The organism is Anabaena sp. 4-3 (assembly GCF_001597745.1).
Classification (GTDB): Bacteria; Cyanobacteriota; Cyanobacteriia; order Cyanobacteriales; family Nostocaceae; genus Trichormus.
This window is the reverse complement of record NZ_LUHJ01000035.1, coordinates 80,834-129,848: the sequence shown is the minus strand read 5'-3', so window position 1 is coordinate 129,848 and position 49,015 is coordinate 80,834. Positions and strand designations below refer to the sequence as shown.

37 protein-coding genes and 1 pseudogene are annotated in these 49,015 nt (G+C 40.4%); 19 read left to right on the top strand and 19 right to left on the bottom strand.

All coding sequences use genetic code 11. From position 1 onward, the window contains the following. Positions 1 to 188: 188 nt before the first annotated feature. Positions 189 to 977 (bottom strand): dienelactone hydrolase family protein, encoded by a 789-nt coding sequence (locus tag A3775_RS10430; RefSeq protein ID WP_066424869.1) that lies wholly within the window; start codon positions 975 to 977, stop codon positions 189 to 191. A gap of 185 nt (positions 978 to 1,162) precedes the next feature. Here A3775_RS10430 and A3775_RS10425 point away from each other — a divergent pair, with 185 nt between their 5' ends. Both A3775_RS10425 and A3775_RS10420 read left to right on the top strand, forming a co-directional pair. Continuing rightward, positions 1,163 to 3,271, top strand: a complete 2,109-nt coding sequence (locus A3775_RS10425; RefSeq protein ID WP_066378884.1) for a M3 family metallopeptidase — start codon at positions 1,163 to 1,165, stop codon at positions 3,269 to 3,271. A gap of 481 nt (positions 3,272 to 3,752) precedes the next feature. Then, positions 3,753 to 4,604: a universal stress protein gene (locus A3775_RS10420; protein ID WP_066378886.1), complete on the top strand. Its 852-nt coding sequence runs from the start codon at positions 3,753 to 3,755 to the stop codon at positions 4,602 to 4,604. A gap of 195 nt (positions 4,605 to 4,799) precedes the next feature. Here A3775_RS10420 and psbM read toward each other — a convergent pair whose 3' ends face one another. The 5 genes from psbM to A3775_RS10400 all read right to left on the bottom strand — a co-directional run bounded on the left by psbM (position 4,800) and on the right by A3775_RS10400 (position 7,597). Continuing rightward, positions 4,800 to 4,916, bottom strand: a complete 117-nt coding sequence (gene psbM, locus A3775_RS23515; protein WP_082803712.1) for a photosystem II reaction center protein PsbM — start codon at positions 4,914 to 4,916, stop codon at positions 4,800 to 4,802. Between the two features lie 122 nt (positions 4,917 to 5,038). Continuing rightward, on the bottom strand, positions 5,039 to 5,335 hold the full coding sequence (locus A3775_RS10415) for a 2Fe-2S iron-sulfur cluster-binding protein (RefSeq protein ID WP_066378888.1): 297 nt from the start codon (positions 5,333 to 5,335) through the stop codon (positions 5,039 to 5,041). A gap of 285 nt (positions 5,336 to 5,620) precedes the next feature. Further along, on the bottom strand, positions 5,621 to 5,758 hold the full coding sequence (locus A3775_RS10410; protein WP_066378894.1) for a photosystem II reaction center protein K: 138 nt from the start codon (positions 5,756 to 5,758) through the stop codon (positions 5,621 to 5,623). 136 nt (positions 5,759 to 5,894) lie between these two features. Beyond that, a complete protein-coding gene (tgt, locus tag A3775_RS10405; protein WP_066424891.1) occupies positions 5,895 to 7,016 on the bottom strand; it encodes a tRNA guanosine(34) transglycosylase Tgt in 1,122 nt (373 codons plus the stop codon). 128 nt (positions 7,017 to 7,144) lie between these two features. Further along, positions 7,145 to 7,597, bottom strand: a complete 453-nt coding sequence (locus A3775_RS10400) for a hypothetical protein (protein WP_066378899.1) — start codon at positions 7,595 to 7,597, stop codon at positions 7,145 to 7,147. Positions 7,598 to 7,913: 316 nt separating this feature from the next. Between A3775_RS10400 and cobS the strand changes: the two genes are divergently transcribed. Then, the gene (gene cobS, locus A3775_RS10395; protein ID WP_066424868.1) at positions 7,914 to 8,675 is read left to right on the top strand and encodes an adenosylcobinamide-GDP ribazoletransferase; all 762 of its coding nucleotides are present in this window, start codon (positions 7,914 to 7,916) and stop codon (positions 8,673 to 8,675) included. Positions 8,676 to 8,803: 128 nt separating this feature from the next. Here the strand turns inward: cobS and A3775_RS10390 are convergent, their stop codons facing one another. From A3775_RS10390 to A3775_RS10375, 4 genes and pseudogenes are all read right to left on the bottom strand, one after another. After that, a complete protein-coding gene (locus tag A3775_RS10390) occupies positions 8,804 to 9,772 on the bottom strand; it encodes an inorganic phosphate transporter (protein ID WP_066424867.1) in 969 nt (322 codons plus the stop codon). A 15-nt stretch (positions 9,773 to 9,787) separates the two neighbouring features. Next, entirely contained in the window at positions 9,788 to 10,756 is a 969-nt protein-coding gene (gene arsM, locus A3775_RS10385; protein WP_066424864.1) for an arsenosugar biosynthesis arsenite methyltransferase ArsM, read from the bottom strand. A 161-nt stretch (positions 10,757 to 10,917) separates the two neighbouring features. Then, positions 10,918 to 11,277: pseudogene (locus tag A3775_RS10380) on the bottom strand (response regulator transcription factor); the annotation flags it as partial. Between the two features lie 223 nt (positions 11,278 to 11,500). Further along, entirely contained in the window at positions 11,501 to 11,788 is a 288-nt protein-coding gene (locus A3775_RS10375) for a Mo-dependent nitrogenase C-terminal domain-containing protein (RefSeq protein WP_066378913.1), read from the bottom strand. 415 nt (positions 11,789 to 12,203) lie between these two features. Here A3775_RS10375 and A3775_RS10370 point away from each other — a divergent pair, with 415 nt between their 5' ends. After that, on the top strand, positions 12,204 to 12,827 hold the full coding sequence (locus tag A3775_RS10370; RefSeq protein ID WP_066424863.1) for a class I SAM-dependent methyltransferase: 624 nt from the start codon (positions 12,204 to 12,206) through the stop codon (positions 12,825 to 12,827). 153 nt (positions 12,828 to 12,980) lie between these two features. On the opposite strand, the gene A3775_RS10365 is transcribed toward A3775_RS10370, so the two are convergent. Then, positions 12,981 to 13,727 (bottom strand): creatininase family protein, encoded by a 747-nt coding sequence (locus A3775_RS10365; RefSeq protein ID WP_066424861.1) that lies wholly within the window; start codon positions 13,725 to 13,727, stop codon positions 12,981 to 12,983. Between the two features lie 315 nt (positions 13,728 to 14,042). Here A3775_RS10365 and A3775_RS10360 point away from each other — a divergent pair, with 315 nt between their 5' ends. The 3 genes from A3775_RS10360 to A3775_RS10350 all read left to right on the top strand — a co-directional run bounded on the left by A3775_RS10360 (position 14,043) and on the right by A3775_RS10350 (position 18,888). Next, on the top strand, positions 14,043 to 15,764 hold the full coding sequence (locus A3775_RS10360) for a cation:proton antiporter (protein ID WP_066424859.1): 1,722 nt from the start codon (positions 14,043 to 14,045) through the stop codon (positions 15,762 to 15,764). Between the two features lie 119 nt (positions 15,765 to 15,883). Further along, a complete protein-coding gene (locus tag A3775_RS10355) occupies positions 15,884 to 17,509 on the top strand; it encodes an alpha-keto acid decarboxylase family protein (protein ID WP_066424858.1) in 1,626 nt (541 codons plus the stop codon). A 272-nt stretch (positions 17,510 to 17,781) separates the two neighbouring features. Then, complete coding sequence (locus A3775_RS10350; protein WP_066424857.1) at positions 17,782 to 18,888, top strand: Glu/Leu/Phe/Val dehydrogenase; 1,107 nt, start codon at positions 17,782 to 17,784, stop codon at positions 18,886 to 18,888. 219 nt (positions 18,889 to 19,107) lie between these two features. Here the strand turns inward: A3775_RS10350 and A3775_RS10345 are convergent, their stop codons facing one another. After that, the gene (locus tag A3775_RS10345; protein WP_066378930.1) at positions 19,108 to 19,980 is read right to left on the bottom strand and encodes a DMT family transporter; all 873 of its coding nucleotides are present in this window, start codon (positions 19,978 to 19,980) and stop codon (positions 19,108 to 19,110) included. A 199-nt stretch (positions 19,981 to 20,179) separates the two neighbouring features. Here A3775_RS10345 and A3775_RS10340 point away from each other — a divergent pair, with 199 nt between their 5' ends. After that, positions 20,180 to 21,190 carry a proline racemase family protein gene (locus A3775_RS10340; RefSeq protein ID WP_066424852.1) on the top strand — a complete coding sequence of 337 codons (1,011 nt, stop codon included), beginning with the start codon at positions 20,180 to 20,182 and terminating at the stop codon, positions 21,188 to 21,190. 379 nt (positions 21,191 to 21,569) lie between these two features. Here the strand turns inward: A3775_RS10340 and A3775_RS10335 are convergent, their stop codons facing one another. Beyond that, positions 21,570 to 22,691 (bottom strand): site-2 protease family protein, encoded by a 1,122-nt coding sequence (locus A3775_RS10335; protein WP_066424850.1) that lies wholly within the window; start codon positions 22,689 to 22,691, stop codon positions 21,570 to 21,572. A 260-nt stretch (positions 22,692 to 22,951) separates the two neighbouring features. Between A3775_RS10335 and A3775_RS10330 the strand changes: the two genes are divergently transcribed. Beyond that, a complete protein-coding gene (locus A3775_RS10330) occupies positions 22,952 to 23,935 on the top strand; it encodes a folate-binding protein YgfZ (protein WP_066378941.1) in 984 nt (327 codons plus the stop codon). A gap of 105 nt (positions 23,936 to 24,040) precedes the next feature. Here the strand turns inward: A3775_RS10330 and A3775_RS10325 are convergent, their stop codons facing one another. Then, entirely contained in the window at positions 24,041 to 24,376 is a 336-nt protein-coding gene (locus A3775_RS10325) for a rhodanese-like domain-containing protein (protein ID WP_066378943.1), read from the bottom strand. Positions 24,377 to 24,633: 257 nt separating this feature from the next. Here A3775_RS10325 and mutL point away from each other — a divergent pair, with 257 nt between their 5' ends. From mutL to A3775_RS10285, 8 genes are all read left to right on the top strand, one after another. Continuing rightward, positions 24,634 to 26,298 carry a DNA mismatch repair endonuclease MutL gene (gene mutL, locus A3775_RS10320; protein WP_066378945.1) on the top strand — a complete coding sequence of 555 codons (1,665 nt, stop codon included), beginning with the start codon at positions 24,634 to 24,636 and terminating at the stop codon, positions 26,296 to 26,298. A 359-nt stretch (positions 26,299 to 26,657) separates the two neighbouring features. Then, a complete protein-coding gene (locus tag A3775_RS10315; RefSeq protein WP_197480126.1) occupies positions 26,658 to 27,578 on the top strand; it encodes a DUF4007 family protein in 921 nt (306 codons plus the stop codon). A 17-nt stretch (positions 27,579 to 27,595) separates the two neighbouring features. After that, the gene (locus A3775_RS10310) at positions 27,596 to 31,063 is read left to right on the top strand and encodes a hypothetical protein (RefSeq protein ID WP_066379592.1); all 3,468 of its coding nucleotides are present in this window, start codon (positions 27,596 to 27,598) and stop codon (positions 31,061 to 31,063) included. 325 nt (positions 31,064 to 31,388) lie between these two features. Next, positions 31,389 to 32,189, top strand: coding sequence for a phosphoadenosine phosphosulfate reductase family protein (locus A3775_RS10305; protein ID WP_066378947.1), 801 nt, complete (start codon positions 31,389 to 31,391; stop codon positions 32,187 to 32,189). Between the two features lie 315 nt (positions 32,190 to 32,504). Beyond that, positions 32,505 to 33,845 (top strand): DNA sulfur modification protein DndB, encoded by a 1,341-nt coding sequence (locus tag A3775_RS10300; RefSeq protein ID WP_066378949.1) that lies wholly within the window; start codon positions 32,505 to 32,507, stop codon positions 33,843 to 33,845. Positions 33,846 to 33,890: 45 nt separating this feature from the next. After that, positions 33,891 to 35,513, top strand: coding sequence for a DEAD/DEAH box helicase (locus A3775_RS10295; protein ID WP_066378952.1), 1,623 nt, complete (start codon positions 33,891 to 33,893; stop codon positions 35,511 to 35,513). After that, positions 35,506 to 37,332 carry an ATP-binding protein gene (locus A3775_RS10290; RefSeq protein ID WP_066424847.1) on the top strand — a complete coding sequence of 609 codons (1,827 nt, stop codon included), beginning with the start codon at positions 35,506 to 35,508 and terminating at the stop codon, positions 37,330 to 37,332. Before A3775_RS10295 ends, A3775_RS10290 begins: the two co-directional genes overlap by 8 nt. Positions 37,333 to 37,457: 125 nt before the next feature. Beyond that, entirely contained in the window at positions 37,458 to 38,615 is a 1,158-nt protein-coding gene (locus tag A3775_RS10285) for a cysteine desulfurase family protein (RefSeq protein WP_066424845.1), read from the top strand. Positions 38,616 to 38,953: 338 nt separating this feature from the next. Here A3775_RS10285 and A3775_RS10280 read toward each other — a convergent pair whose 3' ends face one another. Beyond that, the gene (locus tag A3775_RS10280) at positions 38,954 to 40,318 is read right to left on the bottom strand and encodes a cytochrome P450 (protein WP_066378958.1); all 1,365 of its coding nucleotides are present in this window, start codon (positions 40,316 to 40,318) and stop codon (positions 38,954 to 38,956) included. A gap of 151 nt (positions 40,319 to 40,469) precedes the next feature. Between A3775_RS10280 and A3775_RS10275 the strand changes: the two genes are divergently transcribed. Continuing rightward, entirely contained in the window at positions 40,470 to 41,762 is a 1,293-nt protein-coding gene (locus tag A3775_RS10275) for a sodium:proton antiporter (protein WP_066378960.1), read from the top strand. A gap of 77 nt (positions 41,763 to 41,839) precedes the next feature. On the opposite strand, the gene A3775_RS10270 is transcribed toward A3775_RS10275, so the two are convergent. The 3 genes from A3775_RS10270 to A3775_RS10260 form a co-directional block, all read right to left on the bottom strand. Further along, positions 41,840 to 42,928 (bottom strand): saccharopine dehydrogenase family protein, encoded by a 1,089-nt coding sequence (locus A3775_RS10270; RefSeq protein ID WP_066424889.1) that lies wholly within the window; start codon positions 42,926 to 42,928, stop codon positions 41,840 to 41,842. Positions 42,929 to 43,240: 312 nt separating this feature from the next. Next, positions 43,241 to 44,965, bottom strand: a complete 1,725-nt coding sequence (gene crtO, locus A3775_RS10265) for a beta-carotene ketolase CrtO (RefSeq protein ID WP_255362884.1) — start codon at positions 44,963 to 44,965, stop codon at positions 43,241 to 43,243. 80 nt (positions 44,966 to 45,045) lie between these two features. Next, the gene (locus A3775_RS10260; RefSeq protein WP_066378966.1) at positions 45,046 to 45,804 is read right to left on the bottom strand and encodes a DUF2993 domain-containing protein; all 759 of its coding nucleotides are present in this window, start codon (positions 45,802 to 45,804) and stop codon (positions 45,046 to 45,048) included. A gap of 332 nt (positions 45,805 to 46,136) precedes the next feature. On the opposite strand from A3775_RS10260, the gene A3775_RS10255 reads away from it, so the two are divergent. Then, entirely contained in the window at positions 46,137 to 47,366 is a 1,230-nt protein-coding gene (locus tag A3775_RS10255) for an OFA family MFS transporter (protein WP_231866983.1), read from the top strand. Between the two features lie 156 nt (positions 47,367 to 47,522). Here A3775_RS10255 and A3775_RS10250 read toward each other — a convergent pair whose 3' ends face one another. Beyond that, complete coding sequence (locus A3775_RS10250) at positions 47,523 to 48,905, bottom strand: cytochrome P450 (RefSeq protein ID WP_066424842.1); 1,383 nt, start codon at positions 48,903 to 48,905, stop codon at positions 47,523 to 47,525. Between the last annotated feature and the right edge of the window lie 110 nt (positions 48,906 to 49,015).

Here is a 49,015-nt window from a genome sequence, read left to right as displayed (position 1 = left end):
ATTCAAAATTCGTCTTGAAAAGTTTCCTACGGCGGGAAACCCGCCTACAGAACTTTTCGCAAAATTCACAATTCAAAATTGAAGAACTTCTAGACAGAGGACTGGGTATCTCGATTCTATTAAACGCTAACCCAGTATTCATGTAACTTTTGTATGATTTTTCCTTCCCATGCCCCATGCCCTATTCCCTACTTCTTAAATATTTCCGCGAAAAATTGCCGCATGGCTTGCCAAGAACGCTGATCAGCAATAGGGTTATATTCTGCGCCTTTAATTTCGCCTTTGGCTTCTGGGTTGGTGAAGCTATGCACTGTGCGACCATAAGAAATAAATTGCCAGTCTACATTAGCTTGACGCATTTCGTTTTCAAAGGCTGTTATCTGTTCTTCTGGAACAAAGGGGTCATCAGCACCATGTAATACTAAAACTTTGGCTTTGATATTGTTCGCGTCTGCGGGGTTGGGGGTGTCGAGGTTGCCGTGAAAACTGACTACACCAGCGATATTTGCGCCGCTACGTGCTAGTTCTAAGACTGTACCACCGCCAAAGCAGTAACCAATAGCGGCTATGCGTTTCACATCCGTAAGAGGATTTTTTTGTAAAACTTGTAACCCTGCATTGGCTCTTGCCCTTAATAATTGTCTATCTTGACGGTAAATTTTCGCCTGTGCTGCTGATTCTTCGGCGTTTTTGGGTCTAATGCCTTTACCATAAATATCGGCAGCAAAGGCAACATAACCGAGTTTGGCTAATTGTTCAGCACGTTGTTTAGCATAGGATTGTAATCCGTTCCATTCATGGACTACTAATACACCAGGACGCTTACCTTTGATAGCATCGTCGTATGCCAGATAACCTTCTAAAACTGTATTGCCCTGTTTATATTCAACAGTTCTGGTTTGCAGTGCTGCCAATGCTTGAGTAGAAGCTAACAACAGGGCTACAGGTGTGAGTAACACAGAAATCAGTAATTTCATCTTCAAGTATCCAGTACAAAGCTATCTTTGTCTTGATTATCCCTGGAAAAATGCTCAACCTGTATGTTAACAAGATTTACCATTTTGCCATTTTGGCAGGCCGAAACGGGACAGCGATCGCTACATTAGAAGAATACAGAACATAAAATTCTGATTCACCCATTATCTGCGTCTCACATTAAATCATGAGTGCAAACACTACCATTACTCATAATCCCTTACTGAAAGGTTCTGGTTTACCTCCATTTACGGAAATTCAACCAGAACACGTAGAACCAGCCTTTCAACAGCTATTGGCGGAACTCGAACAACAACTTACCACCTTGGAAGCTAATGTACAGCCTACTTGGAACGGCTTAGTTGACCCTTTAGAAAAGTTGACTGAACGGCTGAATTGGAGTTGGGGCGTAGTGAACCATTTAATGGGTGTGAAAAATAGCCCAGAACTACGTGCTGCCTATGAAGCTGTGCAACCGCATATAGTGCAGTTTATTAACAAGTTAGGACAAAGCCAACCCATCTACAATGCTTTTAAAGCACTCCGCGCCAGCGAAAGTTGGAATACTCTAGACTCAGCCCAGCAGCGCATTGTCGAAGCAGCTATCCGAGATGCGGAACTTTCTGGTGTAGGCTTGCAAGGGGAAGCCAGGGAACGTTACAACGCCATTCAAATGGAGTTAGCGGAACTTTCTACTAAGTTCTCTAACCATGTTTTAGATGCAACCAAAGCCTTTAGCTTAACCCTGACAACTCCCGAAGAAGTTGACGGTTTACCCCAAAGCTTACTTAGTTTAGCCGCACAAGCTGCCCGTGCAGCAGGAGAAGAAAACGCCACCCCAGAAAATGGCCCTTGGCGCATTACTTTAGACTTCCCCAGTTACTACCCGTTCATGCAACATAGCACCCGGCGTGATTTGCGTGAACAACTCTATAAAGCCTATATTAGCCGTGCTGCATCAGGAGAGCTAGATAATAACCCCCTGATTGAACGGATGTTGGAGTTGCGACAGGAACTAGCGAATTTATTAGGCTTCCAGAATTTTGCTGAGTTAAGCTTGGCTAGTAAAATGGCCCCGAATGTGGCAGCAGTCGAAGCACTGTTAGAAGAATTACGCAGTGTGAGTTACGATGCTGCTGTTATCGACTTAGAAGCACTCAAAGCTTTTGCTACCGCCAAAGGTGCAGAAGAAGCTGAAGATTTATCTCACTGGGATATGAGCTTTTGGGCTGAACGTCAACGGGAAGAAAAATTTGCCTTCACCGCCGAAGAACTACGTCCTTACTTCCCCCTACCGCAAGTTTTACAAGGCTTATTTGGATTAGTCAACCGCTTATTTGGTATTACCGTTACCCCGGCTGATGGTCAAGCTCCAGTATGGCATGAGGATGTGCGTTATTTCCAAATAGCTGATGACACAGGTAGCCCTATCGCCTACTTTTATCTAGACCCCTACAGTCGCCCCGCCGAAAAACGTGGTGGTGCTTGGATGGATGTCTGCATTAATCGTGGTAAAATCACTGACAATGGTGTAACTACTATCCGCTTACCTGTGGCGTATTTAGTCTGTAACCAAACGCCGCCAGTTGATGGTAAACCGAGTTTAATGACTTTCGATGAAGTAGAAACTCTCTTCCATGAGTTTGGTCATGGTTTACATCACATGTTGACTCAGGTTGACTATACTGGGGCAGCCGGCATTAATAATGTTGAGTGGGATGCAGTCGAGTTACCAAGCCAGTTTATGGAAAATTGGTGTTATGAGCGCACCACTTTGTTTAGCATGGCTAAACATTACGAAACTGGTGAACCCCTACCAGAACATTATTATCAAAAACTTTTGGCGGCACGTAATTACATGAGTGGTAGCGCGATTTTGCGGCAAATTCACTTTAGTAGTGTAGACTTAGAATTACACTCTCGCTATCGTCCCGGTAGCGACGAAACCGCCGCCAATGTGCGTCATCGTGTTGCCCAGACTACAACTGTGTTACCCCCACTACCAGAAGATGCCTTTTTGTGTGCCTTTGGACATATCTTTGCTGGTGGTTATGCCGCAGGGTACTATAGTTATAAATGGGCGGAAGTTTTAAGTGCTGATGCTTTTGCGGCTTTTGAAGAAGCGGGGCTAGAGGATGAAGCCGCTATTCAAGCTACAGGCAGACGTTACAGAGACACTGTATTAGCTCTTGGTGGTAGTAAACACCCTATGCAGGTGTTTGAATCATTCCGTGGTCGTCAACCTAGTACAAGTTCTTTGCTCAGACATAACGGTTTGTTGTCCAATGTAGCTTAGGAACTGCCAAGTTACAAGATATCAAATATGTAGGGTGCGTCAGTCAGATAAAACTTGGAATTCCCCAGAAATTATTCTTACTAACGCACCCTACTAATCAGGAGTGATAACTTTTTATTAGTTCAAATGAATCAGAAAAATTATATCAATAATAATATTTTTAACTTTGCCATTCTTAACTTTTTTATAATTAAAAATATTTAACATAGATTAAAAATAATAACTAACATCACCAATCGTGAACTGTATCGGGCAGTATTGAGAGTAAGCTAAATTATTGAAACCTAGTTGAGAAGTTGAGTAAATCAGGCAAACTAAACTTTAATCATCATTAGTCTTTTAAATTTTTTTACTCGTTTGAGTGTTAATAGCTAATGACTAAAACTTGGTTTATGCTAACTTAATTACTAGGTTATTAAGCAAAGTGGTAAAAACATTAAAAACCAAGCAACCTTAACAACAAGAACTAAGGGAAGTCACGATGATAGAAAAAATTTTACTAGCGGTTTCTGGATTGGGTCACGCTGAGGAAATGCTAAAAAGCTTAAAAGAAGTGCCATCTATCCAATCTGCAAAAGTTACAGTTCTGCATGTTGTTCCTGCCCAAACTACTGCTAGTGCAATGACAGATAAATGGGAAGAAGGCGGCAAAATTCTGGCGAGTGCTATTCAAACTTTGAATTTAGATCCCTCTCAGGTTTCTTCAATTTTACGCCAAGGTGATCCTAAAGATGTTGTCTGTCAAGTAGCAGATGAAATCGATGCTGACTTAATTATTATGGGTTCACGGGGACTCAAGCGTTTGCAATCAATTTTATCAAACTCTGTGAGTCAGTATGTGTTTCAGTTGTCGTCTCGCCCCATGTTACTGGTGAAAGATGACGTTTATGTGAAAAGAATTAAGCGCGTCATGGTGGCGATGGATAACTCTGATTCTGCTAAACATTGCTTAGATTTGGCTTTGTTCTTACTGCGGGATATTCAAGGTAGTGAATTAATTCTGGCTAACATCACTACTGATTTACGTGGTAAAACTTCAGAAGCGACTGAAGTTAGCCCAGACCAGAATCCAATTTTAGCAGCCGCCGCCGCACAAGCACAAAAATATGGGGTACAAACTCGCTGTTATACCAGTAACGGTAAACCAGGTGAAGAAATTTGTCGCTTGGCAGAAGACTTGAATATAGATTTATTATTACTTGGTTCTCCCGATCGCAGGCCATCGGTGGCTAAGAGTTTTGTGGATATTGACAGACTCATTGGTGCTTCTTTGTCAGACTATGTACGTGTCAATGCGACTTGTCCCGTATTATTAGCCCGCACAAGTGGTTAACTTGTTTCTCTGCACATTAGTAAGGTGCGTCAGATGTTGAAAATCGGTGATTTTTTCCCCAATTATCGCTTGTGACGCACTACACCAGACTTTGCTGATCACACTGGCGTAAATCCTATCTCAGTTTTGCGGTTGATGAATAAAAACCCCTATACCAAAAGGTACAGGGGTTTTTTTATCTTATACAAAAAACGATCAAGTATCTTTTTTACCTTCGCGGCTAGCAGTTTGGATGTAAAGGATGATTAAAAATACGGAGGGTACTAACACGAACAGAATGCTCGCTACGAACCCTAGGTCATTAACTTGCATGGCAACGCAGCCTCTCTGTAATTTCCAGTCAACAATTTTAGAATAGCATCAACAATGTCAGTGTTAGCTCTTTTTTTTCCTGATTCAACTGCAAAGGCTGATGCCGGGAAAAATCAAGCAAATTAAGGTTTGGTGACGACACTAACAGGGCCATTCACTAAGGTTTGACAGGCTAGACGGTAATTAGCTGGCTTTTTCTTCAGCATCCGGTTTTCCACATCTGTAGGAGTGGAAAGATTTTCTATTCCTTCTACTATCTCTACTACACAAGTACCACACTGACCGCCGCCGCCGCAATTTGTGAGTTTGCCAAAAAATTTATAGATGTCAATGCCATTTTCCATTGCTTTTAGCCGCAAATTCGCACCATCGGCTGCTATTACTTCTTTATTTTCTTTGACAAATTTGATATTACCCATAACTCAATCATTCCTCTCTCACTGCAAGCTGACCAGGCAATACACCTATGTTACTGAGTTTATCTTAATCTATTACAAAAATTTAAGAATTATCAAATTTCAAGACGCAAGCAGTTGCACAAGCATCCTCATTAAAGTCATTTTTAGGTTGTGTCAGCAAATTTTTTCGATCTGACGCACCATAGTAAGGTGTTATGACAAAAAGTTAAGAATTATTAAATTTATAGCCAAGTAAAAAAATAGGACAGGTATTTTACCTGTCCTATGAATTGATAATGTGTTAACTTACCTAAATCCAACAGCAGCTTGCCATACGAAAGCAAGCAATAAAAAGAAAACGGGAATCACTGGCAGAACATCAACCAGTGGGTCTAAGATTTGGTAAGCTTCTGGCAATTTTGCTAATAATAGTGCTGCTTCCATGTTTGTTTAAATCCACCTAATCCAACACAGATTTCATAATTGAGATGTATCTTAACATGGTTTAGTCATTAGTTATTAGTCATTAGTCATTAGTTATTAGTCATTAGCTTTTCTCCCTCTGCTCCTCTGCTTTCTCCTATTCTTCGGTTTCTGGGGAATTGAGCCAATGACCAAATTCTGCCAGGAAGCGATCGCTTAATATGGCTTGGCGAATTTTTTGGGTAAAACGGATGAGTTCGGTGATGTTATGAATGCTCAATAAGGTGTAGGCTAAAATTTCCTGCGATCGCACTAAATGGGAAATATAAGCACGACTGAAATTTTGACAAGCATAACAAGGACAAGTTTCATCCATTGGTGCAAAATCTTCACGAAATTTTGCATTTTTTAAATTCCAACGTTCGCCGTTAACTATCGCCGTACCGTGTCTTGCCCAACGGGTAGGAATCACACAATCAAATAAGTCTATCCCGGAAGCGATCGCAATTACCATTTCTCGATAAGTCCCCACCCCCATCAAATAACGGGGTTTGTGGGCTGGTAACAATGGCGCAGTAGCTTGGACAATTTGCGCCATCAGTTCCGGTGGTTCTCCCACACTCACACCACCGATAGCATAGCCAGGTAAATCAAACTCAGTTAAAGTATTCGCAGCTTCAGCACGTAAATCCAGATATACCCCACCTTGGACAATCCCAAACAAAGCTTGATCTTGGCGTTGATGCGCCTCGATGCAACGTTCTAACCAACGGTAAGTCCTTTGTGTCGCCGCTTCAACTTCTTGGCGAGTCGCTGGATAGGGTGGACATTCATCAAAAGCCATGATTACATCTGCCCCTAGAATATTCTGAATTTCTATGGAGCGTTCTGGCGTTAACTTAATAATTTGCCCATCGTGGGGTGAACGAAAGGTTACGCCTTCTTCTGTAATCTTTCGCATTTCGCTTAAGCTGAACACCTGAAACCCACCTGAGTCGGTGAGTATCGGCCCTTTCCAGCCCATAAACTTATGCAAACCACCCCCACCAGCTACTATTGCTTCCCCTGGCTGGAGGTGGAGATGATAAGTATTCGATAAAATCATCTGCGCCCCAGTATCTTGCAGTTGGGCTGGGGTGACAGTTTTAACATTAGCGAGCGTCCCCACAGGCATAAATCGGGGAGTTTCGACTAACCCGTGGGGGGTGTAAAATACGCCGGCTCTGGCTTTGGTTTGGCTACAGCTAGCTAGGGATTGAAAAGAAAATGTGGAACTCAAGGTATAAATACTGTTGTGTGCTGTATAGAAAAAACAATAATTGGTAATTGACAAACAGTCCTTTTTAATGTATTACCGTCTATCTATTACCAATTGCCAAATTTTGAGTATATGCTATCCAAGCGATGTTAAAACATATCCGAACAGTCGTCATCAATTTCTGCATCCCATCTAGCCGCCAGCACTTCGTCCATCATGGCTTCGATTGCGCTGACATTCCATTGTCTTTGTTGACGTTCCTGTAAAGGAGTGGATAGGGGTATCAGGCGCAAACACATACTTTCTTGCATCAAGTCGAAGTAGGTTTGTTTTTCTGGTGACTGTTTGAGTTCCAGATAGTCAAAACTATCAACGTTGAGATACAGAGAATTGTTAGCTACTAAAGTAGACCGATGCGGATTTGCAAATACTTCCATCACATCCCCTTCACCCTCACTCAGTAGCTTGTCTTCTTGGGTGTAGATGTAGTGGACTCGACCTACATCGGCTAACAGTCGCTTCATGTCGAGTTTATTTACAATTATCCCCGTGTTAACAATGCACGGAGCAGGTATCTTGGTGTCGGGTAGATGATGACTCATAGAAAAATTGAGAAGGAGCAATTGCGAGTCCAACACAGCTAGACAATTGTTTACACAGCTTGTTGATCCTCTACATACAAAAAATATCAACTTTTGCGAGCGATCGTCTAATTACTTGGAGTCAATTGTTAATTTTTGAGTGCAGAACAAGACTATACTGTGTTGTAATTTTAGCTTGTTGAATTTAATAACATTACGTTATAATTGTCACGCAACAAACCAGATTACAGACACCAGCATAACAAAGTTTGGGTTAATTAACAGTAATCTTCGCTAAATATTTAAAATTGACTTGCGCCCAAGAGGTTGGGGAATGATGCTGAAGCAGCAAAATTTAGGATTACAATTATTAGCTGGCGTAATTTTTTATACTACTATTCCTCTACCTTATATAGATGGTTTAGATTTTCGCCGGGTGGCGCGTTTAGCCCCTGTGGTGGGGTTGGTCATTGGTGGTATGGTAGGGTTATTAGATACGGGACTGATGTATTTGGGTATGCCAGTCTTGACTCGTAGTGCTGTGGTGGTGGGTGTGTGGATTGCCATCACTGGGGGATTACACTTAGATGGGGCGATGGATACAGCTGATGGTTTGGCTGTTGGTAATCCTGAACGACGTTTAGAGGTGATGGCAGATAGTGCTACGGGTGCGTTTGGGGCAATGGCAGCGATCGCAGTATTATTATTCAAAACCTCTGCCTTGACAGATATCACAGATTACCGTTGGCTGGTGTTAATGGCTGCTTGTGGCTGGGGACGTTGGGGACAACAATTAGCAATTTGGCGTTATCCTTATTTAAAGCCTACGGGTAAAGGTGCATTACATAAACAGGCGATCGCTTCCTATTTAGATTTACTCCCAGGATTGTTGTTGATGTTGGCAGTGAGTGGTTTATTATGGTGGCTGAATGGTCACAACTGGATGATGCCAGTAGTCATGATGATTGGGGGATGTGCGATCGCTAGTTTAACAGGTACATGGTTTAACCACAAACTCGGCGGACACACAGGCGACACCTACGGCGCAGTTGTCGAGTGGACTGAAGCCTTATTTTTGTGTGTGCTGACAATATTTTAGCGTAGGGTGGGCAATGCTAAAAATTCACTCAATCCTAATGCTCACATTTTCGGCATTGCCCACCATAGGATGATTGAGAATGGTGCAAGATATCAGTTCAATCTTGTTCATGAATTTACCAACATCCTTTAAGTATTTGAGCCTTGCAAGATTCTATAAATTATCCCACTGATAATCGTGGCGATAGGTATACTCAAAATCCAGGCTAGCAAAATTTTTGAACAAACTAATTTATTAGCTTGATGAGTCGTAATTCCTACGCCAAAAATCGCACCTACGGCAACATAAGTTATAGACACAGGTAGCTGAAAAATACTGGCTGCAATTACTAAAATGCTGGTGATAATGTTGGCAGATAAACCCTGAATGGGATTGATAGGTGTAATTTTAAGACTCATGGTTTCAGCAACCTTTTGTGAGTTGAGTAACCCACCAAGAGCCATAGCCATTGCAATGGTAATCATTGCACCTGCAATAGAAAAATAATCAATAATTACAATCAGAGTCACTAGCTCAGAAGTATGAATAAAACCTCTAGTAAAATTGATAATGCCAGCACTGAAATAATGAAAAATCTTAATAAACTTTTGGCTAGGTTGTAGATGAAAACGAGAATTAATATATTCTACAAAGCTGTAAGTTGCTGCTGCTAAGGGAATAGCTAGAACAGCACTAATAAATAAAGGTACAAGAAAGGAACTTGCTAAAACTGTAAAATTAGCCTTGAGTCCAATTGCTACTAAAGCAGCACCAAATATAGCAGCGATTAAACTGTGGAATGTAGAAACAGGTAAGCCCAACAAAGTGGCAATTAATACAGTTAAAGCTGTGGCAATTACGACAGCTATGTGAAACTCAGGCGCGTGAGCGATCGCATCATCCAAAATTCCTTGTCCAGAAAATTCTCTCACAGATTTACTGGTTAAAAAAGTCGATGTTAACGCCCCGGCAAAAGTCGTCAAAGTAGCCCACAAAATCGCTGTTTGGTAGCTAGCAGTACGACTACCAAACAACGTTGCTACACCCTTAAAATTGTCATTTGCCCCGTTGACATAAGCTAGAAATAGCGTAGCGATAAATATACTTACTAACAACATTTTGGCGATGTGAAATTAACAGCAACCACCACCGTCATAATGCCAAGTTGAATCAGTAATTATGATTTCTGATGGCTTTAAATTTCCTAGTTTAGCAGCAGTTTTGTCACAAACAGCAGCCGGAATGCCACGTTGTAGAATATGTCCGGCTAAATCATCAAAAAATGCTTCAGAACCAGCATAAATTGCGGTTTTCCCCGTGAAGATACAAGCACCATCTTCGGGAATTGCCACTTTAAAAGCCACCGAATCAAGACTTTCTAACAAAAGATGGGTTTCTAAATTATAAGTTGTCGCATCTAACAAGCGGTAAGGACGACGCGCCCGAATTTCTACTTGACCAAAGCCAGCATCAATAATACGCTGTATATATTCGTTGTATGTGAGTGCGCCAGATAAACACATAGCGCGTAATCGCTCATCTTGTTGCAAATGTGCGGGGATAGGACTCTTAGAAATCGGATCACTCATTTGTAAACGTCCACCCGGTTTTAAAACCCGATAAGCTTCTTGTAGCGCGCGACTTAAATCTTCAGGTTCAAAAATATTAAACAGGCAATTCTGCGCCACGATATCCACAGAAGCATCAGCCACAGGTAGCTGGAAAGCATCACCTTCACGAATTTCTACAAAGCTGGTGTCAAACCAAGGATTTTCTTTCGCTGCCATTTCTAAATTAGCACAGGCGGCTTCTCGCATCGCCGCCACGGGTTCAACAGCAATCACAGCACCCCCACGGCGAGAAAAATAGGCAAACTGCAAAGCCTCTAACCCACCACCAACACCGACATATAACACGGTGGGTTGATTTGCCAGTTCATTGGGATGTACAGTAGTCCCACAACCATAGTTCATTTCTTGCATTTTGCTGGGAATTTTCAACCCTGGCAGTTGCAAAGGTGTACTCTGCACACAACAAAGTCCTACCTCTGGCGTTTGGGCAACTTCACTATAAAATTGTGCTGCTGTTTCTAAATATGTCATGAAAATCTAAAATTTGCGTGTTGTGGTTTAGATGACTCTGAGCATCGTAATATATCTAAACTCTCAACTGCATCAATTTTTGCTAAAAACAGCATTAAGAATCTTGGTTTGTCAGGGTGTAAATCTGCAAATTGCAAAATATCTGCGGTGTCTACTTTCTACTTACTTCGCAAATTATCATAGACTGTAGCTAATAAATCTTCAACGGTGAAGGGTTTGATTAGATAATCATTAGCACCACTATCTAAAATAGTAGCGCGATCGCTCAGTTCATCTTTAGTGGTTAATAAAATTATCGGCACATTATTACCCGTATCTCGCAAACGCCGGCAAACCTCCCAACCCGACACACCAGGTAACATCCCATCTACAATGATTAAATCTAGACGTAGCTGCCCTGCTGCCAACATCGCGGTTAAGCCATCGTAGGCGATGCTTACCTCATACCCTTGATAATTTAGTTCTAATTCTATAAATTGGGCTAGTTTGACTTCATCTTCAACTAGCAAGATGTGCGTCATATTATTTTTTGGCAGAAGTAATTAGGCACGGTGACAGCGATAAGATGCTTATAACATAGGCTTTTACCGAGTCCACAGAGTCTGATTACTTTGAGTGTGCCGTGCTAGCCAATTATATAGACATCTAAATAGCTGCACGTTAGCTTAGTATACTTTTGCTTAAGTAACAACCGTAGTTGTGTAATCACAGATTGATCATGGCTACTGATGCACCAATCATTATTTAGCAATACGCTGTGATATCTTCACCACATTCATCAGCCAGATAACAAAGGGCTTTGAAACGCAAACCCACAACTTCCTCATAGAGAGGATTTAATTTACACATTGGCGGAATGTGAAACAACTGACGACCAAATAGCGTTACATCTCTTTCAAACGGACATTGAGCCGGAATAACTCTACACAACAGATGGGCTAGTTTGGGGTGATGAATTTCGATATTGTCTAACCATCTGCGAATCGGATACAGTAGGTCATGGTGGGAAATAACTTGAGTAATGGTTGTCATAATTAATCACCTTGATAATCTCGCTGGTTTTGTGTATTGCGACCTCTATTAATAAATACGGTGGGGTTTTGTGTTTTTATGCAGTCAACCCCTGGGGGGAATTAAAAATTCAAAATTCGTCTTGACAAGTTTCCTACGGCGGGAAACCCGCCTACAGAACTTTTCGCAAAATTCAAAATTACAATACCCATTGTATAGTTTTTTACTTTTTTTCCTATGTTGATGTTTGAACTAATGGGACACTATTAACTACACTTTTCGTCCCTAGTTTTACGGAAGCTTGCCAAAAAATCGTCCTCTATCTCTGGTGCTAAACGCTAGGCTAGAGATTATTGGCTGTTGTTGTAAATAAATTGATGGGAGGCGCAGCTAAAAATTGATTGCTTACAGCATCTAGCGCAAGCTGCGAAAACTAATGACTAACGAATTTCTCAAGACGAAAAAGTTAATTTTTGACCGTTGGGCTTTTAGTTATGATTGGCTGTTACCTTCGGTGTTTTACCAAGCTGTCCACAAACGGCTGTTAGAATATGTGGAATTGCCAGAGCGAGCCAACGTGTTAGATTTAGGTTGTGGAACTGGTCGCTTGTTGGAACGTTTAGCTACTCAATATCCCCAACTGCGGGGTACGGGTTTAGATTTATCTTCTAATATGTTGCGAGTAGCAAGACTCAGCAACCGTCACCATCCCAGGTTAATCTTTATTGAAGGCAAGGCTGAGGCTTTACCTTTTGGCGATCGCCAGTTTGATGCTGTGTTCAATACAATTAGTTTCTTGCATTATCAACAACCACAACAGGTTTTGCAGGAAGTAGGGCGGGTACTTGCTCCTGGGGGACGCTTTTATTTGGTTGATATTACTAGCAACACAGAGAAACAACCGCTAACATTGTCAATTTCTCATCAAAGCGTCAAATTCTACAGTCCTCAGCAACGGGAAATGCTCGCTGCTTCTGCGGGACTGGTATGTGTGAATCACCACTATTTGTTAGGGCCTGTTCTATTAACTATTTTAGCTAAACCTGTAGGCGAAGTGTGAAATTTTTAGTAGTAACTTACTGTTGGAAACAGTGGTGAGTTACTACTGAAATGTTGGCGTTGTTCAGAGAAAATATGAATTTTTCTCACGCAGAGGCGCAGAGACGCAGAGAGTGAGAGTTTTAGAGAGTTTGGTTCAGCAAGGCTTGAATATTTATTGTGTGTTCAAAAACTCTAAATAACCATTGCTGAGTTCTTTGACTGCTAGTTGATAAAATTGTTTACCATGTTCTGGTGTTGCTAAGGCTGGGTTAGAACCCATGCGTCCATCTGGGTAATGTGCGCGAAAATCAGCAGCACTATAAATTCTATGTCCTGATGCTACTTCTGGTGATAGGGGGGCTTGTTTAATGGCTTCGGGATAAATATACTGGGTGAGGGCTACTTCGCTAGGGGTGGCATGAGAACCTTCTTGCTCACTATATAATTCTTTTGCTAATTTGTAGACGGAACTACACATAAACCAATTAGCAATGTGACATTTTACCTTGGCGGCGTTGGCAATTTGTAAGTCTTCTAGATGGGCGTAGGTTTCGGAAAATGCGGCTTTCAGTGTGGCGATGTTACCACCGTGTCCGTTAATAAAGTAGAATTTGGTAAAACCTACTTTGGCGAGACTGGTGATATAGTCTCGGATGACTTGAATTAAAGTGCTAGGGCGGAGGCTGATTGTACCAGGGAAGGCGGTATGATGTAGTGCCATCCCTACATTGATTGTAGGGGCTACGATTGCTTTTGTCTCCTCACCCACACCACGAGCGATCGCTTCTGCACAAATTGCATCTGTACCTATTAAACCTGTAGGGCCATGTTGTTCTGTTGAACCTATAGGTAAAATTATCCCTGGGGATGTTTGTAAATATTCTTCAACTTCTTGCCACGTAGTTAAATGTAGTAACATTTTTATTTAATATCCTCAATCTAATCAGGACTAAAGTCCTTACTACAAACTTTCTTCTACATCTATTACTTAGGATAGTGTTAGAAAAGCTAAAACTAAAGGCAAAGTAAGATTAAACAATCTTCAAGTAATTAGGCTTAATTAATTGTTAGATAGTGGAACAGGCTTCTAGCCTGTTTACGGGCTGTCCGGCCCATCCCACATTTTATATTTAATTGCAACCAGCTACTTCAGTGATGCTGCCAATGAGTTAAAAAATTAGGAATTACGCCAAGATAGTCTCATAACTAACAAATTTATCCCCTGTAGAGAACGATGGCAGCAGAGCATGGCTTAATTCTTGATTTTACAATTGTTTTAGGAGCTTCGGCCCTGGGGGGATATGTTGCCAACCGACTGCGCCAACCTGTGTTACTTGGCTATTTGGCGACGGGCTTGGCAGTGGGGCCTTATGGTTTTAAGCTGTTAAGTGATGTGCCACGAATTCAAGCCTTAGCATCAATTGGTGTAGCTTTTTTGTTGTTTGCTTTGGGTGTGGAATTCTCGCTCACAGAACTGAAACGAGTTAAGGATATTGCTATTAAAGGTAGTTTACTACAAATTGGTTTAACTACGGCTTTAGTCGCCTTTTTAACAATAACTCTGGGTTGGGTGAGTGGTTTCACAGAAGGTATTTTTGTCGGCGTGGTGCTTTCCCTGTCTTCTACGGCGGTCGTATTGAAAACTTTAGCAGAACGAGGCGAAACAAATACACTGCATGGTCAGGTGATGCTGGCAATTTTAATTGCTCAGGATTTGGCTTTGGGAGTAATGTTAGCTTTTTTACCTGCTTTGCGACAACCGGAAAGTATTGGCTTGGCGTTAGGTAGTGTGTTGTTGAAGGTTTTGGTATTTTTAGGAGTAGCGATCGCCTGTGGACGTTGGATAGTTCCGAAGTTAATTAGTAACGTTGCAGCTACGGAAAGCACGGAATTATTTGTTTTGACGGTGATTGCTTTGTGTTTAGGTGTGGCTTTGGTGACAGCTAAACTGGGTTTATCTATAGAAATGGGTGCATTTGTCGCCGGGTTAATGGTTTCCGAGATTGATTATGCAGATCACGCCCTCGCCAAAGTATTACCCTTAAGAGATACCTTCGCCTCACTATTTTTTGCTTCCATCGGGATGTTAATTGATCCAGTTATATTAATCCAGAACTTAGGGCTAGTTTTGGGACTGGTGACATTAGTCATGCTGGGTAAAGCCATGATTGTCATGCCCATCATTTTAAAATTTGGCTACTCACTCAAAACCGCCATCCTCACAAGTTTTGGAATTAACCAGATAGGAGAATTTTCTTTCGTTTTAGCGTTAGCGGGATTACAACTGCAACTCATCCCCGAAAGGACATATTTTCTACTGTTAGAAACCACAGCCGTAACACTGATTTTAACACCAATATCCCTGAAACTTGCGCCGAAATTGCTAGCACATCTTACCCAGATGCCATTTTTTGCCAAATCACTGCGACAATTTGCCGAACCACAAAGCTTATCAATACCCGAAACCATTAGTAGTCATGTGGTGGTTGCAGGTTACGGAAGAGTAGGACAGGTAATAGTAAATATTTTACTCAACCAGGGGTATTTAGTTTTAGTTGTTGAAAACAGCGAAGCAGCCATCCAAAGATTGAGAATGCAACGCATAGCTTACATTTTTGGTGATGCCGACTCAGAATTAGTGCTAGAGAAAACCCACCTAGAAAAAGCGAAAGCCTTAGCGATAGCCTTACCTGATCCTGCTTCATCCAGATTACTACTCAAAAGAGCATTAGCGATCGCACCCCAACTAGACATCATAGCGCGATCGCACCACGACCGAGAAATCGACCTACTCACCCAAATTGGAGCCAAAGAAGTGGTACAACCAGAATTTGAAGCCGCCCTAGAACTAAGCGCACATCTCCTAACAACATTAGGAGAACCAAAAACCCAAATAGATCAAATCATCACAAACATTCGCACAGATAGATACCGCAGCATCCGCCCAGATAGATAAAACCCAAGCTAACCATCAACCAAAATCAGCGTAAAACCTCACTTAAACCTCCGCGCCCCTCCGCGTTTCCTCCGCGCCCCTTTGCGTTTAAAAAACCCTCACAAAAAAATCAACCAAAAATGCCCCAACTAGCACCACACATCTTCAAAATCTTACACCAACAAGGAGTAAAACACGCCTTTGGCATCCCTGGAGACTTCGCCTTAACCCTATTTGATGCCCTAGCAGCCAGCCAAATAACACCAGTCGTCATGACACATGAACCCTGCGTAGGCTTTGCGGCTGATGCTTATGCTCGCATACGTGGCTTAGGTTTAGCCGTAGTTACCTACAGCGTCGGCGGCTTAAACATGGTAAACGCCGTTGCAGGTGCTTATGCTGAAAAATCCCCCTTAATAATTTTAAGTGGCTCACCCGGCATCAAAGAACGACAACAACATAACCTACTACACCACAAAATCAAAACCTTTGATACCCAAAGGCGCGTTTACGAAGAAGTCACCCTTTACGCTACCACCCTCAATGATCCAAAAACAGCCGATACTAAAATTCATCGCGCCCTAGACTACGCGATGACATTTAAACGTCCAGTCTACCTGGAAATTCCCCGCGACATGGTGTATGCAGACATTGAGGAGGCGGAAAACTATTCTTCACCCATCAAGCGCACTGATGCAGATACCCTCAAAGAAGCCCTAGACGAAACTTTAGAAATGCTGCACCTAGCTAAATCACCCGTAATTTTGGCTGGTGCGGAAGTACACCGCTTTGGTTTGCAACCCCAGGTGATAGCATTGGCAGAAAAATTAGGTGTACCTGTTTGTGCGACCATATTAGGTAAATCAGTTTTTCCTGAAGCACATCCCCAATATCTTGGCATTTACAACGGTGAAGCAGGTGATACCCATCTGCGGCAAATCGTGGAAGAATCAGACTGTGTGCTGATGTTGGGCGTGTTCATGAGCGATTTAAATTTGGGTATGTTTACCGCCCAACTCAACCCCAGTCATACTGTTTATGCGACTTCGGAAAGGATAGCTATTAAGCGTCACGAATACCCAAATGTCAGGTTTGAAGATTTTATTGATAGTTTGTCTAGTAGCTCAGATTTACCGCATAGAGAATTATCCACCATCCCGAAAATGAAACCCCGTGTGCAACCATCCGAGGGTAGGATTTCTATGAGTGGATTACTTTATGAACTCAACCAATTTATTGATAGTAAAACTTTACTGGTGACAGATGTCGGCGACACCTTATTTGCAGCCGATGATATTCAGACTCAGGAAGGAACATCATTTTTCAGTCCGGCTTTTTATGCCAGCATGGGGTTTGGAGTTCCTGGGGTAATAGGAGCGCAATTAGCTGATTCTAGCAGGAGAGCGATCGCTTTAGTTGGTGATGGTGCCTTCCAAATGACCGGAATGGAATTACTCACAGCTAAACGCTTAGGACTAAATCCCATCGTCATCATTATTAATAATGGCTCTTTTGCCTCCCTCCGCGCAATGGGTCATCAAGATGCAGCATTTGTGAATATTCCCACAATTGATTATGCCCAATTAGCCCAAGTCTTAGGCGGTAACGGTTTCGTGATAGAGACAGGTAAACAATTACAACAAGCTTTACACACAGCACGAGACAGTAACACCTTCAGTATTTTAGATGTGCGACTGCTTCCAGATGATGTCTCACCAGCCTTGGAACACTTAAGCCAACTATTCGCCAAAACCCTGAAGGGATGAGGGGGACAAATAAATTAAAAATTCAAAATTCAAAATTCAAAATTAAATAATTTTTCCCCAGAATTCTTCACTGCGTGACGCTGGCGCGAAGACTTTTGACTTTTTTGATGACTAATGCCCAATGCCCCAAGCCAACAAGAATCTGAGCCGCCTAAATTGATTTATGGAAAAGAAAAAAGTGAAACTACATTAATTCAATAACCCAGATTTATCCGTGGGGTATTTAATGCAAGAATTTTGAATTTTGAATTTTGAATTCGGAGCGCAGCGACGTGACTAATGACTCAGAAACCATCTTTCGATTTGCCGATGACCTCGGCCCTTCTAAAATTATCCACATTTATGAACCTACCACAAAGTTAAAAGCCATTGTGGTTGTTGATAACACCGCTTGCGGCGCAGCTATTGGCGGAGTTCGCATGGCGGCGGATGTCACCACAGAAGAGGTGTTTCGTCTAGCGCGAGCCATGACTTTGAAAAATGCGGCGGCGGAGTTACCCCACGGTGGCGGTAAATCTGCAATCTTAGCAGATCCGAAATTACCCTTACCCACTAAAGAACGCTTAATTCGCACCTTTGCCCGTGCCATTAAAGACATCACAGAATACATTCCCGGCCCGGATATGGGAACTAATGAGCAGTGCATGGCTTGGGTGAAACAAGAAACTGGTCGGGCGGTGGGACTACCCAGAGCAATGGGCGGTATCCCCCTCGATGAAATTGGTGCTACAGGTTTTGGTATCTGTGTTTGTGCAGAGGTCGCTAGTAAGTTTTGTCACCTTGACCTGCACGGGGCGCGAATTGTGATTCAAGGTTTTGGTTCTGTCGGTAAACACGCCGCCCGTTTTTTAACTGCCGAGGGAGCAATATTGATTGCTGCCGCAGATTCTCAAGGTACAATATTTAACCCCCGTGGTATCAATGTTCACGAACTTATAGCCATAAAAGAATCTGGTAACAGTGTAATTGACTATGCCGACGGTGAAAAACTGCACCGAGATGCGGTGATTGATATCGAGTGTGAAATTTGGATACCAGCCGCTAGACCTGATGTGATTCATGCTAATAATGTTAATCGGTTACATACTCAGATGATTATTTGTGGTGCTAATATTCCTTTGACAGAAGAGGCAGAAAGCATCTGTCATGACCGTCATATTCTGGTAGTACCTGATTTTATTGCTAATGCAGGGGGTGTGATTTGTGCGGCTGTAGAGTATGATGGTGGTACACAAGCAGATGCTTTACCAGCTGTTGCTAATAAAATTCTGCACAACACAACCCTAGTTTTAGAAAAATCTGCTCAGACAGGAATGCTTCCCCGCCAAGCAGCTATGGAACTCGCCCAGCAACGAGTTAGTATTGTCAGGCAATTTTGAATGTGATTTTCCAACGAGAATGAGAAGGGAACGCAGATAAACGCAGATAAACGCGGATGTAGCAATAAGTCATGAGCTTGATTAACATTTTTGTAGGGTGGGCATTGCTTGAGAGTTGCTCAAAGCCTGAGCTTTTAATTGTTGGCTGTGCATCGCCTGAAGCTTATGGAGAATAGTGCAAGATATTATTTAATGAGATTTTGCTGATACAATCACATTTTAAGTTTTGCTTGACAGAAAAATTTGCATAACACCAGTTAACAATATAATCACACAACCAACTGCTTGCAATCCTGAAATTTTTTCTGAATAAATCATCCATCCCAACAGTGTGGCAGCGAGAGGTTCTAAATAAGAAATAATACTATATTCATAGGTGTCTAACAGTTTAATAGCAGATATTGTCAGAGTTAGGGCAATAAATCCATAGATGAAACCGACAGCTATTAACCAATATAAGTCTATGGGGAAATCAATGATAATTTCTGTGTTGCTTAGGTAGATAATAACCGCAATAGCAATAGTACCAAAGAATAATTGCCAAAAAGACCGAATTAATGGCGGTATTTGCTGTGATATCTGTTTATTGGTAACTATGAATAGTGCGTAAAATATCGCTGAGAGAATTCCCCATAAATAGCCTAGTGATTTTAAACTGTTGAACGTCAGATTAAATTCAATAATACATAGGCATCCTATCAACGCCAAACCGAGCAATAATGATTTTGTTAAAGTTAATATTTCTTGGTTTAAAAAAATTGCTAAACCAGATGCAATCAAAGGAGCAATATATAATAGAAAAACCGCATTAGCTAATGTTGTACTATTAATAGCATTGATGTATAACCAAATACACAAAGTTATAAAAACTCCACTAGCAACCAGAGAAAAGGATAACTTGAGAATTTTAACTTGATTAATTTTTCCAGTAATTAAGAGATACATTAAAATAAAATAAAAACCAAAACCAAAGCGTCCTAAAGTAATTATTTGGGGATTTAAGGGAATATTTCGGACAAAAATTCCTAAAGAAGCCATGATAATAGTCGCCATGCTTCCTAGAATATATCCAAGCATTTTTTGCTGATTCATAGCTATACTGCCAAGTCCGAAAATGAATTAAGTAGAAGGACTTAATAAAAGAAAAGTTCGTAGTAAGGGCTTTAGCCCTTTAACCCATTCCCAGAGAGCGATAAATCGCTCTCTACGAGACGCTACGCGAACACTACCAACAAAAAGCTATTGTACATTTTAAATTATTCAAAATAACTAATTAAGTAGGCATTATTTTATGGCAAGGTTCATGCAAATCATTTCCGCTATTGATACCCATACAGATGGAGAACCTACCCGTATAGTTTTGAGTGGTATTCCACCAATTATAGGCGAAACAATGGCACAGAAGAAGCAGTACATGAAAGACAAACTAGACCATATTCGTACTCTGCTTATGCAAGAACCTAGAGGACATAAAGATATGTTTGGCGCAATTATTACGCCGCCAACTACTAATCAAAGTGATTACGGTATTATCTTTATGGATAATTCCGGTTATATCGATATGTGTGGGAGTGGAATTATTGGTGCTACTACAACTCTGATTGAAATTGGTATGATTCCCATCATAGAACCAGAAACAGTAGTAAGCTTCGACACTCCCGCAGGTTTAGTTGAATGTCGTGCCAAAATTGAGGAAAGCCAAGTAAGTCAAGTGTGCGTCGCTAATGTTCCTTCTTTTTTGTATGCGAAAGACGTAGAAATTACTCTCCCCGACATAGGAAAAATTTTAGTCGATGTGTCTTTTGGTGGAAACTTTTTTGCTATAGTTCAAGCACAAGCTTTAGGGGTTGCTGTTCATCCTGATAATATTTCTACACTGATCCGTTTAGGAATGTTGGTAAAAAAAGCAGTTAATGAACAGATTAGTGTGCAGCATCCCATAGAACAACATATTAATACTGTTAAATTCACAATGATTTATGAACAACCTGAAGCTTTTGTACCATTTTCTCAAGGTGTGGTGATTTTTGGTAATGGTCAAATGGATCGTTGTCCTTGTGGTACTGGTACTTCAGCTTTGATGGCTACACTTTACGGTAAAAATCAACTGCCATTAGGTTTAAATTTTACCAGTCAGAGCATTATTGGTACTACTTTTAAGGGAAAACTTGTTGCTAAAGTTAATATAGGTGATATGGTAGCAGTTAATCCCATATTGACTGGAGATGCTCATATCACCGGAATTCAACAGTTTGTAGTCGATGCTAATGATCCTCTAAAATACGGTTTTGTTGTCGGTTGATTATCTAACAAATTTCATTAATCCAGGTTTGAACAGCATTGATTAAAATTTATAGATGAACTTCGAGGGTTACGAGTTATCTGTCAAGGTGGACTGTTAAACCCTGAAATTATTACTGTTTATTGGCATAACAAAACAAAACGAAAAGTTCGCAGATAATCTCTAGAAAATATAAACAAATCCCCCAGTATGTCTGGGGGTTTCAGAGAAGTCATATCTTGCACCATTCTCAATAAGCTTCAGTCGATGCACACCCAACAACGTAAAATTAAGACTTTGAGCAACTTGTCAGCAATGCCCACCCCACAAAAATTATCTACAAAAAAATCCCTCAGACATTCTGAGGGAGTTAGAGAAGGAGCGTTTTTCCATGAGAAATCTATGCGGGGCTGGGTTCGGTGGGGCTTTGCAATAGTTGAATAATCGCTGTTTTTTCTAATATTCCAACTAACACGCCGTTGTCACGAATCACAGGTAATGCTGATAATTGTTGTTTTTCAAACAGTTGCACTACTTCTAGCAATGGTTGATTTGATGCGATGGTGGTAGATTCAATTGGTTTCATCACATCTTTGATTTGTGTTTCTGACCAAAGTGTGGTATCTATAATCCGTAGGTTATCTCGTGCGATCGCACCAACTAATTGTCCTTCATCGTTGGTAACTAAAAACCGTCGCCAGTTGTTACCTAAAACTATTTGTTGGTCTACAAACTCTCTGAGAGTCAAATTAGCAGAAACAATCGGACTGTCAACTGTAACTGCATCTGCGGCTGTTAATCCTGTGAGTTTTTCTTGCACTCTGGCAAATTGTGCCGCATTACCAGCATTCCGCACTAGGAAGAACCCAATTAACAAAGTCCAGAAGTTGGCGAAGCTACCAAACAAGAATAACGGAATTACACCAGAGGCGATCGCTACCCACCCAAAGATTTGTCCAACTCGACTGGCAAAGCTGACACCTCTATAGGGTTTACCTGTAATCTTCCAGACAATCGCTTTGAGGATATTACCGCCATCTAAAGGTAAGCCAGGAATTAGGTTAAACAACGCTAACGCCAAGTTTACAGAGGCTACAACACCAAGTATCGCCGCTAAAGTGCCAGTGACGTTGGTAGTCACACCGATGACTGTGATGATACCAGATAGTAACAGACTGACTAAAGGCCCGGCGATCGCCACCCAAAAAGCATCCGCAGGGGTTTTTGATTCTTCTTCTAAGCTAGCCAACCCACCAAAGATAAACAATGTAATTGAGTTGACGTTAATTCCTTGGCGAATGGCGACAAAGCTATGTCCTAACTCGTGGGCGACAACAGAGGCAAACAATAACAACGCTGTCATCAATCCCAGCAGTAACGCCAACCCCCCGGATAATTGGGGAAATTGTGCCATGAGTCCGCCGCTATAAGTCCAAGTTACCAAACCGAGAACTAGAAACCAAGACGGATGAATATAAAAGGGAATGCCGAAGAGACTCCCAACGCGAATTGTGCCATTCATGTTGTTCTCCTTTGAGTTCATCAACGAGATGTGGCTGTTTTACCCTCTCGTTGTCTCTAGTGTAACGAAGTATTAAGCAATTTTAATCTTTGTAATGGTAGTAGTGTCCGTCTTTTGGGGTGCGGTTTTCAGCAATGCCAAGGTTTTGTAATGTCTGTTCACCTGTTGGTTGAGACTTGAGATAATACGGATCGCAGTATGTGATTCTTTGCTAAGATTGCCAATGCAAAAACATTGAAATAAAGCCACCTTTCCATATCATGCCAACATCTGCACTTGACGGTCAAGACGCGATCGCCATCCCAGCCGCAACAGCAGGGGTTGCTGTGTGCGATCGCTCTGCTTGGGGACGTATCCGTGTTACTGACGCTGATAGAATCCGTTTTTTACACAATCAGAGTACCAATGATTTGCAAAGCCTGAAACCCGGACAAGGCTGTGATTCTGTCATGTTGACATCTACCGCCCGCACCATTGATTTAGTTACGGCTTATGTTCTCGATGATGCGGTGCTGCTGTTAGTTTCCCCTAGCCGCCGTGAGTATTTAATCCAATGGCTGGATCGTTATATTTTCTTTGCGGATCAAGTACAATTAAGCGATGTCACCGATGAAACCGCGACTTTTAGCCTCATCGGCCCTGAAAGTGATGCGGTAGTCAAAAAATTAGGTGCTGGGGCGATTATCGGTCAACCTCACGGAAATCATCTGTTATTAGATGGTAATATCATCATAGCTGTCGGTAGTGGCTTGGCTGAACCGGGATATACTTTGGTTTTGCCTGTGTCTGAAAAAGAGAAAGTATGGCAGCAAATTTTAGAACTCGGAGCGGTAGAATTAAGCGATCGCGCTTGGGAACATTTACGTATTTTACAAGGTAGACCAGCCCCAGATGCCGAACTCACGGATGATTATAATCCTTTAGAAGTGGGTTTATGGCAGACCATATCTTTTAATAAAGGTTGCTATATCGGTCAAGAAACCATCGCCCGTTTAAATACATATAAAGGTGTTAGACAATATCTGTGGGGAATTCGGCTCAACAACCCTGTAGAAATAGGCGACACAATTAAAATAGGAGATGAAAAAGTCGGTAAACTCACCAGTTTAACTACAACCCCCGATGGTTACTTTGGATTAGGTTATATCAAAAGTAAAGCTGGTGGTGTGGGTTTAAAAGTGCAAGTAGGAAACGCTGAGGGTGAAGTAGTTCCAGTCCCATTTGTGTCACACGAGTACCCTTAGATAATTTAAAATTCACAAACAGAAAAATGTACTGCACAATGTGCAGTACAATCAAGAACTAAGCAATCAGGAAACTCAATTAACAGGAGAATCTACAGAGGGAGTTTATGCAGCCTCACCTTCTGTAGCACCGCCTATAGACTTCCAAGCGTGATAACCACCCTGAATTTCAACCGCATCAGGAAAACCTGCACCTCGCAGGATAAATACTGCACGGGTTGATTGTTCTTTGTTGTCGCCATAGACGTAGATTTGACGACCTTTATGTAAGGCAGTGTGGGCTTTTTGCGCTAATTCATCGAGGGGAATTTGAATTGCGCCTGTGATGTGTCCGTGATTGTATGTGTGGCGATCGCGCACATCAACAATTGTAAAGCCAGGGGAACCCCATTCCAAACGTAACTTTAAATGTTCTACATCAGTTACTAAGTCGGTACTCATAAGCAATTCTCGCTTCCATCCTAAGAAGCAATCTAGCAAAAATCTCTGATTAATTCGGTTTTCTTCACAATTAATAAAAATTCCCGTTGTGATTAGTCATTAGTCATTAGTCATTAGTCATTAGTCATTAGTCGTTAGTTATTAGTTATCATCTTGTTTGTTGTCTTCATCTCCCCCTACTCCCCCTACTCCCTCATCTCTCCCTACTCCCCCTACTCCCTCATCTCCCTCACCTCCCCCTACTCCCTCATCTACCAATGACATCTACCATTCAAGCATTACCTCAAGAAGTCGTATATCTAATTACAGCCGGTGAAGTTATCGACTCTTTCGCGGCGGTGGTGCGGGAATTGGTAGAAAATGCTTTAGATGCAGGTGCGACCAGAATTATAGTATCTCTATGGCCGCAACAGTGGCGTATTCGTGTCGCAGATAATGGTTGCGGGATGAAATTAGATGATTTGCAACAAGCTGCATCATCTCACAGCACCAGTAAAATTCGCTGTAGTGAGGACTTATGGAAAATTAACAGTTTAGGATTTCGGGGTGAGGCGTTACATAGTTTAACAACTTTAGCAGATGTGGAGATTTTCAGCCGTGCCTCATCTGGGGATGTGGGATGGCGGGTAGTATATGGCGAAGGGGGGAAAGTTAAGCAAGTAGAAGCGACTGCGATCGCTCCTGGTACAGTGGTAACAGTCTCGAATTTATTCGCCAATTGTGCAGCCCGTCGTCAAGGTTTACCTGCAACAGCGCAGCAGATGAAAGCTGTACAAGCCACAATCCAAAACATCGCCCTTTGTCATCCTCAAGTCACTTGGCAAATTTGGCAAGATGAGCGTCAATGGTTCACCATTTCCAAAGCTGCCACAGTAGGGCAATTATTACCACAACTCTTACCACAAGTCAAGCAAGGCGACATCCAAGAATTAACCCTAGAAATACCCAACCCAGACAACAATCAACAATCAACACTCACATTAGTAGTAGGCTTACCAGACAGATGTCATCGCCATCGCCCAGACTGGGTGAGGGTAGCGATTAACGGCAGGATGGTAAAATCACCAGAATTAGAACAGACAATTTTGGCAGCATTTCACAGAACATTACCACGCGATCGCTACCCTATTTGTTTTCTACATTTAATTATTTCACCCGATCAAATTAACTGGAATCGCAACCCCGCCAAAAGCGAAATTTACCTCAACGAGTTGAATTATTGGCAAGAACAAATTACCCAAGCCATAAACCAAGCACTGCGTCTAAGTTCTGCTAACATCAAAGAATCAGTCCACACCACCAGAGTCAGTCAACTACTCAAAGCCGCAGAAGACAAAGGTAGTTATAACGTTAACCCGAAAAACTCCTCACTTCCCACTCCCCACGCCTTAAAAGCCGTCGCCCAAGTCAACAACACCTACATTGTTGCCGAACATTCTGGGGGAATGTGGTTAGTAGAACAACACATAGCCCATGAGAGAGTATTGTATGAACAATTGTGCGATCGTTGGCAACTCATCCCTGTAGAACCACCTATTATTCTATATCAATTATCACCAGCGCAAATTGCCCAACTGCAACGCATCAGTTTAGATATCGAACCCTTTGGTGAACAACTGTGGGCAGTACGCAACCTTCCCGCCATGTTACACCAGCGAGAAGATTGTGCAGACGCAATTTTAGAACTCAGTTGGGGAGGAGACTTACAAACCGCCCAAGTCGCCGTTGCTTGTCGCAGTGCTATCCGTAACGGTACACCGATGAGTTTACCAGAAATGCAGAAATTACTAGATGATTGGCAACGCACCCGTAACCCCCGCACCTGTCCCCACGGCCGCCCAATTTATTTATCATTAGATGAGTCAGCTTTATCGCGATTTTTCCGCCGTCATTGGGTGATAGGTAAAAGTCATGGTATTTGAAATGCGCCTACCTAATCAGATGAAAATTTTTGTAGGGTGGGCATTGCTGCTAAGTTCCTAAGACGCTTATTTTTATGTTGTTGGCTGTGCAGGGAGTGACACTGATTGATAATAGTGCAAGATATGACTTAACACGAATTTTTATTGTCAAAAGTTTTGTAATTATATTGATTTTTTGTGTACATATTTGGTTTTTCCCAAACTTAATCTAAATATTTTCAAGAAACTTCAGTAAATATATGGAAATAAAATCAGATTGTTAATTTGCTGTAATTGTCAGATTTTTTAGCGCATTTAACTAATTTGTGCCATTTTTGAGGCATAATAAGCAAAATAGTTGCTTTTATATCCATGCTATCGTGATCCGAACTAAGTCAAACCTGAAAAAACAGGAAACTTCCATCAATCTAGTAAATCCCGTATTTGCTAACCATGAAACTTTTCACCCTCGTTTTGGGTGGTTAAAAAAAGGGTTTGATGCAGCCAAGAAAAATCCAGGTATTTTCTTACAGGATGATGCCCCTGTACGTTTAGGTGTTGGTAAAAATATGGTACGCGCTATTAGATATTGGTGTACCGCGTTCAAAATTATTGATAAGAATAGCTCACCAACAGCATTTGGCGAACAACTTTTAGGAAGCAATGGCTGGGATTCTTATTTAGAAAATCCGGCTTCATTATGGTTATTACATTGGAACTTGTTAAAACCTACTTGTGAAGCGGCTGCATGGTACTATATATTTAATGTTTTTCTAGATTTAGAATTTACAAAAGAAGATATTTTAGCAGGGTTAAAATATTATATAAAAACTTTCAATAAAAAAATTGCTGAATCCTCTTTGATCAAAGATGTAAATTGTCTTGTCAAAATGTATGCAACCGAGGACTTTATGAGAGACAATAGCCCAATTGAAGATTCTCTTGATTGTCCTTTTACTGAACTTGGTTTGATTCGACATTTTGGCAAAAATTATCATTTTAAAATTGGCGCAAAGACGAACTTACCAGCAGAGATTATAGTAGCTACTTGTTTAGAATATGCTAGTTGGGTAAGTCAGGGACGAGAAACCATTAATATTACTAACCTACTTTATGATGAAGGTAGTCCGGGAATGGTATTTAAACTGACGGAAAATACTTTGTGTGAGGCTATTGAGACTGTTGCTAAAGAATTTGAGATGTTAGTTCTTTCTGACACCGCCGGGTTAATTCAGTTATCTTTACCTCAACAAACAAAGATATTATCTGAAGAAATTTTAGATAAATATTATAAATTTTAAATAGAATGGATAAAATTATGACTAATAAAAAGCTATCCCATTATTTTAGTCTCCAACGTCGTTATTCTCGTTCAATTAATTTAGAAAGAGATGTAGATAGTGTGACGGCTTTAGAGGGATATGTGCTTACGAAAAGAGCAATTGATTCTCTAACACGGATATTGAAAAATTTTGATTCTGATGAAGGAAATAGAGCTTGGACATTAACTAGCGTTTATGGTACTGGAAAATCTGCTTTTGCTCACTATTTGATTTCTTTGTGTGCTAACTCACAGAATAAAATGCACATAAAAGCTTTATCCATAGCTGAAAAGAAACTAGGAAAAAATAGTGATATTTATCAATTAATTCAAGAGAAAATTAACACAAAAGGATTACTTAGGGCTGTAGCTACCGGACAAAGAGAACCAATTAGCCATACAATTATTAGGGCTTTGTCAATAGGTGTTGATAATTTTTGGACTGCTAGCCAAAAACATAAAATCAATGTTGTTAGCGAATTAGCAGATTTAGAAGTAGAAATTAATGCTGGGAGAAAAATTAAAAGCAGAAAAATTTTTGATTTGATGTTGGAATTAGCCAAGGAATCTCAAACAGGAATTTTCTTAGTTATTGATGAACTGGGTAAGAATTTAGAATATGCTGCTCATGCTCAAGCTGATGAAGATTTATATTTTTTGCAACAATTAGCGGAATTACCAAAAGATGGTAAAAATCCTATTTATGTTTTAGGTATTTTACATCAAGCTTTTACAGAATATAGTCAAAGATTAGCAACTGTTCAACGCAACGAATGGGCGAAGATTCAAGGGCGATTTGAAGATATTGCTTTTTATGAATCATCTGGGCAAATGATGAGTTTGATTGGTGAAGCTATCGACTCGTCAGCAGCAGATAATATCAAGATTGCTACTCAGACTTACTCTCAGGATTGGAGTAAGTATTTAGAACCGATAATTATAGATGAAGAAGTAACTGAGCAAGTTATACAGAAAGTTTATCCGCTACATCCTTTATCGGCTTTGGTGTTACCAAGTCTTTGTCATAAATACGCTCAAAATGACCGTTCTTTATTCACATTTTTAACCAGTAGTGAACCTTTATCATTTCGGAGTTTTTTAGAAGCAGCAACAGTTAAAGATTATGAATTACCCTGTTTGAAATTATATCAAGTTTATGATTATTTTATTGAATCTGCGGGGATGGGTTTAGCTTCTCGTCCGAATTTGCAAAGATGGGTAGAAGTTCAAGATTTGATTAATGATGCTAAACGCTTAGAAGAAGATAGTATCAGGGTACTAAAAACTATCGGGGTGTTGAACCTAATTACAGTTACAGGTTCAATGAGGGCGACAAGAAATTTAGTATCTTTAGCAATGTGCAGTTTACCGTCAGCAGCCGAGATTAATTATTGGCAAGAAATTATTGATCAACTACTAAAACAAAATCTGATTACTCATCGTCGTCAATTAGATGAATTGCGGATTTGGCAAGGTTCTGATTTTAATGTTGATGGTGAGTTAAGTACATATATAGAACAAGAGCGATCGCCTTTAGTTAAGCTGTTATCTTTCCACCGTCCTCTTAAACCGTTAGTCGCCCAACGTCACAGTTATCAAACAGGAACTTTACGTTATTTTGAACGCCATTATTTAGATAATTCCCAAGATTTAAATCAATTATCTTGTAGCAGTGTAGATGCAGATGGTTTGATCGGGTATTGGGTAGATGACGAAATTCCTCATTTTGTTCCTGCTACAACTAGCGACGGTAAACCATTGGTGATATTGAGGGCGGCTAATTTAGAAATTTTGCGAATTCGCACCCTGGAATTTGTGGCTTTAAGTAATATTAAAAGAACCGCCAAAGAATTACAAACCGATGGGGTAGCGAGAAAAGAAGTAAATTATCGGTTACAAGAAGCCGAAGGATTTTTAGATGAAACCCTGAATCAATGCTTTAGGATAGGGGAAAATCAGCAATGTTGGATTCAAGGAGAAACCGAAACACTCAACAACATTACTGATTTTAATAGTAAGCTGTCTGAGATTTGCGATCGCGTCTATCATCGTAGTCCAATTTTATGGAACGAATTAATTAACCGCCGAGATTTAACGGCTCAAGGTGTAAAAGCTAGACGCGAATTGATTCAAGCGATGTTGGAACATCAGCATCAAGAAAAATTAGCCTTAGAAGGCTATGGCCCCGAAGTCAGTATGTATTATTCTCTGTTACAAGAAACAGGGATTCACCGTCAAGAAGATGATGTTTGGGACTTTTACCCACCATTAGAAAAATCTGGCTTAAATTCTCTGTGGGAAGCAGTTGAGAATTTTTGTTTATCAGCCACCGAAAAAAGCCAAAGTTTTGATTTACTTTATCAACATTTAGCAGTACCACCTTATGGTATAAAACAGGGTGCTGTTCCCGTGATTTTAGCGGCGGTGTTGTTGTATCACGCTGATGATTTGGGACTGTATCAAGACGGGACATTTATTCCTGTATTGGGAACAGAACATTTTGAATTATTAGTAAAATATCCTGAACGGTTTGCCGTCAAGTATTTTGCAGTAGTCGGATTAAGGGCTGAAGTTTTCAAAGAATTAGAAACCATCTTACGCAATCCTCAATTTAAAACATTAGTTAAAGTGCGTAACGCCACCCTATTAACGGTGGTTACTCCTCTTTATCAATTTGTCAAAAAACTGCCTAAATATACTCAACAAACCAAAAATATTGCAGAAGAACCCAGAGCGATTTTAAAAGCATTACAAACTACTGTTGAACCAGATGAATTATTGTTTAAAGCCTTACCAGCAGCTTGTAATTTACCCCCCATTGGGACTGAAGGCGGGGATGATGGCGTGACTGCGAAAATCTTACGTACTAAATTAGTTCACGCCCTCAGAGAGATTCATACAGCTTATGATAATTTGTTAAGTAATTGTCTACAACTGATTTATGAAGCCTTTGGTGTCAGAAATCAGGAAACAAAACTCAGGGAAGATTTGCGGGTGAGGGCGAATTATTTGGCGGGAAAATGTATTGAACCCTTACTAAAACGCTTTATTCGTGCAGCATCGGATGAAACTAAAAACGATTCTCAATGGTTAGAAGCTTTAGTGATGATTGTGGCGGATAAACCTGCGGAATCATGGACTGATGATGATGCTACTGCATTTGAGATGAAATTAGCGGATGTGGTGCGACGGTTCAAAAATCTGGAAGATTTGCAAAAGGATGTAGCCGCTAAAGGTGAAGGTTTTGAAGCCAGAAGAATCACCATGACTCGTCCTGATGGCGAGGAAATCCATCAAACGGTATGGGTGGATTATGGGAGAGAATCGGAGGTTGAGAAGATGGTTAATAGAATTATGGCAGATTTACCTGATGATCAGCAGTTACAACAAGCGATTTTAGCAAAGTTGAGTGAACGGATTTTAAATCCTGATTTGGGAGATGTGGTTACAGATACCGTTTCTTGATGAGGATGCACTTTATTCTGTACTGTAGAGACGTTTGTTGCTTTTTGGTATGGATGATTTAATGGTAACGCTTGCAACTCGATAATTGCTTGCGACTGTACGCTTCCCCTACCTAAAAGACTGCGCCTAATTTCTTTAACCTAAGCTGCGGCTGAAAGTGATTTATGTATAAAAGCTTAATAGGCTAGGTTAAAAAAACCTAACCAAAGCAGTGATTTTACTGAATTTTGCAATATTTGTTTAAAAAGGCTACACATTATGTTTTGCTCTTTGCTAAGATATTAGCACTGTTAATACGCTTACCAAAAAGCACTAACTAATAAGGATGGTAGAGAGCAAAGTTAGACACATTTTAGGGCTGTCTGGGGGAAAGGATAGCACAGCTTTAGCGGTATTACTGCATAAGGAAATTCCAGAGATGGAATACTTTTTTTGTGATACCCATAAAGAATTACCGGAGACTTACGAATACCTTGACCGGATTAAAGCACGTTTAGGGATTAAAATTCATTATCTCAGTGAAACACGAGGCTTTGACTATTGGCTAGCGATTCATGACGGTTTATTACCTTCACCCCAAAGGCGTTGGTGTACCGCCAAGATGAAAATTAAGCCTTTAGAGGATTTTGTGGGAGATGATGAAGCTATTAGTTACATTGGCATTCGTGCTGATGAAAACCGTGATGGGTATATCTCCACTAAACCTAATATTAAACCCGTGTTTCCCTTTAAAGAAAGGGGTTTAGTTAAGGCTGATATTATTCGGCTTTTAGAAGAAAGTGGAATTGGACTCCCTGACTATTATCGCTGGCGCAGTCGCTCTGGGTGTTTTTTCTGTTTCTTCCAACGCAAGTATGAATGGGTAATGTTAGCGCAGGAACATCCTGATTTATTTCAAAAGGCTGTTGAGTATGAAACTAATCATGCTGATGGGCGTACCTATACCTGGACAGATGGGGAAAGTTTATTGCAACTTCTAGCACGTAAAGATGAAATTATTGCTCAACATGAGAAGTCAATGGCTAAAGAACAAAAGGCTGCTCCTAATCGTCCTTTATATGAATCATTAGAAAAGATTTTAGGACAAGAAGATGATGAATTACCTTGTTTAATGTGTTATTTATAGTTTGATTTTTATAGTGAATTTAAATGGCAAACATAGTATTTAATAAAAAATTATTAATAACAATTATAGGTGATAGTTTAGAGTAGCTTAAACTGTAAAAAAATGTTTTCCACGGGAAATATATTAAGTTCAGTACAAAATTAGTATTTTTTCAATAAATGCTGTATTTAGCTATTTTTTAGTTGCTAATAATTATCAAAATTTATGTTTATGCAGTATAGAAGGATATCTTGATGAGTTTTAAACCTCGCTTCCAATAAAAGTTTCTGGGGAATAGCTTTCGACTAATTACTACTTCCAAATAGGAGAAAAATAATGGCAGATTATGTTCCCGCATTAAAAGCTCGTATGGGTGATTGGCAATATTATGTAACAGTTATGAAGCTTGGTAAAATTGCTCGTGAATGCCGGCTTGCAGAAGAAATTCATGTCAACAAAGATTTAGATGAGTTAATTCAAAGAGAAATACAGGATCGAGTTAAAAAAGAGATGGTTCCTTATCTTTTAAATGAACCTCAGCGATTTTATGGAGCATTAGTTGTAGCTGTTTATGGGGGAGATCCAGAATTTTCAACAGTTCGAGTAGCTGAACATCAATTAATAGATGACAGAGATCGAGCTAGCTATGGTTTTGGTTTACTACGTTTTGACGGTAGCCAAATTTACTATGCTTTAGATGGTCAGCATAGACTCAAGTCAATACAAGAAGCGATTGCTAAAAATCCAGACCTCGCTCAGGAAGAAATTAGTGTAATTATTCTTAAACATGAGCAAACAAAAGAAGGTTTAGAGCGAACAAGAAGGTTATTTTCTACACTTAATCGTCGGGCGAAACCTACATCATCAGGCGTTAATATTGCTATTGACGAAGATGATAGTGTAGCTATTATTACTCGCAGATTAGTTAAAGAAAATGAAGTTCTTAAGGGATTAGTTTTAACTAGCTTAGGTTCTAAGCAAATAAACCCAGCTAAATCGCATGACCCTTATATTACCACGCTTGCTGCTTTTTATGAAACTAATGAAATTTTGCTTAGTGCTTATAATGGTGGTCTAGAGATTGATAAAAACTTTAAGCAATTCAGAGCTTCTAATGATGAGCTTGATGCTTACTATAATTTTTTAGAAAATCTTTGGATGCTAATGCTAGAAAAATGTCCTGGGTTTGAATCTATTTTAAAAGGAAGAAAAAAGCCTGGTGATATTCGTAAGCGTATCGACTCGGACGGAATGCTAGTTTTAGATGATGCTGGAAAGCCGATATCAGGAGGAAATGTTTTTGCTCGTCCTATAGGTCAATTTATTATTGCTGAAGTAATTAAATTAGCTTTAATTCAAGGGAAATCAATGGAAGACACAATTGAAGCAATTATGGCTAATGTAACTATGAATATTGATGGCTCTCCTTGGGTTCGAGTTATTTGGAATCCTTCAACGCAGAAAATTATGGGTACTAAGTTTGAAAGACAATTGTTAGCATCCATTATCAGTCATTCTCTAGGATTAAAAATCAAGACTAAAGTGCGAGATTTGAAGCAAAAATATCGTGATACAATTGAGGATCAAAAAGCCTCTTTGCTATCACCTATAGAATGGGTTGGTAATTATAATAATAGTTTGTATGAAACAGAAGAAAGTGAATTAATAGAAACCTAATAAGGGTAAAGCATTTCTAGATTAATAAAAAATGAAAGGTGTTAATTGAATTTCAATGATTTACTATCAAAGGCAGATGAAGAAACACTACAACAACTTTTGGGTAGTGCAACTTTTCAGTTGCTTAAACTCTTAGAACCTAATTTAGCTCATCCCAGTAAACTCAGAGAAATTCTCTTAACCCTTCATACACCAGAAGAACTATTGTTATCTAAAGAAAAGCGAGATTTATTATTTGATTTAATTAGCCCAGAACAAGCAAAAATACTCGCAGTTGTATTAGAAGCACCTGTAAATCAAGACCCATATCAGGCATTAAAAAAAATTAAAATAAGCGGTGTTTCAGAAAGTAAAAAATATCTCTTTAACTTTTTTGAAATACCCCTTAACTCTAGAAATCAGAATACAATTGCAACACCGACAATTATTGAAAATACTCCCAAATATCCTTTATTTACACACCAACGCCACGCAGTTAAACAAGTTAAAAACTATCTTAGTAAAGAACCTCGTCGTGTGCTTCTTCATCTTCCTACAGGTGCAGGTAAAACCCGTACAGCAATGAATATCATTGCAGACCACCTGAGAAACAATGAACCTACTTTAGTAATTTGGTTAGCATATAGTGAAGAACTTTGTGAACAAGCCGTTACAGAATTTCAAAAAGCATGGGATAGTTTAGGCGATCGCACCATCTCAGTCTATCGCTTTTGGGGTAGCCATGAGTTAGACTTAGCACAAGCCCAAGATGGCTTAGTAGTAGCAGGATTAGCGAAAGTTTATCACGCCACTAAAAAGAGTATTCACTTTATTAATCAATTGGGTGTGCGTTGTTCATTGGTAATTATCGATGAAGCCCATCAAGCAGTAGCCGAAACCTATAAACTCGTCTTAGATGCTTTAGTTATACCCTACGAAAAAACCGCCTTATTAGGTTTAACCGCCACACCCGGAAGGACTTGGGCTGATATTAACACCGATGCACAACTAGCTAAATTTTTCGCCCGGCAAAAAGTTACTTTGGAAATACCAGGTTATGACAACCCAATTGATTATCTCGTTGATCAACAATACCTAGCTAAAGTTAATTATCGTTCCTTATTTTATGAAACTGGGATTGAACTAACTCCCCAAGACTTGAATCGGATTAATACAGAATTAGAAATACCTCAATATATCCTCAATCGGTTAGCAGCAGACGAACAACGCAACCTCCGCATTATTCTAGAACTAGAAGCACTCGCCCAACATCATCAACGGATTATCGTGTTTAATACCTGCGTTGAACACACGCGACTCATTGCTGCAATTTTGCGTTTCCGGGGGTTGAATGCTGATGCGGTGACAGGAGATACCCCCAAATCAGAAAGAGAAAGTATAATTCAAAGTTTTAAAGACGAACAACCGCAAACCAAGATTTTATGTAATTACGGCGTTTTAACCACTGGATTCGACGCACCAAAAACCAGTGCAGCCGTTATCGCCCGTCCTACTAAATCCCTTGTTCTCTACAGCCAAATGGTAGGACGCGCGATTCGCGGACTCAAAGCTGGGGGTAATGCTACCGCCGAAATTGTCACGGTTGTAGATAGTCAACTACCGGGTTTTGATTCAGTAGCATCAGCCTTTCACAATTGGGAAGACGTTTGGAGGAAAACCCATGAATAACGCCCATGACATCGTACCGACTCACCTGGCAGTGCAAGCAATGCGGGATAACGGCTATAAAAACGCCGCCTATGCGATCGCCGAACTAATGGATAATGCAATTCAAGCTGGTGCATCACAGGTAGAGTTATTGTGTGGTGAAGGAAAACAACAAGTAGAAGGAAGAAGGCGATCGCGCATTGAACAGATAGCAGTGTTAGATAATGGTTGTGGTATGGATGCTAACGTTTTGCGTCTAGCCCTGCAATTTGGCAATGGTACATATTTAAATCCAGATAAACACATTGGAATTGGTCGTTTTGGAATGGGTTTACCATCTTCCTCGATTTCCCAATCTCAACGAGTTGATGTGTGGTCATGGCAAAATGGTATAGAAAATGCACTGCATAGTTATCTAGACTTAGAAGAAATCAACAATCGTCAGATGACCGAAGTACCAGAACCCACAGCTAAACCAATGCCGATGATTTGGACAAAAATCGGTCAAAATTTTGGTGACAGTGGCACATTAGTAGTTTGGTCAAAAATAGACCGTTGTATTTGGCGAACCGGGAAAGCAATTATTGATAATTCGGAATTTGTGATTGGGAGAATGTACCGCAAATTTATTAATATCGGTCGAGTCAAAATTCGCATGGTAGCATTTGATGTAGATGCTTTATATAACATAATTCTAGAAAAATATGCCCTACCCAATGACCCTGGTTATCTCATGGAAAAAACTTCATGTCCGCAACCATTTAATAATCAGGCAATGTTCCGACCTTGGGAGGGAGATACATCCTACGAAGCTATTTATACTATTAACTTTAAAGACAAAGAACATGATGTAAAAGTGCGATTTTCTTACGCCAAAGAAGAAGCCCGTCAAGCCGAACCCGGAAAAAATCCCGGCAGTTTGCCACATGGACAACACGCAGCCAAAAACGTAGGTGTTTCTGTAGTGCGTGCTGGAAGAGAATTAGAATTAGACCAAAACCTAGTCAATAATTACGACCCTACAGAACGTTGGTGGGGGATTGAAGTAGAATTTCCGCCATCACTTGATGATATTTTTGGAGTGACAAATAACAAACAATCAGCCCGAAATTTTGGCGAGATTTTACAATTAAATATCGAATCTTTATTAGAAGAAGGAAAAACAGTCTCGCAACTAAAAGAAGAATTACTTCAAGATGAAGATCCAAAACTACCTTTATTAGAATTAGCTTATAAAATTAAAAGCCAACTCAGTCTGATTCGTCGCTTAATCAAAGCCCAGACAAAAGGCACTCGCACCACAGAAAAACGCCATATACACGACCCGTATAAACCCGAAAAAGTAGCTACAACTGTGACTCAAGAAAGGAAATCTCAGGGTTACAAAGGTAAAAGTGATGCAGACGAAGAATTACCCAAACAAGAAAGAAAACAAGCCATTAAAGAAACATTAAAAGAAGAAGGCGTTACAGAAACTAAAGCCGAATTATTAGCAGCTACCACAGTAGATGATGGCTTAAAATATACCTTCGCTGAAGCACCTCTAGATACTCCGGCCTTCTTCTCAGTTAAACCGAGAGGTGGAGCAATTATTGTCACCTTAAATACTAATCATCCCGCTTATCAAAACTTAGTAGAAATACTAGAAGAAGATGTAGATCAAGCCGATATAGATGCTTTACGTTCACGGTTGATGAACTCATTAGATGGACTAAAACTACTACTAATGGCATGGGCAAGATACGAGGATGAACAACCAGATGGTAAACTCAAAGATAATGCTCAAGATACTCGCATTGATTGGGGGAGAGTCGCCAGAAGATTCTTAGAGAATGAGTGATATTAATTCTCACGCAGAGACGCAGAGAATTTCAGGAGTGTTTATAATACATTTTGATAAACTCAAAAAAAACTCTGCGTTCCTCCGCGTTGCCTCAGCGTGCCTCTGCGTTTAAAAAAAGAAAAATGACTAAACAAGAAAAACTCATCTATCTTGACTACCATTCTACCACACCCATTGACCCCAGAGTAGCAGAAAAAGTCATATATTATATAACCACTGGTTTTGGTAACGCTAATAGCGTAGATCATATTTATGGAGATGCAGCAGCGCAAGCAGTTAAACAAGCCCGTCAACAAATAGCTGAATTAATCAACGCTTCTCCCAAAGAAATTATCTTTACATCTGGCGCGACAGAAAGCATTAACTTAGCAATTCAAGGACATATTGCTCAACAGCAAACTCCCGCCAAAATCATAGTTTCCCCAGTGGAACACAAAGCGGTTTTAGATACCTGTAAAGCATTAGCTAAAAAAGGACTGGTAGAAATTATTTGGTTAAAAGTCAACCAACAAGCGCAGATTGATTTAGAACATTTAGAAAAAGTCTGCGCTGGTGGTGCTTCCTTGCTGTGTGTGATGGCGGCTAACAATGAAGTCGGGACAATTTACCCAAGCGAAAAAATTGGGGCGATCGCCTCATCCTACCATATACCTTACTTATGTGATGCATCCCAAGCCATCGGTAAAATTCCCCTAAACTTTCAAGACTGGGGTATTACCTATCTAGCTATTTCTGGACATAAAATCTATGCACCTAAAGGCGTAGGTGCATTAGTAGTGAAAAAAGGCTATGATATTCAACCGATGATTTACGGTGGTGGACAACAACAGGGTATCAGATCCGGTACACTTAATGTCCCCGGAATCGCGGGTTTAGGGGAAGCTTGCAAACTGAGACAATTAGAAATGGAAGGAGATGAAAGTGCGATCGCAATTTTGCGAGATCAACTACAAAACCTACTCCAAGCAGCAATTCCCGACTTAGTAGTTAACGGAGACTTAAACAACCGTTTATCAGGTAACTTGCATATTTCTCTCCCCAACATTCCTAATAGTGCCATAATTGCGAGAATTCGCCACCAATTAGCTATTTCTACAGGTGCAGCTTGTTCATCAGGAGTGATTGCACCATCTCACGTTTTACAAGCGATGAATCTATCTGAGAATATCATCGAGGGAGCCTTAAGAATTAGCATTGGTAAATTTACAACCCCAGCAGAAATTGAAACAGCATCATCTCTATTAATCAGCGCAGTCAAGAAAATTCATCAACTTGTCTAAGCCAAGACTCACGCAACTGGCATATTAGTAGAGTGCATCAGATATCAACCATAAGTTTATTGACAACATTTAAGCAGTCTGACGCACCCTACAAAACTGAAAATAACCCTTTTCACAGCACCTCTGGATACTCCTCATTTATTCTCAGTAAAAATGTGTAATATGAATTCTCACACAGAGGCGCAGAGAGTCGATATGATAATCCTCTGCGTTCCTCCGCGTTCCCTCCGCGTACCTCTGCGTTAAAAAAAAATAAAAAAATGACTACACAAAAAATCTCACTCAACGTCAGGCGAAGCACAGCCAACAACGTAAGCAATGCCCACCCGACAAAAATTCTACACCTCAACCGGACTTTTCACATTTTGCCGTTGTCCAGTTGCAATCAACCACCTACCACCAGAAGGTGCTAAAGTCACACCTCGACGGATAGGTTTAACTGGATAATTCTCCACCAACGCCAAATCGAGATGTGACAACACCGTTGCTAATACCAACTTCATTTCAAACAAAGCAAACGCCATACCCAAACAACGCCGACTACCACCACCAAAAGGTAGATATTCATAAACTGAATATTGCTTTTCTAAAAACCGTTCTGGCTTAAATTGCTCAGGTTGGGGATATAAATCTGGACGACGATGAATTAAATAAATGCAACCTAATAACATTGTTCCCGGCTCAAATTGATGACCCATAATTTCTATAGGTGACTTAACAATGCGCGGGATAGTAATCATAGCGATGGGATAAATGCGGAGTGTTTCTTGACAAACCGCCGTCAGATAAGGAAGGCGAGTAATGTCATTGAAATCTGCATTGGGAAAACTATCTAACTCTGCTAATAGTTGTTCTCGCACTGAGGGTAGATGATGAATCCAGTATAAAGCCCAAGTCAAGGCAGAAGCTGTAGTTTCATGACCTGCGACTAACAAAGTCATTAATTCATCACGTAATTCTACATCAGTCATCGGTTCGCCATTTTCATCACGTGCTGACATCATCAAAGAGAGAATATCGGTACGAGATGGGTCTGGGTTATCTCTGCGTTCTTGGATTTCTGCATACAGTAGTTTGTCAATTTCTTCCCGTTGACGTAAGAAATTCCCCCAAGGACTCCAGCGACCTAAATCTACACGCAATGCTGGGATAAATGATATAGTGGAACGCAAGGCAGAAGAACTTAATTCTAAGAGAGAACACAAACGTTTTTGTAACTGTGTGTAGCGTTCACCTTCATTGAGTCCAAACACTGCTTTTAAAATTATTCGCAGTGTGATTTCTTGCATGGCATCACGCACCGAAAAAGCTGTACCCAGTTGCCAATTACTGATGACATCTTTGGTGATGTTGGTAATAATATCACCGTAAGCCTTCATGCGATCGCCATGAAAAGGGGGAGTTAACAACCGTCGTTGGCGTTGATGCGTTTCACCCGAAAGTAATAGTAACGAGTTATCCCCTAGCAACGGTTGTAAAATTTGGGCTGAACCTCTAGCATCTATCTGTTCTAAAGGTTTGGTAAAAATCTCTTGGACTGCTTGGGGGTTACTGAGAAATACCATTGGCTGTTGGTTAGTTAGCCATAAAGTAAAACACTCCCCATGAGTTTTACCAGATGTTTCCATCAGTTGCAGTGGTTGATAAATCCACCGCCATAGCTGCATAAATTTTGGCATTTGGGGACTATCTGGAAGTGTCATAACCAATAACCTCTGAGCAATATTCCTCCTAAGCTAGCAAAATTCTCAAAAATTGGAAATATTTTTCTAAAATCTATCTATAGATAATTTATACAACCAGGATAATGCAGCTAAACTAACATAAAAATGTTGATGCTTTACACATATTTACATGATAGATGTTTATATTCTTGACCTCCTAATTATTGGGTTACTTTTACTATTTGTCACCCTAAGCTCAGGTTGGATTGCTCGCTTACCCCTTTCTTTTGCGATTATCTATTTATTCGTGGGTATTTTTCTGGGTTCTGAAGGTATCGGGCTAATACAACTCAGACAGAATGAGATATTTAACGCTAAATTACTGGAAAGGTTAACAGAATTTGTCGTCATTGTTTCTGTATTTAGCTGTGGCTTAAAAATTATTCGTCCCTGGCAATTTAGGGTTTGGAATATCACAGCTAGACTGATAGCTTTTTTAATGCCAATTTCTATTTTTGGATTGGCAATTGTCGGGAAGTTATTTTTAGGTATGAGTTGGGGAGAGGCAATTTTATTAGGTGCGATTCTTGCACCTACTGATCCGGTATTAGCTTCGGAAGTTCAACTAACAGATACTAACGACACAGATGAGTTACGCTTTGGTTTAACCTCCGAGGGTGGGTTAAATGATGCTTTAGCTTTTCCCTTTGTTTATTTTGGGCTGTATGCAATTAAAGATAGCAACTGGAACAACTGGTTTAAAGATTGGTTACTCATAGATTTAATCTGGGCGATCGCACTTGGTACCATTATGGGTTTTTTAATAGCTCAAGCAGTGGTTTGGATAGACCAAAAAGTGCAAAAAAAGCGGGCTGTTGATGCAGTCATGGAAGATTTTATCGCTATTAGTGCGATTTTATTAACTTATTCCATCACAGAAATAGTTAATGGCTATGGATTTTTGGCAGTATTTGTAGCTGGCTTATTTGTGCAGTACAGTTATAGAAATCCTCACAAACCTTTGGCACAATTAGAGTTTATTGAACGTTTAGAAAGACTCTTGGAAGTGGCAACAATTTTGTTGTTAGGTTCAATATTATTATGGCAACCAATGCTAAATTATGCCTATCAATCTTTAATAGTTATTGTTTGCTTATTTTTCATAATTCGACCCCTAGGTGCTTGGATTAGCACTATTGCTAAACGCCCTTTACACTTACAACGCCGCAGCTTTCACCCGGCAACTCGTTGGTTATTTGGTTGGTTTGGGATTCGTGGTGTAGGTTCTTTATATTATCTCGCCTATGCCTTGAGTCATGGCTTAAAAGATGAAGCTGCTGAACGAATTTCGTGGATAACTTATACCACGGTTGTAGTTTCTGTAATTGTGCATGGCATTTCTGCAACACCGTTAATGAATTGGTATGAACACAGAATTGCTAGCAAAAAATCGGCTTCTTCTACTCTGAGTGAAGTAGAATAATGTGTTTGAGTATAGAAAAATAGAAAGGTAAGGACTAAAGTCCTTACTACGAACTGTTCTGCAATATCCAAAAACTCCTACAACCAATTATATGCAATTGCAATACCTCTACTTGACATAGATTGTACAAATAAATCAGTTGGTAATGCTGATTCTACAGGCCAAACTCCTGGTTTTTTCAGCTTACCTGATAGTAACAATTGGGCTAAACTACCTGTACCAATACCAGAAGCGATCGCAGTATTTTCATGCACTAAATTTGCACAGTGAATCGCGGTTTCACCATCTTTAATTCCTGTGACTTCTGAACGTACTGCCACCCCAATACCACTAAAATTATTAGTTACATCTGTCATCAGATGGCTAACATGAGATAAAAATTCAATTGTGCTGTGACGCTGCATCAACCACTTGGGAAAAAGATGGGCAGCCATCCAAGTCAAATGATTATAAAAATCTGGAATTGAGCCAAACTTAGTTACTACAGTTTTGACGCTGGGGAAGGCTTGGGGTAATGTAAAAGTTTCTGGCATATCAAACCAGTAAACACCACTGCGGTTGTAGGGTGCGGGAAAATTAATCACTTCTCGATCACTATAGGGCTTGACAAATTGCCATTGATTATTAATCCAAGCTTGGAAAGGATATTGTAAGCCTAAAAAAGTAGTCCGCATGACTGTAACGCCAGCACCACCAGAACCACCAACCAAATAACTTAAATGTATCTTTTCTGCTTGGTCAAATTGTTCCACACCTTGACGCACCATGCTGTTAGAAATACCAGGAAAAATTCCCGTATTGATAATAGCTGTTACCCCAGCATTTACAGCTTGTTCATGATAATTTAAAGCCTTAGTAGTAAATGAACGATGGTCACTTACATCTAAATAATTAACGCCTTGTTCAATGCAGAGTTTGAGAACATTAGCATCACGGTAATGAAACGGCCCAGCACAATGGATGACTAAATCAGAGTTGGCGATCGCCTGCCGCAATTTGTCAACCTCAGCCAAGTCTAACACCAGAAACGGCAAGCCCAACTCCCTATCCGTCTCTGGGGAACGTCCTGTGATAGTAATTTTTGCTGAGGTGTGGGTAGCAATATCCTGGGCGACACTTCTACCTATCCGCCCCCGTCCTCCAAGAATTAATACGCGGTCTGTCATCACTCCACTATGGGCAACAATACCTCTATTTGACCAGTTTTTTGGCACGTTGACATCAGTTACAAGTATGACTTGCCTATTGATTATGCTAGGGAGAGGTAATACCAATTCAAAATTCAAAATTCAAAATTAAGAAATATAGATATCACAAGGGTTTGCGCGTGTCTATCTGTCGCATTCTTTTTTCAAATTGGTATAAGATACTTAAAAGTAGGGTGCCTCAGTACGAGAAACCCTAGCCATACCAAGAAAATCTTCATACTGACGCACCCTACTAACAGTCAATTTGGACAATTTATTTTTTGGTACTCCTTAACCAATACCAAACACAGACCCAACAGTAGACTTAATCGAATCCCGTGCATCTTTAAGTGTCTGGGTAATGGGGTGTTTATTCTGTAAAAATACCCGCGCACAATTGCGTCCCGGCATTCCTGAAATTGAACCACCTGGATGTGTTCCTGCACCCGTTAAAAATAGATTATCAATTGGGGTTTTGTAATTAGCTATTTCTGGTAAGGGGCGGAAAAATACCATTTGATCTAATGTCATATCAATGTGGTAATAATTTCCTTTGTACGCGCCTAGTCTTTCACCTAATTCTGCCGGACTTTCCACACGTCGGGCAATGGTGGCTGTTTTCACATTAGGGGCATAAGTTGCTAACTTATCCACAACTCGATCAGCAACTTGATTTTTTAATTCATCCGTCCAACCAGTACCTTTTAAACCCGTACCTTCTGCGCCAGCAATTTGATAGGGGGCAAAAAATTCAATCCATACAGTATGTTTACCTGGAGGTGCTAAAGTGGGGTCAAGGAAACTGGGCATGACTACATACATCGATGGGTCTGAGTCAGGAATCTCTCCCAAGGTACATTTACTGTGTGCTTGTTCAACATGGGCTACGGAATCTGCAATTAAAATTGACCCCACTAAATACTCATCTTTGTGGGCGTGGTAGGGAAAACGCAGAGGTTCATTTAAAGCCAAGTCAATTTTCAGGATGGTTTCGTTATTATTAACGATACGGCGTTCCAATCTTTCCCATAAATTGGGGTCGGCTGCATCAACATCGCTTTTATCTGTCATTTGTAAAAACAACCGCTTGGCATCAATATTAGATATTACTCCATATTTAGCCCGATATTCAGTCCCACCAGCCACTCTTACACCCACAGCTTTACCATTATCAATTAAGACTTTTTCTACCTGCTGCTCTGTGAGAATTACACCACCTTTAGAGGTAACTAGCTTGACCAAAGCTTGCACTAATGCGCCAGTACCGCCACGAGGTCTAGTCATACCGGGGTTGTGACGCATAGCCATCATAATCGCACCAATGGCGATAGTTTTTTGAGATGGTGGTGCGCCCAGTTCTGATGCTAGTCTAGCTAGGGGTGCTTTGAGAAATTCCGAATCAAACCACTCGTTGAGTAAATCCTCAGCACTGGTCATCATATTACGTACAAAGTCCAGTGTCTTGGATGGAGAACCAATCACAGAAAACAAATCTTTTAATTTGGTGATGTCGTAGTTACCCGCGATATCCATCACTGATTTTGGGGGTGCATTAAACATGGGAATCATTGCACCTATCGCCCGTTGCCAATATTCTGTAAATTCGGCGTATTTCTGGGCATCGCGTTCACTATAACGGGCTATCTCTGCACAGGTCTTTTCTAGGGACTTATGGCCTAAGAAATATTTACCATCTGGATGGGGACAGAAAACAACCGGATCACATTCTAAATATTCTAGACCATATTTGGTTAATTCTAATTCTTCCACCACTGGGCCTAGATGAATAAATTCGTGATCAATGGCGCACAGGTTAAACTTAAATCCTGGTGCTTCTTTTGGTAAACATTCTTCTGTCGTGGCTGCACCACCTGGAACAGCACGCTTTTCTAGCAGCAGGACGCTATAGCCAGCTTTGAGCAAATATGCCGCGCACACTAGCCCGTTATGTCCAGCACCGATAATTACTACATCATACTCTTGCATATCTTTTATTTTAGAATAGAGTGGCTTGATAATCTTACAAAGCGTCAGCCGAAATTACAACCTGGAGAATTAGTTAAAAAATGAGTTCACCATAAATAATAATGATATAATTAATTAGCTAATTCCGTCACAGAATCAGGTACTTGATTCACATTTGCTGCTACTAAAAGAATTAAAGTTTCTTTTTTCGCTTCCAGGCTTTTGATACTTAATTTCGTATCTTCCCATTGCAAATAAGGTAAGTTTGTCAGTTCTTGGAATTTTTGCATCAAAGACACAATGAAGGCTAGAGAAACACCTTCCCCTTCAGTACAGTTAAATCTTTCTAACCTAATGGGATGGGAGGGAGTGCGGGGTCGAAACATGGCTGTAAATCCCAATGGGCGACTATTGTGATTTTCTTGTAGTTGCACTTTCCCCTGCAATTCAATTTGACCATTACCAGGTAAAATTATCTGCATTTGGTGCAAAGTAAAATTTACAGGTTTTCCTGCCACATCTAACTGAAAATTCTGCACTAACTTCCGAGAAAATGGGGAATTTAGGGCATTGTTAATATCAGAAGCTGTCAGGGTAACACGAGCGATGAAATTTACAGGTTTGTTAAGTTTAATCTGCCCAAAAATAGCTGGCAATGGATTAATATCAATACTATCTGTTTGTAGTTTGATTTCTTGGACACGAATATTCTGTTTAGTTACTAATCCTTGTCCAGCAAATGTCATAGCATCGGCTTGTCCTTGCACTATTTTTAAAATATCAGTTTCTACATAAATATCAATTTGTTCTGCCTCTTCTAGCTGATTAGATATACTTCTTTCAGCTACTTGTGAGATAATTTGCTTGTCTAAACTTGGTTGGTCTGACATGAATACATAGTTTTCCAATTTACTATTATTAGTAACTGTAAACGGTAACTATCTCTGAGCGAATCTATAACATGGTATATATCTGAATATTTAGTGTTAGTAGGGGCAGGTTCACCGAGGTCATCATTAATATTTAATGCGCTTTTTCAATCTGCCTTTATGTTAATAATTATTCCTGAATTGTTGAAACAGTCAACTATCTGTGGCTGTTCATGCTGAGAAGTTGACATTAACCTGGCGAAATATTGATCAAATTATTTTAGAATCTAAAAGGTGAGATACTGATAAAAAAATATTTCTATTAGTTGATGCAAAAGATGCAACTTTTTGGTATGTCAGCAGAAAAGGGCAGATGGTTGCTTATTCCCCTGGGTGCAACTGTTTTACTCTGCCTTGGTACTGTGTACTCCTGGAGTATTTTTAGAAAACCCCTGGAAACATTACTGGACATTAATGCTACAGAAAGCCTGTTACCGTTTACGGTGTTGTTAGTGTTTTATGCCATATTCATGCCAATTACTGGCTTTTACATCAACCGCTTCGGTAGTCGTGTAGTCACGGCTGTTGGTGGTGGAATTATGGGACTGGGTTATATTTTGTCTAGTCTGAATGGCAATTTACAAATGCTGACTTTTACCTACGGCGTGATAACAGGTGTGGGCGTGGGTATAGCTTACGGAGTACCTTTAGCAGTTGTAGCTCAATGGTTTCCTGATCAGAAAGGTGTTGCGGTTGGTTTAACTGTCATTGGTTTTGGTCTTTCGCCGTTAATTACAGCACCTTTGGCAAAATCACTTATTGATAGTTATGGAGTGCGGCAAACTTTTGTGATTTTAGGTATAGCTTTTACAGTTATCATTTTAGCGATCGCCACCTTATTAAAAACACCCCCAAAAGACTGGAAACCAGCAGGTTTGAACTCTGAAGTTTCAGCCCAGAGAAATACATCTATTAACACTCAAACACCAATACTGCAAACTCCAGCATTTTACGGTTTGTGGCTATGCTACACCCTTGGCACATTCTCAGGACTGGCTGCAATTGGGATTTCTAGCCCTTTAGCTCAAGAAATTATTAAACTAGATGAGGCAACAGCAGCAAGTACAGTTTCCTTATTTGCAGTGTTTAATGCTGTAGGACGGTTATTTTTTGGGTGGCTAACTGACCGCTTTAGTCCTAAACTGGGGGCAATTGTCTCCTATACATTAGTATTAATTGCTTCGTTAATCATGCTCAAGGCTGGGGCAGGTGCTGTAGCTAGTTATTTAGTGGCGTTTTCCCTATTTTACTTTTCTTTTGGGGGATGGTTAGCGATCGCACCCACCACTACCTTAATCTTATTTTCCGCCGCCGACTATGCCAAAAATTACGGTATCGTCTTTACAGCTTACGGTGCAGGTGCTTTAGGCGGCACTTTGCTAGCTGGCAGAATTAGAGATATCTTCGGCAGTTACACAGTTTTCTTCTATCCGACGACAGCATTAGCAATTTTAGGTATTATCTTAGCTGTCTTCATGCTCAAACGTAGTTACTCTAACTCTACTGCCAGCCCTGTTAATTAGGGTTGGGGACTGGGGACTAGGGACTGGGGGAGAAAAACTTTTACCAATGACTAATGTACGGGCGGGTTTACTAAGAATTCTCATGACTCTACAAATTATTTGGTAAACCCGCCCCTACTGACTAATGACTAATGCCCCATACCCCATGCCCCATACCTAAACAGTCGTAGTTTCTAAACTCCGAGACTTGATGAAACGCTCGCTCTTAACTACCATCTGAATAGGACGGTTTGGCCCGGTGACTAAACCACGACGCTGGGGTTTAACTTCTGAGTGATCAGCTAAATCTAATTCTCGCATCGTTAAAATTTGAGCGATCGCCAGTTTCATTTCCCATTGGGCAAAGGCTAAACCAATACACCGTCTCGCACCTCCGCCAAAAGGCAAGTATTCGTAGGGTGAAAACTGTCTTTCTAAAAAGCGTTCTGGTTTAAATTGCTTTGGTTCTGGGTATAAATCTTCCCGTTGGTGAGTTAAGTAAATAGAACCCATAACTGGTGTACCTGATGGCAATTCATAACCACCGACAGTGATAGGTGTTTTCACTCTTCTAGGAAAAGTGAGCATCCCCACAGGGTAAATTCGCAAAGTTTCCGAGCAAACCGCAGTTAGATAAGGTAATTTAAAAATCGTATTTGCATCTGGGTTATCCCCTAAACTATCTAATTCTTGTAGAAGTTTTTCCTTAACTTGTGGTAATTTATGAATCCAGTACATAGCCCAAGCGATGGCGGTGGCTGTGGTTTCATGACCTGCTACCAACAGAGTCATCAGTTCATCTCTTAATTCTTGGTCGGTCATCGGTTGACCTTCTGTATCCCTAGCATCCATAAGTAAACTGAGGATATCTGTACGAGATGCGTCTGGATGTTCTCGGCGTTCTTGAATTTCTTCATACATGAGTTGGTCGGCTTGTTGCTGGAGTTGTTGTTGTTCTCCCCAGACTTTTATCGGCCCAAAATCTCTTTGTAAAGCAGGGAAATACAGCGCAGCCACACGCCATAAAGAACTACCAGTTTCCAAAATTTCCCCTAAAAGTTGTTGGAGTTTTTCGGCGCGGACTCCTTTATCCAGACCAAACACAGCTTGCATAATTACCCGCAGGGTAATAGCTTGGCTAACAGTACGAATATTAAAAGGTTGACCTACTGCGTATTGGCTGATAACTTGAGCAGTAACCTCGTTAATAGTTTCACTGTAGCCACGCATTCTTTCACCATGCAAAGGCGGCATGAGTAACTGCCGTTGACGCTGGTGTTCTGCACCACTGAGACTAATTAAAGAACGCTTGCCCAGCAAACCTTCAAATAGACTATTTAAATCTCCTGGTGCTTCTAGTTCCTTGGTATCGTGACTCAAAACCTGCTGTAAGTCTTGGGGGTTGCTGATAAAGACTATCGGAGGCAGTTTTTTATCCAACTTGAGGGCGAAAACGTCGCCATAGCGTTTAGTACACTCCTCCATGTAAGGCATAGGACGAACAACCCAATTGAGCATTTGTAAAACTGCTGGGGTGTTTGGAGTTTTAGGTAGGTGCATAAAAATTAGTGTGAATGTATATTGTTATTTTTACTTATATTGTTGCGCGTTGGGGACTGGAAGGGACTGCTCATCAAACAAGTCAAAAGCCTTCGCGTCAGCGTCACATA

Bases quoted from the DNA above. Each gene is read 5' to 3' on its own strand.
- A3775_RS10255 (WP_231866983.1), top strand. From the start codon at position 46,137: ATGTCAGCAGAAAAGGGCAGATGGTTGCTTATTCCCCTGGGTGCAACT.
- A3775_RS10400 (WP_066378899.1), bottom strand. From the start codon at position 7,597: ATGAGTCATCATCTACCCGACACCAAGATACCTGCTCCGTGCATTGTT.
- A3775_RS10290 (WP_066424847.1), top strand. From the start codon at position 35,506: ATGAATAACGCCCATGACATCGTACCGACTCACCTGGCAGTGCAAGCA.
- A3775_RS10420 (WP_066378886.1), top strand. From the start codon at position 3,753: ATGATAGAAAAAATTTTACTAGCGGTTTCTGGATTGGGTCACGCTGAG.
- A3775_RS10360 (WP_066424859.1), top strand. From the start codon at position 14,043: ATGGCAGCAGAGCATGGCTTAATTCTTGATTTTACAATTGTTTTAGGA.
- A3775_RS10325 (WP_066378943.1), bottom strand. From the start codon at position 24,376: ATGAGTACCGACTTAGTAACTGATGTAGAACATTTAAAGTTACGTTTG.
- A3775_RS10335 (WP_066424850.1), bottom strand. From the start codon at position 22,691: ATGAATGGCACAATTCGCGTTGGGAGTCTCTTCGGCATTCCCTTTTAT.
- mutL (WP_066378945.1), top strand. From the start codon at position 24,634: ATGACATCTACCATTCAAGCATTACCTCAAGAAGTCGTATATCTAATT.
- A3775_RS10250 (WP_066424842.1), bottom strand. From the start codon at position 48,905: ATGCACCTACCTAAAACTCCAAACACCCCAGCAGTTTTACAAATGCTC.
- A3775_RS10305 (WP_066378947.1), top strand. From the start codon at position 31,389: ATGGTAGAGAGCAAAGTTAGACACATTTTAGGGCTGTCTGGGGGAAAG.
- A3775_RS10410 (WP_066378894.1), bottom strand. From the start codon at position 5,758: ATGGAAGCAGCACTATTATTAGCAAAATTGCCAGAAGCTTACCAAATC.
- A3775_RS10275 (WP_066378960.1), top strand. From the start codon at position 40,470: ATGATAGATGTTTATATTCTTGACCTCCTAATTATTGGGTTACTTTTA.
- A3775_RS10280 (WP_066378958.1), bottom strand. From the start codon at position 40,318: ATGACACTTCCAGATAGTCCCCAAATGCCAAAATTTATGCAGCTATGG.
- A3775_RS10330 (WP_066378941.1), top strand. From the start codon at position 22,952: ATGCCAACATCTGCACTTGACGGTCAAGACGCGATCGCCATCCCAGCC.
- A3775_RS10425 (WP_066378884.1), top strand. From the start codon at position 1,163: ATGAGTGCAAACACTACCATTACTCATAATCCCTTACTGAAAGGTTCT.
- A3775_RS10300 (WP_066378949.1), top strand. From the start codon at position 32,505: ATGGCAGATTATGTTCCCGCATTAAAAGCTCGTATGGGTGATTGGCAA.
- A3775_RS10415 (WP_066378888.1), bottom strand. From the start codon at position 5,335: ATGGGTAATATCAAATTTGTCAAAGAAAATAAAGAAGTAATAGCAGCC.
- A3775_RS10430 (WP_066424869.1), bottom strand. From the start codon at position 977: ATGAAATTACTGATTTCTGTGTTACTCACACCTGTAGCCCTGTTGTTA.
- A3775_RS10310 (WP_066379592.1), top strand. From the start codon at position 27,596: ATGACTAATAAAAAGCTATCCCATTATTTTAGTCTCCAACGTCGTTAT.
- A3775_RS10365 (WP_066424861.1), bottom strand. From the start codon at position 13,727: ATGTTACTACATTTAACTACGTGGCAAGAAGTTGAAGAATATTTACAA.
- A3775_RS10260 (WP_066378966.1), bottom strand. From the start codon at position 45,804: ATGTCAGACCAACCAAGTTTAGACAAGCAAATTATCTCACAAGTAGCT.
- A3775_RS10375 (WP_066378913.1), bottom strand. From the start codon at position 11,788: ATGACAACCATTACTCAAGTTATTTCCCACCATGACCTACTGTATCCG.
- cobS (WP_066424868.1), top strand. From the start codon at position 7,914: ATGCTGAAGCAGCAAAATTTAGGATTACAATTATTAGCTGGCGTAATT.
- psbM (WP_082803712.1), bottom strand. From the start codon at position 4,916: ATGCAAGTTAATGACCTAGGGTTCGTAGCGAGCATTCTGTTCGTGTTA.
- A3775_RS10345 (WP_066378930.1), bottom strand. From the start codon at position 19,980: ATGAATCAGCAAAAAATGCTTGGATATATTCTAGGAAGCATGGCGACT.
- A3775_RS10370 (WP_066424863.1), top strand. From the start codon at position 12,204: ATGACTAACGAATTTCTCAAGACGAAAAAGTTAATTTTTGACCGTTGG.
- A3775_RS10390 (WP_066424867.1), bottom strand. From the start codon at position 9,772: ATGTTGTTAGTAAGTATATTTATCGCTACGCTATTTCTAGCTTATGTC.
- arsM (WP_066424864.1), bottom strand. From the start codon at position 10,756: ATGACATATTTAGAAACAGCAGCACAATTTTATAGTGAAGTTGCCCAA.
- A3775_RS10340 (WP_066424852.1), top strand. From the start codon at position 20,180: ATGGCAAGGTTCATGCAAATCATTTCCGCTATTGATACCCATACAGAT.
- A3775_RS10270 (WP_066424889.1), bottom strand. From the start codon at position 42,928: ATGACAGACCGCGTATTAATTCTTGGAGGACGGGGGCGGATAGGTAGA.
- A3775_RS10355 (WP_066424858.1), top strand. From the start codon at position 15,884: ATGCCCCAACTAGCACCACACATCTTCAAAATCTTACACCAACAAGGA.
- A3775_RS10285 (WP_066424845.1), top strand. From the start codon at position 37,458: ATGACTAAACAAGAAAAACTCATCTATCTTGACTACCATTCTACCACA.